Source organism: Streptomyces sp. NPDC002784 (assembly GCF_053592135.1).
Window position 1 is genome coordinate 1 of the sequence record NZ_JBSFVD010000026.1, and the last position, 56,594, is coordinate 56,594.

General features: G+C 71.7%; 49 protein-coding genes, 4 tRNA genes and 2 pseudogenes (1 of these 55 running past the window's edge). 32 read left to right on the top strand and 23 right to left on the bottom strand.

All coding sequences use genetic code 11. The features are described from left to right. From ACWD1Z_RS31135 to ACWD1Z_RS31155, 5 genes are all read left to right on the top strand, one after another. Positions 1-1,344 (top strand): FtsK/SpoIIIE domain-containing protein (locus tag ACWD1Z_RS31135; RefSeq protein WP_451123183.1); only part of this gene is annotated, 1,344 nt, incomplete at its 5' end. 48 nt (positions 1,345-1,392) lie between these two features. After that, positions 1,393-2,109, top strand: coding sequence for a DUF2637 domain-containing protein (locus ACWD1Z_RS31140; protein ID WP_451123185.1), 717 nt, complete (start codon positions 1,393-1,395; stop codon positions 2,107-2,109). 147 nt (positions 2,110-2,256) lie between these two features. Continuing rightward, complete coding sequence (locus ACWD1Z_RS31145) at positions 2,257-3,717, top strand: replication initiator (protein ID WP_451123187.1); 1,461 nt, start codon at positions 2,257-2,259, stop codon at positions 3,715-3,717. Next, on the top strand, positions 3,714-3,896 hold the full coding sequence (locus tag ACWD1Z_RS31150) for a helix-turn-helix domain-containing protein (protein WP_019324615.1): 183 nt from the start codon (positions 3,714-3,716) through the stop codon (positions 3,894-3,896). The genes ACWD1Z_RS31145 and ACWD1Z_RS31150 overlap by 4 nt, the downstream gene beginning before the upstream one ends. After that, entirely contained in the window at positions 3,896-5,179 is a 1,284-nt protein-coding gene (locus ACWD1Z_RS31155; protein ID WP_451123189.1) for a site-specific integrase, read from the top strand. Before ACWD1Z_RS31150 ends, ACWD1Z_RS31155 begins: the two co-directional genes overlap by 1 nt. Before the next feature lie 91 nt (positions 5,180-5,270). On the opposite strand, the gene ACWD1Z_RS31160 is transcribed toward ACWD1Z_RS31155, so the two are convergent. Both ACWD1Z_RS31160 and ACWD1Z_RS31165 read right to left on the bottom strand, forming a co-directional pair. Continuing rightward, a tRNA-Arg gene (locus ACWD1Z_RS31160) sits at positions 5,271-5,343 on the bottom strand. Between the two features lie 182 nt (positions 5,344-5,525). After that, positions 5,526-5,619, bottom strand: a tRNA-Ser gene (locus ACWD1Z_RS31165). Between the two features lie 169 nt (positions 5,620-5,788). Between ACWD1Z_RS31165 and ACWD1Z_RS31170 the strand changes: the two genes are divergently transcribed. Beyond that, positions 5,789-6,364: an SSI family serine proteinase inhibitor gene (locus tag ACWD1Z_RS31170; protein WP_451123191.1), complete on the top strand. Its 576-nt coding sequence runs from the start codon at positions 5,789-5,791 to the stop codon at positions 6,362-6,364. 232 nt (positions 6,365-6,596) lie between these two features. Then, the gene (locus ACWD1Z_RS31175) at positions 6,597-10,889 is read left to right on the top strand and encodes a PAS domain-containing protein (RefSeq protein ID WP_451123193.1); all 4,293 of its coding nucleotides are present in this window, start codon (positions 6,597-6,599) and stop codon (positions 10,887-10,889) included. Positions 10,890-10,980: 91 nt separating this feature from the next. On the opposite strand, the gene ACWD1Z_RS31180 is transcribed toward ACWD1Z_RS31175, so the two are convergent. From ACWD1Z_RS31180 to ACWD1Z_RS31205, 6 genes are all read right to left on the bottom strand, one after another. Further along, a complete protein-coding gene (locus ACWD1Z_RS31180) occupies positions 10,981-12,636 on the bottom strand; it encodes a long-chain fatty acid--CoA ligase (protein ID WP_451123195.1) in 1,656 nt (551 codons plus the stop codon). A gap of 129 nt (positions 12,637-12,765) precedes the next feature. After that, a complete protein-coding gene (locus ACWD1Z_RS31185) occupies positions 12,766-13,323 on the bottom strand; it encodes a SigE family RNA polymerase sigma factor (RefSeq protein ID WP_451123197.1) in 558 nt (185 codons plus the stop codon). A gap of 186 nt (positions 13,324-13,509) precedes the next feature. Next, complete coding sequence (locus tag ACWD1Z_RS31190) at positions 13,510-14,649, bottom strand: lipid-transfer protein (protein ID WP_451123199.1); 1,140 nt, start codon at positions 14,647-14,649, stop codon at positions 13,510-13,512. After that, a complete protein-coding gene (locus tag ACWD1Z_RS31195; protein ID WP_451123201.1) occupies positions 14,646-15,035 on the bottom strand; it encodes a MaoC family dehydratase in 390 nt (129 codons plus the stop codon). Before ACWD1Z_RS31195 ends, ACWD1Z_RS31190 begins: the two co-directional genes overlap by 4 nt. Beyond that, a complete protein-coding gene (locus ACWD1Z_RS31200; protein WP_451123203.1) occupies positions 15,032-15,928 on the bottom strand; it encodes a bifunctional MaoC family dehydratase N-terminal/OB-fold nucleic acid binding domain-containing protein in 897 nt (298 codons plus the stop codon). The genes ACWD1Z_RS31195 and ACWD1Z_RS31200 overlap by 4 nt, the downstream gene beginning before the upstream one ends. 182 nt (positions 15,929-16,110) lie before the next feature. Continuing rightward, a complete protein-coding gene (locus ACWD1Z_RS31205; RefSeq protein WP_451123205.1) occupies positions 16,111-16,437 on the bottom strand; it encodes a hypothetical protein in 327 nt (108 codons plus the stop codon). A gap of 326 nt (positions 16,438-16,763) precedes the next feature. On the opposite strand from ACWD1Z_RS31205, the gene ACWD1Z_RS31210 reads away from it, so the two are divergent. Continuing rightward, positions 16,764-17,630 (top strand): bifunctional DNA primase/polymerase, encoded by an 867-nt coding sequence (locus ACWD1Z_RS31210; RefSeq protein WP_451123207.1) that lies wholly within the window; start codon positions 16,764-16,766, stop codon positions 17,628-17,630. A gap of 37 nt (positions 17,631-17,667) precedes the next feature. On the opposite strand, the gene ACWD1Z_RS31215 is transcribed toward ACWD1Z_RS31210, so the two are convergent. After that, entirely contained in the window at positions 17,668-18,057 is a 390-nt protein-coding gene (locus ACWD1Z_RS31215) for a hypothetical protein (protein ID WP_451123209.1), read from the bottom strand. Positions 18,058-18,180: 123 nt separating this feature from the next. Further along, positions 18,181-18,351 carry a hypothetical protein gene (locus ACWD1Z_RS31220; RefSeq protein WP_451123291.1) on the bottom strand — a complete coding sequence of 57 codons (171 nt, stop codon included), beginning with the start codon at positions 18,349-18,351 and terminating at the stop codon, positions 18,181-18,183. A gap of 24 nt (positions 18,352-18,375) precedes the next feature. Between ACWD1Z_RS31220 and ACWD1Z_RS31225 the strand changes: the two are divergent. Together ACWD1Z_RS31225 and ACWD1Z_RS31230 are read left to right on the top strand one after the other, a co-directional pair. Next, positions 18,376-18,866 (top strand): annotated as a pseudogene (locus ACWD1Z_RS31225) (protein kinase family protein); the annotation flags it as partial. 186 nt (positions 18,867-19,052) lie between these two features. After that, positions 19,053-19,285: pseudogene (locus ACWD1Z_RS31230) on the top strand (GntR family transcriptional regulator); the annotation flags it as partial. A gap of 158 nt (positions 19,286-19,443) precedes the next feature. Here ACWD1Z_RS31230 and ACWD1Z_RS31235 read toward each other — a convergent pair. Further along, on the bottom strand, positions 19,444-19,761 hold the full coding sequence (locus tag ACWD1Z_RS31235; protein WP_451123211.1) for a hypothetical protein: 318 nt from the start codon (positions 19,759-19,761) through the stop codon (positions 19,444-19,446). A gap of 232 nt (positions 19,762-19,993) precedes the next feature. On the opposite strand from ACWD1Z_RS31235, the gene ACWD1Z_RS31240 reads away from it, so the two are divergent. Next, positions 19,994-21,436, top strand: coding sequence for an NF041680 family putative transposase (locus ACWD1Z_RS31240; protein WP_451123213.1), 1,443 nt, complete (start codon positions 19,994-19,996; stop codon positions 21,434-21,436). Between the two features lie 184 nt (positions 21,437-21,620). On the opposite strand, the gene ACWD1Z_RS31245 is transcribed toward ACWD1Z_RS31240, so the two are convergent. Then, a tRNA-Ser gene (locus ACWD1Z_RS31245) sits at positions 21,621-21,707 on the bottom strand. A gap of 60 nt (positions 21,708-21,767) precedes the next feature. Then, on the bottom strand, positions 21,768-23,240 hold the full coding sequence (locus tag ACWD1Z_RS31250; protein WP_451123215.1) for a S1C family serine protease: 1,473 nt from the start codon (positions 23,238-23,240) through the stop codon (positions 21,768-21,770). Between the two features lie 256 nt (positions 23,241-23,496). Here ACWD1Z_RS31250 and ACWD1Z_RS31255 point away from each other — a divergent pair, with 256 nt between their 5' ends. The 3 genes from ACWD1Z_RS31255 (at position 23,497) to ACWD1Z_RS31265 (ending at position 26,200) form a co-directional block, all read left to right on the top strand. Next, a complete protein-coding gene (locus ACWD1Z_RS31255) occupies positions 23,497-24,324 on the top strand; it encodes a glycerophosphodiester phosphodiesterase (RefSeq protein WP_451123217.1) in 828 nt (275 codons plus the stop codon). A 147-nt stretch (positions 24,325-24,471) separates the two neighbouring features. Next, on the top strand, positions 24,472-25,110 hold the full coding sequence (locus ACWD1Z_RS31260) for an ATP-binding protein (RefSeq protein WP_451123219.1): 639 nt from the start codon (positions 24,472-24,474) through the stop codon (positions 25,108-25,110). A 124-nt stretch (positions 25,111-25,234) separates the two neighbouring features. Then, complete coding sequence (locus ACWD1Z_RS31265; RefSeq protein ID WP_451123221.1) at positions 25,235-26,200, top strand: DUF5926 family protein; 966 nt, start codon at positions 25,235-25,237, stop codon at positions 26,198-26,200. A 242-nt stretch (positions 26,201-26,442) separates the two neighbouring features. Here ACWD1Z_RS31265 and ACWD1Z_RS31270 read toward each other — a convergent pair whose 3' ends face one another. Together ACWD1Z_RS31270 and ACWD1Z_RS31275 are read right to left on the bottom strand one after the other, a co-directional pair. After that, positions 26,443-26,979 carry a hypothetical protein gene (locus tag ACWD1Z_RS31270; RefSeq protein WP_451123223.1) on the bottom strand — a complete coding sequence of 179 codons (537 nt, stop codon included), beginning with the start codon at positions 26,977-26,979 and terminating at the stop codon, positions 26,443-26,445. A 55-nt stretch (positions 26,980-27,034) separates the two neighbouring features. Then, positions 27,035-27,700: a bifunctional DNA primase/polymerase gene (locus tag ACWD1Z_RS31275; protein WP_451123225.1), complete on the bottom strand. Its 666-nt coding sequence runs from the start codon at positions 27,698-27,700 to the stop codon at positions 27,035-27,037. A 503-nt stretch (positions 27,701-28,203) separates the two neighbouring features. Between ACWD1Z_RS31275 and ACWD1Z_RS31280 the strand changes: the two genes are divergently transcribed. The 4 genes from ACWD1Z_RS31280 to ACWD1Z_RS31295 all read left to right on the top strand — a co-directional run bounded on the left by ACWD1Z_RS31280 (position 28,204) and on the right by ACWD1Z_RS31295 (position 34,145). Further along, on the top strand, positions 28,204-29,733 hold the full coding sequence (locus ACWD1Z_RS31280; protein WP_451123287.1) for a PP2C family protein-serine/threonine phosphatase: 1,530 nt from the start codon (positions 28,204-28,206) through the stop codon (positions 29,731-29,733). A gap of 87 nt (positions 29,734-29,820) precedes the next feature. Beyond that, on the top strand, positions 29,821-31,302 hold the full coding sequence (locus ACWD1Z_RS31285; protein WP_451123227.1) for an aminopeptidase P family protein: 1,482 nt from the start codon (positions 29,821-29,823) through the stop codon (positions 31,300-31,302). 113 nt (positions 31,303-31,415) lie between these two features. Next, on the top strand, positions 31,416-32,768 hold the full coding sequence (gene pdxR, locus ACWD1Z_RS31290) for a MocR-like pyridoxine biosynthesis transcription factor PdxR (protein WP_451123229.1): 1,353 nt from the start codon (positions 31,416-31,418) through the stop codon (positions 32,766-32,768). Positions 32,769-32,858: 90 nt separating this feature from the next. After that, positions 32,859-34,145, top strand: a complete 1,287-nt coding sequence (locus ACWD1Z_RS31295) for an MFS transporter (protein ID WP_451123231.1) — start codon at positions 32,859-32,861, stop codon at positions 34,143-34,145. Here the strand turns inward: ACWD1Z_RS31295 and ACWD1Z_RS31300 are convergent. Further along, positions 34,105-34,602 (bottom strand): ATP-binding protein, encoded by a 498-nt coding sequence (locus tag ACWD1Z_RS31300; protein ID WP_451123233.1) that lies wholly within the window; start codon positions 34,600-34,602, stop codon positions 34,105-34,107. The two genes, ACWD1Z_RS31295 and ACWD1Z_RS31300, sit on opposite strands and share 41 nt — an antisense overlap. A gap of 225 nt (positions 34,603-34,827) precedes the next feature. On the opposite strand from ACWD1Z_RS31300, the gene ACWD1Z_RS31305 reads away from it, so the two are divergent. The 9 genes from ACWD1Z_RS31305 (at position 34,828) to ACWD1Z_RS31345 (ending at position 44,598) form a co-directional block, all read left to right on the top strand. After that, the gene (locus tag ACWD1Z_RS31305; protein ID WP_451123235.1) at positions 34,828-35,625 is read left to right on the top strand and encodes a hypothetical protein; all 798 of its coding nucleotides are present in this window, start codon (positions 34,828-34,830) and stop codon (positions 35,623-35,625) included. Positions 35,626-35,769: 144 nt separating this feature from the next. Beyond that, positions 35,770-36,525 carry a YcnI family copper-binding membrane protein gene (locus tag ACWD1Z_RS31310; protein ID WP_451123237.1) on the top strand — a complete coding sequence of 252 codons (756 nt, stop codon included), beginning with the start codon at positions 35,770-35,772 and terminating at the stop codon, positions 36,523-36,525. Positions 36,526-36,602: 77 nt separating this feature from the next. Next, positions 36,603-37,253: an SCO family protein gene (locus ACWD1Z_RS31315; protein WP_451123239.1), complete on the top strand. Its 651-nt coding sequence runs from the start codon at positions 36,603-36,605 to the stop codon at positions 37,251-37,253. Next, positions 37,250-37,717 (top strand): copper chaperone PCu(A)C, encoded by a 468-nt coding sequence (locus ACWD1Z_RS31320; RefSeq protein ID WP_451123241.1) that lies wholly within the window; start codon positions 37,250-37,252, stop codon positions 37,715-37,717. The genes ACWD1Z_RS31315 and ACWD1Z_RS31320 overlap by 4 nt, the downstream gene beginning before the upstream one ends. 12 nt (positions 37,718-37,729) lie before the next feature. Then, positions 37,730-39,649, top strand: coding sequence for a copper resistance CopC/CopD family protein (locus tag ACWD1Z_RS31325; protein ID WP_451123243.1), 1,920 nt, complete (start codon positions 37,730-37,732; stop codon positions 39,647-39,649). 5 nt (positions 39,650-39,654) lie between these two features. After that, on the top strand, positions 39,655-40,947 hold the full coding sequence (efeB, locus tag ACWD1Z_RS31330) for an iron uptake transporter deferrochelatase/peroxidase subunit (protein WP_451123245.1): 1,293 nt from the start codon (positions 39,655-39,657) through the stop codon (positions 40,945-40,947). A 69-nt stretch (positions 40,948-41,016) separates the two neighbouring features. Beyond that, entirely contained in the window at positions 41,017-41,949 is a 933-nt protein-coding gene (gene pheA, locus ACWD1Z_RS31335; RefSeq protein WP_451123247.1) for a prephenate dehydratase, read from the top strand. Between the two features lie 577 nt (positions 41,950-42,526). Beyond that, positions 42,527-43,804, top strand: coding sequence for a serine--tRNA ligase (serS, locus tag ACWD1Z_RS31340; RefSeq protein ID WP_389416554.1), 1,278 nt, complete (start codon positions 42,527-42,529; stop codon positions 43,802-43,804). After that, a complete protein-coding gene (locus ACWD1Z_RS31345; protein ID WP_451123250.1) occupies positions 43,801-44,598 on the top strand; it encodes an HAD family hydrolase in 798 nt (265 codons plus the stop codon). Before serS ends, ACWD1Z_RS31345 begins: the two co-directional genes overlap by 4 nt. Before the next feature lie 54 nt (positions 44,599-44,652). Here ACWD1Z_RS31345 and ACWD1Z_RS31350 read toward each other — a convergent pair. From ACWD1Z_RS31350 to ACWD1Z_RS31370, 5 genes are all read right to left on the bottom strand, one after another. Next, positions 44,653-44,737: transfer RNA gene (locus ACWD1Z_RS31350), tRNA-Ser, on the bottom strand. A gap of 262 nt (positions 44,738-44,999) precedes the next feature. Further along, positions 45,000-45,719, bottom strand: a complete 720-nt coding sequence (locus ACWD1Z_RS31355; RefSeq protein WP_451123252.1) for an ABC transporter permease subunit — start codon at positions 45,717-45,719, stop codon at positions 45,000-45,002. A 10-nt stretch (positions 45,720-45,729) separates the two neighbouring features. Then, positions 45,730-46,641 carry an ABC transporter ATP-binding protein gene (locus tag ACWD1Z_RS31360; RefSeq protein WP_451123254.1) on the bottom strand — a complete coding sequence of 304 codons (912 nt, stop codon included), beginning with the start codon at positions 46,639-46,641 and terminating at the stop codon, positions 45,730-45,732. Beyond that, positions 46,638-47,537, bottom strand: coding sequence for an ABC transporter permease (locus ACWD1Z_RS31365; protein WP_451123256.1), 900 nt, complete (start codon positions 47,535-47,537; stop codon positions 46,638-46,640). Before ACWD1Z_RS31365 ends, ACWD1Z_RS31360 begins: the two co-directional genes overlap by 4 nt. Continuing rightward, the gene (locus ACWD1Z_RS31370) at positions 47,527-48,489 is read right to left on the bottom strand and encodes an ABC transporter ATP-binding protein (protein ID WP_451123289.1); all 963 of its coding nucleotides are present in this window, start codon (positions 48,487-48,489) and stop codon (positions 47,527-47,529) included. The genes ACWD1Z_RS31365 and ACWD1Z_RS31370 overlap by 11 nt, the downstream gene beginning before the upstream one ends. Positions 48,490-48,691: 202 nt before the next feature. Between ACWD1Z_RS31370 and ACWD1Z_RS31375 the strand changes: the two genes are divergently transcribed. The 5 genes from ACWD1Z_RS31375 to ACWD1Z_RS31395 all read left to right on the top strand — a co-directional run bounded on the left by ACWD1Z_RS31375 (position 48,692) and on the right by ACWD1Z_RS31395 (position 54,111). Continuing rightward, entirely contained in the window at positions 48,692-49,534 is an 843-nt protein-coding gene (locus ACWD1Z_RS31375; protein WP_451123258.1) for a M24 family metallopeptidase, read from the top strand. Next, positions 49,531-51,285, top strand: a complete 1,755-nt coding sequence (locus ACWD1Z_RS31380) for an SDR family oxidoreductase (protein WP_451123260.1) — start codon at positions 49,531-49,533, stop codon at positions 51,283-51,285. Before ACWD1Z_RS31375 ends, ACWD1Z_RS31380 begins: the two co-directional genes overlap by 4 nt. A gap of 177 nt (positions 51,286-51,462) precedes the next feature. Then, on the top strand, positions 51,463-52,038 hold the full coding sequence (locus ACWD1Z_RS31385; protein WP_451123262.1) for an RNA 2'-phosphotransferase: 576 nt from the start codon (positions 51,463-51,465) through the stop codon (positions 52,036-52,038). Positions 52,039-52,078: 40 nt separating this feature from the next. Next, the gene (locus tag ACWD1Z_RS31390) at positions 52,079-52,981 is read left to right on the top strand and encodes an LLM class flavin-dependent oxidoreductase (protein WP_451123264.1); all 903 of its coding nucleotides are present in this window, start codon (positions 52,079-52,081) and stop codon (positions 52,979-52,981) included. A 239-nt stretch (positions 52,982-53,220) separates the two neighbouring features. Further along, a complete protein-coding gene (locus ACWD1Z_RS31395; protein ID WP_451123266.1) occupies positions 53,221-54,111 on the top strand; it encodes a Cof-type HAD-IIB family hydrolase in 891 nt (296 codons plus the stop codon). A 12-nt stretch (positions 54,112-54,123) separates the two neighbouring features. Here ACWD1Z_RS31395 and ACWD1Z_RS31400 read toward each other — a convergent pair whose 3' ends face one another. Beyond that, a complete protein-coding gene (locus ACWD1Z_RS31400; protein ID WP_451123268.1) occupies positions 54,124-55,176 on the bottom strand; it encodes a peptidoglycan DD-metalloendopeptidase family protein in 1,053 nt (350 codons plus the stop codon). 118 nt (positions 55,177-55,294) lie between these two features. Continuing rightward, positions 55,295-56,594, bottom strand: the final stretch of a protein-coding gene (cydD, locus tag ACWD1Z_RS31405) for a thiol reductant ABC exporter subunit CydD (protein WP_451123270.1). Its footprint extends 2,375 nt past the window's final position; only the last 1,300 of its 3,675 coding nucleotides appear in the window; its start codon lies beyond the right edge, outside the window; its stop codon occupies positions 55,295-55,297.

A 56,594-nucleotide genomic window follows, 5' to 3' on the forward strand; every position in this document is an offset into this window, starting at 1 on the left:
CGCCGAGCAGGCGACAGCCGAACCAACGAATCTGAACACCCATCAACCCCTGCTGACCAGCTGATCAGCACCTCCCGCATGACGGGGGAACCTCAGAAGCGGCTCGCGCCGATGCTCAAGCTGGCGGCTACGGACAAGACTCCGACTGCGCTCGCATCGCTTGCGAACACCGACGGCAAGCCGGTCAAGCCTCGCGTCCTCATCCCGGCCCTCAAGGTCACGCATGACCCATACGGCGTGATCGCGCGGGCGAGTTGCCTGCCCGGCGTGGGCCTGCAGCAGTTCCAGAAGGCGGCCCCGCATCTGGCCGACGCCTGGAAGTGCACGCGCGTCGCGATCACGCAGGACAAGCCCGGACAGGTCGTCATCCGGGGCGTGCGGCTCGATCCGCTCAAGCTCGCCACTGAGCACCGACCCACGGGGGACGTGCCGGACGAAACGGCCCGGTGGGACTTGGGCTTGGACGAGTACGCACAGCCGGTCTCGGTAGACCTCACGCAGGTGCCCGGAGTGACCGTGGCCGGCCTTCCCGGCTTCGGCAAGACGAGCCTGATCAACCGGCTTCTCTCAGACTGGGCGCCCTCTCCCCGCGTGCAGTTCGCCTGTGCGGACGGCAAGGTGTCCGCCGCACACGAAGGTGACTATGCCGACTGGGTACAGCGCATGTTCGCCTTCGTCGGGGATGACTTGGAAGAGGCAAACAAGCTCTTCAGGGACCTGGTGGAACTGCGGCGCCTCCGGTCGGCCTGGGTACGCAAGGCGCTCGGCGTGAAGTCCATGTGGGATGTGGGTCCGTCGGAGAACTGGCCGCTGGTCGTGCTGGTCATCGACGAAGCACACACGTACTTCCGCGACCACAAGGGCAGCGACCCGAAGACCAAGAAGCTCGCCGCTCTCGCTGCCGAGAACGCCCGACTCGTCGAGGACCTGGTCAAGAAGGGCCGCTCGGTGGGGATGCTCGTCATCCTCGCCACCCAGAAGTCCACCGGCGATGCGATCCCGACCTTCATCCGTGACGTATGCCCAGTGGGTTTGAGCTTCGCGCAGAAGACCGCTGAGGCCGCTGTCGCCGCTCTGGGGGAGGAGATCCGGGAGTGGCCCGACGCCAATCCGATCAACCTCCAGGACCCGACCTATGTCGGCGTCGCCTCGATGAACCACCAGTCACAGCCCGGCTTCACCCGCATCCGCACCCCGTACGTCTCCGACGCCGACGCAGCCCGCATCGCCGACAGCACCGCCCACCTGACCGCCGACCCCTCCGTGCTCCTGGAAGCCATCCTGGGCCCGCGCATCTGGGACACGGAAGTCGACCTGGAGAAGCCCGACGCCGACGCCGCCTGAGCCTCGACCCACGCACCCGTCACACAGCACCGAAGGGAGGTGAATTCCTTGACAGAGGACCGCATCACTCAGCGCACCATCACCGCCGTGATGATCGTCATTGCCGTGCTGGCGTTCGTCTTCTCCTTCGGGAACGTCTGGTCTCTCGCCCTTCGCTTGGGCGTCCCCGCACCGATCGCGCCGCTCATCGCTCCAATGGTGGACCTTTCCGTGGTCGGCCTGCTGGTCGCCTTGCGCTACCTGTCCTTGCGCGGTCTGCCCGCCGAACAGATGACGGCCGCCACCCGGCTAATGCACTTTTCCGGGCTGCTGACGCTGGCCCTCAACGTCGCCGAACCCATCGCCGCCGGACACTACGGCCGGGCAGCCGTGGACGCTGTGGCTCCCCTGCTGCTGCTCGGCTGGGGCGCGGTCGGCCCGCAACTCCTGCGCGCCTTTCACACCGTCACCCGCCCCGCTGCCCCGGCTCCCGAAGCGGAAGAGACCGAACCAGAGCCCGCAACGGCCCTCACCCCCACCGCCGCACCGCTCGCAGATCCGGCACCGCCCGTCGCGCCGGGCCCAGTCCCAACCTCCATGACTCCGCGCACCGCCCCGGCTCCCGCCCCGCCAGCGCCCAAGGTGCCTGAGCCGCTGCTGACCGAAGCACGCTCCATCGCCGCGTCCCACCACGCCGAGCACGGAGAAGCGATCACTCCGGCCCAGCTGAAGACGCGACTCGGCATCGGCCTGCCCATGGCCACTGCCCTCCACGCTGCCCTGTAGGGCCGCACCCTTCGCCGGCCTCTCCGGCTCCCCCACCCCGCCCGCCCTGGGCTCACCCCGTCATGCCTGCGGGCAGCAGCCCGAGCGCACTGAATCGCTACTGCCCGCGGGCCCCACCTTGACCCCAGAAAGGAGACGCCGCCACTCATGCGCCGCCCTCTCGACCTGCGGCACGTCGTCAGCCCCGGCCTGCGGGACCTGATCGAGCTGGCCAACACCCACGACTTCAACCGCGTTACCGAACAGGTCCGCGACCTGCGCGGCTGCACAAGCCCCGTCAACCTCCACGGCTGGACGATCACCACCGACCCGGCGACCAGGGAAGTAGTCCGCTCCTACCGTTCCGAAGACGAGCCCTCCGGACGCCTCCTCACCACCTGCGGCAACCGCCGTGCCTCCCGCTGCCCCGCCTGCTCCCGCGTCTACGCCGCCGACACCTACCACCTGATCAAGGCCGGACTCTCCGGCGGCAAGAACGTCGACGAAACCGTCCGCGATCACCCCCGCGCCTTCGTCACGCTCACCGCCCCGTCGTTCGGCCCCGTGCACAACCGCAAGACCGACAGCACGGGCAAAGCCCGCCCCTGCGGCTGCGGCAGCCACCACATTGACGACGACCCCGCCTTGGGAACCCCGCTGGACCCGGCCACATACGACTACACCGGCGCCGTGCTCTGGAACGCCCACGCCGGGCAGTTGTGGGGGCGATTCACCACCTACCTGCGCCGCGCCCTGGCCGAACACCTCGGCATGACGCAGAAGGCACTGAACTCCGCTCTCCGCGTATCCTTCGCCAAAGTCGCCGAATACCAGAAGCGCGGCCTGGTCCACTTCCACGCCGTGATCCGCTTCGACGGACCCGACGGTCACACCACACCGCCCCCGACCTGGGCCACCTTCGACGTCCTCCAGGTCGCGGTCGGCCTGGCGGTCGAGCGGGCCCGGCTCACCGTCGAGTCCGACGCTATCGGCGAACGCGTGATCAAGTGGGGCGACCGGTTCAAGGTCGACCAGATCTCCGCCCTGGGCGACGGCGAACTCACAGATGCCAAGGTCGCCGGATACGTCGCCAAGTACGCCACCAAGAACGCCGAAGGCGCGGGCACCGTAGACCGCACCCTCATGTGCCGCCCCTGCCAGGGACGCGGCTACGTACGAGGTCCCGACGGCTTCCGCGACCTGTGCGACGACTGCGAAGGCACCGGGCAGGCCGAACCCATAAGGGCCTTGCCCGTGCAACGGCACGTCCGCCAGATGATCCGCACCGCCTGGGACCTCGGGAACCTGCCGGAATTCGCCGACCTCAAGCTTTGGAGGTGGGCCCACATGCTCGGCTTCCGAGGCCACTTCTCCAGCAAGTCCCGCGCCTACTCCACCACCCTCGGCGCCCTCCGCGACGTACGCCGCGCCTGGCGCCTCGCCCAGGCCGAAGCCGCACGTGCCCGCGCCGGCCTCCCCACCACCGACGAGACCACCCTCGTCACCGCCTCGTCGTGGACCTACCTCAGCAGCGGCTACCGCCCCGGCGAGGAACTCCTAGCCGCCCAGGTCCGCCAAGACATAGCCCACACCCAACGCCTCAAGCAGGAAGGACTGCTGCCCGCATGACGACGGCCGTACTCACCGTGGACCAGGTCGCCGAGCGTCTCGGCATCAGCCGCTGGAAGGTCCACGACCTGATCCGCTCCCGCGAACTCGCCTCCTTCAAGATCGGCCGCTGCCGCCGCATCAGCGAAGCCGCCTTGGACGCTTACGTATCCCTCCGGACCGAGCAGGAAGCCGCCTGATGGCCAAGCCGAAGAAGAACGCCAACAACGAGGGCACCATCTACCAGCGCAAGGACGGCCGCTGGGAGGGCAGTGCCTACGTCCTGACGACGGACGGCACGTACAAGCGGCGCAGCGTCTACGGCAAGACTTGGGACGACGCGCACGAAAAGCTCACCAAGCTCAAGGCGGACTCCCTCAACGGACTCCCGGTCGCCACCAACAAGATGACCACCGCCGAGTATCTGACGTACTGGCTGACGAACGTTGCCCAGGGCAAGGTCCGCAGGACGACCTATGTCAACTACGAGTCCCTCGTCCGCAACTACGTCACCCCGGAGTTCGGCCGGAAGAAGCTGGTCCGACTTACTGCCCGCGATATCCGCGCCTTTCTTGCGAAGACAGCCGTCACCTGCCAGTGCTGCGCCCAGGGCAAGGACAAGAAGCGACCCGAGTCAAAACGGCGTTGCTGCGCCCTCGGCAAGTGCTGCAAGAAGCTCCCCTCTGACCGGACCGTGCGCTTCCTGCTGGTGATCATGCGTGCCGCTCTCCAGCACGCCGTTCGTGAGGACGAACTGCCCCGCAACGTCGCCCGGAACGTGGAGCTGAGCATGGGAACGAAGCGGGAGATAGAACCCCTCACAGCCAAGGAGGGGCGTCAGCTCCTGGCGGCGGCACGGGACAACCGGCTCTGGGCCGCGTACGAGCTGGCGGTCCGCATCGGCCTGCGTCGCGGTGAGCTGCTGGGGCTGCGCTGGTCGGACGTCGACCTTCATGAAGGCGTCCTCACGGTCCGGCAGGCCCTACAGCGGGTGGGCGGCGAGCTGCTGATCGTCGCGCCGAAGACGCAGCGTTCGGCCCGTCGCGTGGCGCTGCCATCCGAGTGCGTGACAGCGCTCCGCGCTCAGCGTGCCCAGCAGATCGCCGACCGGAAGGCGGCAGGTGCCACCTGGAAGGGGACGGGCCACGGCCTCGTCTTCACCACGAAGAACGGGACCCCTATCGAGCCGCGCAACCTCAACCGCTCCTTCGAGGCCCTGTGTGTCCGCGCCGGCGTCCGCAGGGTCCGCTTCCACGACCTGCGCCACACCTGCGCCTCGCTGCTCCACGAGCAGGGGGCCGACGCTCGCATGATCATGGAAGTCCTCGGCCACAGCTCCATCCGCGTGACCATGGACATCTACACCTTCGTACGGCTCGACTCCCAGCGGTCCGCCTTCGACCGCGTCGGGGACGCACTGAGGGGTGACGGCAACGAACCGGACGATGACGACGGCCCCGCCGGTGTCCCCATAGCCCTCTGATCGGCCCGCGATAACGGTTGCCGTCAGACACTGCCGTCAAGACCAAAGACAGAGGCCCTGTGGAGTGATCCACAGGGCCTCTGACGTGCTGTGCACTCGGCAGGATTCGAACCTGCAACCTTCTGATCCGTAGTCAGATGCTCTATCCGTTAAGCTACGAGTGCTTGTTCTGTTTTCCCGTCGCTCCTTGCCCTTCCGGGCCGCTCGCGGCGACAGGAAGAACATTACATGACTGCCGCCGCCATGTGAAATCCATTGGCCGCACCCCTTGTGAGCTGCGAAAAGGCGTCCTGAGCGGCTGGAAAACAGCGAAGCCCCGGTCGGGTGACCGGGGCTTCGTGATCTCTGGCGGAGGCGGAGGGATTTGAACCCTCGATGGGCTTTGAGGCCCAAACCGCATTAGCAGTGCGGCGCCATAGACCGGACTAGGCGACGCCTCCAGCACAGCCGCCCGCGCGAGCGCGAGTGGTGCGTGCCGATGATGACACAGACGAGCGCGGTGTCACCAATCGCCCCCCACGGTACTAGGCAGGCGGCCTGCGGGGCAAAGCCCTTGTCGCTGGTCGGCCGGGGGCGCAACGTCCCGGGGCGCGGGGCGTTAGTCAGGTCATGTTGCAGATCTCCCGCCCCTCCGGCGGCCATCGCGCCCCCCGTCCCTCCCGTACCCGCCGGCTGGGCCGGTTCCTGGTCGTCGCCACCGGCTCGGTGGTAGCTACTGGATCCGTCGCGGTCACCGGATCGGCCGTCGCCGTCCCCGCCGTCCCCGCCGTCCCCGCCGTACCGGGCGTCGCCGCTCCCCTCATGTCCGCCGTCCCCGCCACCGTGCCCCCGGCCGGCGCCCGCTCCGGGGACCACCTCACCGTCACCGTGCGGAACGCCGGGGACGGGGTTGACGGGCGGTACGAGCTGTACTGCCACCCCGGTGGCGGCGACCATCCCGACGTCTCCGGCGCCTGCGCGGCCCTCGACCGCGGGGCCCGCTGGGGCAAGGACCCCTTCTCCCCCGTACCGGAAGGAAGCGTGTGCACCATGCAGTACGGCGGGGCGGCCACCGCTCATGTCACCGGGACCTGGCGCGGGCGGCCCGTGGACGCGCGGTTCGACCGGGGTGACGGGTGCGAGATCGCCCGCTGGAACCGGATGGTCCCCGTCCTGCCCGACCTGCGGCGGGCCGGCCGGGTGTGAGGCGGCGGCCGGGTAAAAGTCCCGCGAAGGTCTCGCGAAGCAAGCGGGCGGTGCGGTGACGGCTCGCGGACGCGCTCATACGTTCTGGGTCACTTCGTCGTGCGACCTCCCTCTCATCCGGGGCCGCCGCCACCACCCCAGCCCTTAGACTCCCTCGCGTGACACGTCGCGGGCAGGTTGGCAAGATGGCCCGAGCGGTCGGCAAGGTGCGGTAACAGGAGGGAAGCGTCTCGTGAGCAGCAGGCCATCCCGAGGCGCTGCTCGCCTCGCAGCCATACTCGACGCGCTGCCCGATGCGTTGGTGCTGGTCAACGCCAACGGGACCGTCGTCAACGCCAACACCATCGCCCTGGAGGCCTTCGAGGCCCCGGGCACCGCGCTGGTGGGGCGCGGGCTGCTCGATCTGCTGCCGCAGTTCGACTCCAAGCTGATCCCGGGCTCCATGCGCCGGCCCGACCACATGGACCCGCGCGGGCGGACCAAGCCGACCCGGATGATGGCCCGGCGCACCGACGGCAGCGAGTTCCCCGTCGAGGTCACCTCCGCGAACCTGGAGAACGGCCAGCAGGCCTACGACGGTTACGGCTACACCAGCGACGAGCTGCTGATGCTCGTCGTCCGTGACCTGTCCGGGACCATCGACACCGAGGCCGAGCTGGCCCGCTCGCAGCGGCAGACCGAGATGATCCTGCGGGCCGCCGCCGAGGGTGTCGTGGGCACCGACACCGACGGGCGGATCGTCCTGGTCAACCCGGCCGCCGCCCAGATACTGGGGTACCGGGCCAGCGACCTCGGCGGGCGCGAGCTGCACGACCTCGTCCTGCACTCCCGGCCCGACGGGACGCCGTTCCCGTACGACGAGTCCCCGCTCGCCGACACCCTGCGCTCCGGGCGCAAGCACCGGGTGCGCGGGCAGGTGCTGTTCGCCAAGAGCGGCGAGCAGCTGCCGGTCGACCTGACCACCGCTCCCGTGCGCGACGGGGACCAGCTCGTCGGCGCCGTGATGACCTTCACCGACCGGCGGCCCTACGACGCCCTCGCCGCGGAGAAGGCCGCCGCCGAGAAGCAGTACGAGGAGGAGCTGGAGCGGCTCTCCGAGGAGCACGCCTCCGAGCTGACCGCGCTGCGCCAGAAGCACGTGACCGAGCTGGAGGAGCTCCAGGAGCGGCACGAGGAGGAACTCGGCGCCAACGAGGAGCGGTACGCGGCGCTGGGGGAGCGCGAGAAGGACCGTTACGAGGCCCTCGCCGGGCGGCACGAGCAGCTGCTGACGCTGCTCGCCCAGTCGCTGCGCGGGCCGCTGGACGAACTGCGCCGCGAGCTGGCGGCGCTGGCCGCGGACGACGCGGGGCAGCTGTGGCCCGAGGCCAACCAGGTGCTGCACCATCTGTCGGCCGGGTACTCCCGGATCACCACCCTCATCGACAACGTCCTCGGTTATCAGCGGCTCGACACCGGCAGCGAGGGGATCACCCGGACGAAGGTGATGCTCGACGCCGTCGTCGCCGCCGGTGTCGACGGGGCCGTCGAACTCATCGGGCCCGGCCGGGTGCAGTTCGCCGTGCACGCGCCGCCCATCGAGGCGGAGGTCGACTCCCGGATGCTCGCGACCGCGCTGGCGCATCTGGTCGCCGATGTCGCGGGCGTCGACGCGACCGGCAACGCGCCCGTGTCGGCGGGCGGCTACATGGACAACACGGTCGTCGTGGCGGCGGCGCAGCGCGGTGAGGTCGTACGGATCGAGGTGCGCGGGCCGTATCCCGGGGGAGACCCGGTGCACGAGCCGATCGTGCGCGGGATCGTGCGCGCGCACGGCGGTGTGCTCCAGACGGTCGAGGTGCCCGGGATGAGCGGCAGCGCGTTCGTGCTGGAGGTGCCGATCGGCGGCGGCGCCGGGGCGGTGCCGGGTTCCCAGGTCGCCCTGGTCGCCCCTCCGGCCGAGGCGGAGGCCGCCGAGCAGACCTCCGGTGGCGGGCGGCGGCGGGCCCGGCGGTCCTCTGTGGACGCCTTCCTGGACAGTGAGGTGGCCGCGCGGCCGGGCGGCGCCGAGGGCGAGTCCGCTCCCGCGTCCGCGCCGACCGGACGGCGCAGGCGGCGGGCGGCCGAGTCGGCGCCCGTCCCGGCCCAGGCGCAGGCACCGGCCGAGGTGTCCGGCGGTACGGGGCGGCGGCGCGGGCGTCCGGCGGAGATCGCCGGTGCGGGGGTCTCCGACGGTGCGGACGGCGCCGGTGCGGGGATGTCCGAGGGTGCGGACGGCGCCGGTGCGGGCATCTCCGACGGTGCGGACGGCGCCGGTGCAGGGGTGTCCGAGGGTGCCGTGATGACGGCTGCCGAGCATGCCGCGGGCACCGCTGCCGCGGGGACCGGTCTGGGCGGCACGGTGCCGCCGCAGGGCGTGCCCGCGCCGGGCGGACGGCGGGCCCGGCGGGACGCCGGTGAACAGAACGCGCTGCCTCCGGCGTTGCCCGCGGTGTCCTCCGGGGTGATTCCGGCGCAGGGGGGCACCGGCACGGACTCCCTCTCCGGCCCTGGCCCCGGCTCCCTCCCTGGTCCTGGCTCCGGCCCGGGTATCGATTCGGGCTCAGCTGAGGACGGGCAGCCGACCGGGCGCCGGCGGCGGGCGCTGGCGGCCGCGAACGAGCGCGCGGCCACGCAGGAGGCGGGCCCCCGTACGGTGTTCGCCCTGCCGCCGGCCGACGCGGACCGGGCGGAGCAGCAGGCGCCGGTGCAGGGTCAGGGCCCGGTGCAGGGCCAGGGCCCGGTTCCCGCCCACGGCCAAGGTCCGGTTCCCGCCCACGGCCAGACTCCGGTTCCCGCCCAGGGTCAGGCCCCCGTACCGGCCCACAGCCACGGCCCGGTTCCGACCCACGGCCAGACCCCCGTACCGGCCCACGGCCAAGGCCCGGTTCCGGCTCACGGCCAGGTCCCCGTACCGCCCCAGCCCCAGACCCAGACCCCGGCCCCGGCCCCCCACCTCACCCCCGCATCGGCCCCCGCCCCCGACGACGGGCGCCACGATGCCGTACCGCACGATCAGGCCGACGACCACACGCCGCCGCAGCCGCATCCCACGAGTGCCCCGACCGGGCGCCGTCGGCGGGCCGTGGGGCAGCCGGTCCCGGAGGCCGGGGCGCCCGCCCCGCACCACCCCGAGGCGCAGGCCCCCGCCGCGGTCCCGCTGCCCGCCGAGGCCGCCACCCCGGCCCAGGGCACCCCCGCCGCCGCCCAGCCGTGGCCCGGCGCGGACGACACCTCCGGCGCCGGTACGGCCGTAGCCCCGAACCCGGTCCGAGTGCAGGCGGCGCCCGACGCGCAGGGGACGCCGCTGCCCCCGGAGGCCGAGACGCCGCGCGCGGCGCAGCCGCTGCCCGCCGAGGCCGCCGCCCCAGTGGATCCGAATTCCACACAGGGGCGGGCGATCAGTGTGCGGACCCTGGGGCAGGGCGTGCCCTTCACGCGGCAGGCGGCGCAGGTGCAGCAGCCGTCGGCGACGCCTCCCCCGCATCAGATGAACCCGCACCAGACGAACCCGCAGCAGACGAACGGCGGCGGCCGTCGGCGCAAGCTGGGCACGCGGCCCGAACCGGCGGGCGCGGCCCAGCCGGAGCAGCCGGCCCGGCCGCATCCGCAGGCCGGGCAGTCCCGGCTGGCGCAGGGCACCGAGGGCACGGGACGGTCGTACGCCATAGGGGCGCCGGACGAGAACGCCGCCGAGGGGCCCGAGCCGCTGGACGGGCCGGGCGGGGCGGTGGAGGTCGCGGACACCCCTCGGCCGCAGCCGATGGACGACGAGCTGCCCCCGGAGCCGCTGGACAACCCGCGGCGGCTGCTGGTGTGGCCGGCGCCCGACGTCACCACGCAGCAGGCACTGAGCGACCGCGGCTACCGGCCCGTCATCGTGCACTCGCGCGAGGAGGTGGACGCGCAGATCGCGGCGTTCCCGGCCGCGCTGTTCGTGGATCCGCTGACCGGTCCGATCACCCGTACCGCCCTGCAGTCCCTGCGGCAGGCGGCGGTGGCCGCCGAGGTGCCGGTGATGGTGACGGCGGGTCTGGGGCAGGCCTCGCGGGAGGCGGCGTACGGCGCCGACCCCGCCGTACTGCTGAAGGCGCTGGCGCCGCGGGACAGCGAGCAGCATCCGCCGCGGGTGCTGCTGATCGAGGAGCACGCGGAGATCGCGCTGGCGCTGACCGCGACGCTGGAGCGGCGCGGGATGCAGGTGGCGCGGGCCGCGAGCGATCTGGACGCGGTGACGCTGGCGGGGCAGTTCCGGCCGAACCTGGTCGTGATGGACCTGATGCAGGTGCACCGCCGTCAGGCCGGTTCCACCGGGATCATCGACTGGCTGCGGGCGAACGGCCAGCTCAACCGCACCCCGCTGGTCGTCTACACGGCCGCCGTCGACCCCGCCGACCTGCCGCGGCTCGCGTCGGGCGAGACGGTGCTGTTCCTCGCGGAGCGGTCGACGAGCCCCGAGGTGCAGGGCCGGATCGTGGATCTGCTGGCGCGGATCGGCACCAACTAGCGGATCGGCACCAACTAGCCGACGTACGCACGAGAGAGCCCCCGGCCGTTGCCGGGGGCTCTTCAGTCTTCGGCTCTGTCTTCGGCGCGGGTCAGATCCGGGTCACGTCCAGCGTGCCCTCGGCGTACTGCCTGCGCAGCACCTTCTTGTCGAACTTGCCAACGCTCGTCTTCGGCACCGTCTCGATGACCGTCCAGCGCTCCGGGAGCTGCCACTTGGCGATGCCGGCCTGGTCGGCGAGGAAGGTGCGCAGGGCGGCGAAGTCGGCCGTCGAGCCCTCCTTGAGGACCACGGTGGCCAGGGGGCGCTCGCCCCACTTGTCGTCGGGGACCGCCACCACGGCCGCCTCGGCGACGTCGGGGTGGGACATCAGGGCGTTCTCCAGCTCCACCGACGAGATCCACTCGCCGCCGGACTTGATGACGTCCTTCGCCCGGTCGGTCAGGGTCAGGAAGCCGTCCGGGCTGATCGTGCCGACGTCACCCGTCTTCAGCCAGCCGTCCTCGCTGAACTTGTCGGCGGGGCGCAGGGGTTCGGCGGCGGGGCCGTTGTAGTACGCGCCGGCGATCCACGGGCCGCGCACCTCCAGCTCGCCCGCCGACTCGCCGTCCCAGGGCAGGCGCTCGCCGCCCGGACCGGTGAGGCGGGCCTCCACCGAGGCGGGGAAGCGGCCCTGGGTGAGGCGGTAGCCGAACTCGTCGTCCGTGCCCACCGCGTGGGCCGGGGGCCGGGCGATCGTGCCGAGCGGGGAGGTCTCCGTCATGCCCCAGGCGTGGCAGACCCGCATGCCGAGCGCGTCGAAGGCCTTCATGAGCGAGGGCGGGCAGGCCGAGCCGCCGATGGTGACCTGGCCGAGGGAGGACACATCCCGCGGCTTGGCCGTCAGCTCGCCGAGCAGGCCCTGCCAGATGGTGGGCACCGCCGCCGCGTGCGTCGGCTTCTCGCGCTCGATCATCTCCGCCAGCGGGGCCGGCTGGAGGAAGCGGTCCGGCATCAGCAGGTTGACGCCGGTCATGAAGGTGGCGTGCGGCAGGCCCCAGGCGTTGACGTGGAACTGCGGGACCACCACCAGGGAGGTGTCCTGGTCGGTCAGGCCCATCGACTGGGTCATGTTGACCTGCATCGAGTGCAGGTAGACCGAACGGTGGCTGTACACCACGCCCTTGGGGTCGCCGGTGGTGCCGGAGGTGTAGCACATGGCCGCCGCCGCGCGCTCGTCCAGCTCGGGCCAGTCGTACGCGGTCGGCTTGCCGGCGATCAGGTCCTCGTACTCGTGCACCCGCACGGACGCGTCCGCGAGCAGCCCGCGGTCGCCGGGGCCCGAGATCACCACGTGCTCGACCGTCTTCAGGTGCGGCAGCAGCGGGGCGAGCAGCGGCAGCAGGGAGCCGTTGGCGATCACCACCCGGTCGGCGGCGTGGTCGACGATCCAGACCAGCTGCTCCGGGGGGAGGCGGAGGTTGAGGGTGTGCAGCACCGCGCCCATGGAGGGGATCGCGAAGTACGCCTCGACGTGCTCGGCGTTGTTCCACATCAGGGTCGCGACCCGCTCGTCGGCCGCCACGCCCAGGTCGTCCCGGAGCGCGTGCGCCAGCTGGGCCGCGCGGGTGCCGATCTCGGCGAAGGAGCGGCGGTGCGGTTCGGCCTCGCCGGTCCAGGTGGTCACCTGTGATGTGCCGTGGATCGTCGACCCGTGGGCCAGGATCCTGGAGATCAGCAGCGGTACGTCCTGCATGGTGCTCAGCACGGTGGTCCTCCCGGGGCGGCATTGCCTACGCGGTGGTAAGGGTTGCGGAGATTCTGCGCGCATACCGCGTGGTATGTCACTAGGGGAGGGTGATCGATCACGTCACGTTGCGCTCACCAAAGGATGACGCTAACGCGACGGAGCCAGTTCCGGGTCCTCGCGCAGCTTGCCGAGCGCCCGGGACACCGCCGACTTCACCGTGCCGACCGACACCCCGAGCACCTCGGCCGTCTGCACCTCGCTGAGGTCCTCGTAGTACCTGAGGACGACCATCGCCCGCTGCCGGGCCGGCAGCTTCATGATCGCCCGCCACATCGCGTCGTGCAGCGCCTGCTGCTCGGCCGGGTCGGAGCCGCTCGGGCAGGGCTCGGGCTCGGGCAGCTCGTCGGTCGCGAACTCGTCGACCTTCCTCTTGCGCCACTGCGAGGTGCGGGTGTTCACCAGCGCCCGGCGCACATAGCCGTCGAGCGCGCGATGGTCCTCGATGCGCTCCCAGGCGACGTACGTCTTGGTGAGCGCGGTCTGCAGCAGGTCCTCCGCGTCGCACGGGTTCGCGGTCAGCGACCTGGCGGTCCGCAGCAGCACCGGCTGGCGGGCCCGCACGTACGACGAGAACGACGGGTACGGAAGGCTCTGCGCCCTGGGTGCGGCGGCGTCCGAAGCGCGTGTGCAGACGGGAGTGGTCATGGCTCCACGCTAGGAGCGGGCACCAGGTTCGCTCATCGGCCGGAGGTCCCGAAGCAGACTCCGCCTCAGGTTGTAGGGGTGGGGTCAGCTCCACCTCCTGAGGGTGGACGAGAAGGCGGGGGCTACTACGGGATGACCCCCAGGGGACCTTCGTGGGGCCGTCCTCCCACCGCCGTCCGCCGGGCGTCATCCGTCCGCCGTCAGCACCAGGCCCGACGTCGGCACCCCCGTCCCCGCCGTCACCAGCACCCGGGCCGCCCCGGGGACCTGGTTCACCGAAGTACCCCGGATCTGGCGTACGCCCTCCGCGATGCCGTTCATCCCATGGAGGTACGCCTCGCCGAGCTGACCGCCGTGGGTGTTGAGCGGCAGCCTTTCCTCCGCCACGAAGTGCGCCGCCTCGCCGCGGCCGCAGAAGCCGTACTCCTCCAGCTGCATGAGCACGAACGGGGTGAAGTGGTCGTAGAGGATCCCCACGTCGATGTCGGCGGGGGTCAGTCCCGTCGTGCGCCACAGCTGCCGGGCCACGACCCCCGACTCGGCCAGGCCGGTGAGGTCGCCGGTGTGGAAGCCGGTCATCTGCTCCTGGCCCCGGGCGGCGCCCTGCGCGGCCGCGGCGACCACCGCCGGAGGGTGGGGGAGGTCGCGGGCGCGGGCCGGCGAGGTGACGACGACCGCCTGACCGCCGTCCGTCTCCTGGCAGCAGTCCAGCAGGCGCAGCGGTTCGGCGATCCAGCGGGAGGACGCGTGGTCGGCGAGGGTGATGGGGCGGCCGTGGAACCAGGCGGCCGGGTTGGTCGCCGCGTACCGGCGGGCCGTGACGGCGACGGGGCCGAAGGCGGCCTCGGGGGTCAGGCCGTAGGTGTGCAGATAGCGCTGGGCCGCCATCGCCACCCAGGACGCCGGGGTGAGCAGGCCGAACGGCAGCGCCCAGCCCAGCGCGGCGCCCTCCGCCGACGGCTCGCGCCGCTGCACCCCGGAGCCGAAGCGGCGGCCCGAGCGCTCGTTGAAGGCGCGGTAGCAGACGACCACCTCGGCCACCCCGGCCGTCACCGCGAGCACGGCCTGCTGGACGGTCGCGCAGGCGGCGCCGCCGCCGTAGTGGACGCGGGAGAAGAAGGACAGCTCGCCCATGCCCGCCGCCTGGGCCACGGTGATCTCCGGGCTGGTGTCCATGGTGAAGGTGACCAGCCCGTCCACGTCGCCGGGGGTCAGCCCCGCGTCGTCCAGCGCCGCCCGCACCGCCTCCACGGCCAGCCGCAGCTCACTGCGCCCGGAGTCCTTGGAGAACTCCGTCGCCCCGATCCCCGCGATCGCCGCGCTCACGGCGCACCCGCGAGCGTGACGGTGGCCGTGCCGGTCACATGGGCGCCGAGGCTGTTCGTCCCGACGACGCGTACGGTCGCCGTGTCGCCGTCGACCTCCTCGATGCGGCCGGTCAACACCAGTGTGTCGCCGGGGTGGTTGGGGACGCCGAGGCGGATGGAGAGCTTGCGGAGCACGGCCGCGGGGCCGAAGTGGTCGGTGAGGTAGCGGCCGACCAGGCCGTTGGTGGTGAGGATGTTCATGAAGATGTCCGGGGAGCCCTTCTGCCGGGCGAGTTCCGGGTCGTGGTGGACGTCCTGGTAGTCGCGCGAGGCGATGGCTCCGGCGACGATCAGGGTGCGGGTGACGGGGACGGTCAGCGGCGGCAGTTCCTCACCGGTCCTCATGCGGCCACCCGCCACACCGGAAGGGTCAACTCATCGTCGTACGCCTGGAATTCGACCCGCACCGGCAGTCCGATCCGCACCTTGTCGTACGGCACCCCGGCCACGTTCCCGAGCATCCGCACGCCCTCCGGCAGCTCGATCAGGGCGACGGCGTACGGGGGGTCGAAGGCCGGGAAGGGCGGGTGGTGCATGACGACGTACGAGTACACCGTCCCCTCGCCGCTCGCCTCCACGGTGTCCCAGCCGAGGCCGCCGCAGGCGTTGCAGCCGGGCAGCCAGGGGTGCCGCGGGGTGCCGCAGGCCGTGCAGCGCTGGAGGAGGAGGCGGTGCCGGCGGACGCCCTCCCAGAAACCGGCGTTGTCGCGGTTGACGACCGGGCGGGGGCGCGGGGGCCCGGCGGCCTGCCGTGCCGCGGGGGCGTACTTGAGGATGCGGAAGCGGTGGGTGCCGATCAGGTCGGGGCCGACCCGGACGTCGGTGCGGGTGGTGACGAAGTGGCCGGTGCCGAGCTTGGTGGACTTGCGGTCCGAGACGGTCTCGATGACGGTGTCGAAGGTGATCTCGTCGCCGGGGCGCAGGGGGCGCAGGTACTCCTGCTCGCAGTCGGTGGCGACGACCGAGGTGCAGCCCGCCGCGTCGAGCAGGCCGAGCAGGCCGTCGTACGCCGTCGAACGGCCCGTACGACCGAGGAGGCCGCCCATCGTCCAGGCCTGGAGCATGGTGGGCGGGGCGATGGCGTCGGGGCCCGTGTACGCCGGGTTGGTGTCGCCCAGGGCCTCGCACCAGTGGCGGATCATGGGCAGGTTGACGGGGTCCTTGCCGGTGGCCCGGGTGGCGGCGGGCCGCCCCTCGAAGCCCTTGAGCCGCTCGGTCAGTTCCTCTTCGGTGTGCACGACTCCCTCCCCTCTCACGATTCCTGACTGTCCGTCAGATGTGATGGCGCGTCAAGACCTCATGGGGAGCAGTGGAAACGCCTGCGCGGCGATGCCGTAGCACCGCCGCGCGGACGTGTCACACCCCATGGAGCACACCACTCGGGAGACCGGGACCGGCGTCGTGAGCGCCGGCCCTCAGCTCACCACCACAGCGGGGTGAAGTTGACGGCCACGTTGCTGTTCCCCTGGTTGATGGCCGTGAACGCGGAACCGTCGACCTGGGCGGTGTTGCTCTGGTTCGAGGCGCCGGAGCCGATCGCCTGCTGCTGGGTGGTGGAGGAGTTGCCGCTGTTGTCGCCGCCCACACCACTGCCGAGAATGCCCTGCCAGGCGTTCGTGACGGCCGCGCTCGATCCGTCGTCCGCGATGGCGCCGTTGTCCGCCGACGCGGCACCGGCGAAGAGGGCGGCGGCGAGCGGCAGGGCGGAGACGGCGGCGATGACGCGGGCGGTACGGATGCTTGCCATGTTGTTCCTCCAGAACGTGAAGTACGGCTGCTGCCAAGGCAGTTGGCCGACCGGCTTGGCGTGGTGCACGACGTCGCGAATCCAGAGTTGCCCACCGAATCCCCGGCGAACCACCCCTTACGGCGCGATTCGCCCTCAAGCGTGATGACAAGTCGATAAACCCCTTCGCCCGCTCGGATGGCCCAGCTCAGGGCAGTAGGGACAGCTCGCCCCAAGTGGCACAAGAGGGGAAGCGTTCCGGCACATTGCCGACGACATCCGGTCCCCCGGGCGCGTCGAGGCGGGGCCCTCTTCCCTTTTTCGAACACGCGTACGAACATGGATCCATGGCCACCACCGACCGGCAGGCCACGACGCTGGCCCTCGCCCACGCCCTGTCAGCCGCGGAGCGCGGACTGGCCGTCATCCCCCTGTCCCGGACGAAACTCCCGGCCCTGCGCTCCCCCCACCGCGACGACCCCCAGGCCGCGCCGTGCCACGGCGAATGCGGCCGCTACGGCCACGGTGTCTACGACGCCTCGACGGACCCCGCGCGGATCCGCGACCTGTTCGCCGCCGCGCCCTGGGCGACCGGCTACGGCATCGCGTGCGGCCTGCCGCCGCACCACCTGATCGGCATCGACCTCGACACCAAATCGGGTACGGACTCCGCCGCCCTGCGCGAACTGGCCCTGCGCCACCTGTTCACCATCCCCGACACCGTGGTCGTCCTGACCCCGAGCGGAGGCCGCCACCTCTGGCTCAGCGGGCCCGCGGACGTCGTCGTCCCCAACTCCGCCGGCCGCCTGGCCCCCGGCATCGACATCCGCGGCGCCGGCGGCTACCTCGTCGGCCCCGGCTCCCGCACGGAACACGGCGTCTACGGCACGGCGCCGGGCACCGCCCACCTGGCCCCCGCGGCCTGCCCGCCCTCTCTGCTGCGCCTGCTGCTCCCACCGCCCCGCGCACCGCAGAGCCCGGTGCCGGGGTCGGCGGGCGACCACGGGCGGGGCCTGGTCCAGTTCGTCCTCGCCGCGCACGAGGGGCAGCGCAACACCCGCCTCTTCTGGGCGGCCTGCCGCGCCTACGAGGACGGCATCGGCCCCGCCCTGGTCGCCCCCCTGATCGAGGCGGCCCTGGACACGGGCCTGACGGAACGGGAGGCCCGCGCGACGATCGCCTCGGCGGCCCGGCTGACGGAACACCGGCCGTGAGCCAAGGTGCACGCACAGGCGCCCTTACTATGCACGCTCAACTGCCGGTCATTACCGGGACGATCACTGCGGCAACAGCAGACAGCAGGCCTCCTACAGCGAGAGCGCCATGGAACTTCTCTTTGGCTGTGGGGAACACAGACCGACTCACGTTCCCCATCTTGCTGCGCAGAACGATCATTTTGAGCTTCTGCCACCTGTGCTGACGCTTGGAGCACCCCATCAGCACTCCGTAAGCGTTGTTCCGGCAGTAGGTCTGCCCGTCCCGGTTAACCGCTCCGCACCAGACCGGCACCTGAAAGGCTGCATAGGCCGAGACGCTGACTGACAAAGCCACGATCACCGACAGGGCCCATTGCTGGCTCCAAGCAACAACCAAGGCAGCAACCACCATGTATCCCCAGTACAGCCGCACCACTTTCCCCATGAACACGCAGAGTATTGACGCATATGCGTAGCGCATAGACGGTAATCGGACATGGCCATGCGTGCCACCAGCGGGGCGGCACTGGAGTAAATGCCGAATGATCTCGTAAAGCAGGTATCGGACCTACCGCCGACCTCGGATGAACCACCCCACCGCCAGCACGATCATGATGGCGGCCACGAAGGCCCATACCGTGGTCGCGGTGTTGTACGAGGTGTACACCAGAGCAAGCATGGTCAGACGGATACCCCGGCTGGGCGACCGCAGCCGGACCGGGATTTCGACCTCGGGCACGCCTCCCTCTGCCCCGCCCACCAGTGGCAGAGCGAGCCCTGGCACGGAGGGACGGACCTCTACCACCTGTAGGGGCGCCGCCGCCGACCGGACTCGCCCATCGGACCTCACACCAGCGTGGCGCTGGGATGCGTCGAAGCGTTGGCGAACTCCACGCCAAGAGCTGGGCACACAGTGACGTGCAACCCGCCCACTTCATCATCGGTCCCGAGCGAACCCATCTCATCGACCTCGCCTGGCCCGGGGCACGGGGCACGGGAAAGGCCGAGCCGACGCAGGAAGCCGACGTCTACGCCCTCGGTGCCTCCCTGCTCATCTCCGCCACCGGATGGCGAGCCGTCGAGTACCCGGACAACGCACCACGCCCCATCCAGAGAGAGGCAGCGGCGGACGCCAAGGGCCGCTCCGTGAAAGCACCTAGCGAGCTCGGTGAGTTGATCGCCGCGATGCCCAGCCACGCCCCCGAGGACCGGCCCACCATCGACGAGCTGGGTAAGGCCCTGAGCCGCCTCTGAGGCCCGGCTCGCCCGGTGCCGACGCTCACATGGCCAGAGCCAACAACCGCAGACCGGACCGGCCTTGAATCCCTGATCAGGCCCCTGGGGCCGCTGTTAAGGGGCAGTTGTCTCGCTCGGATTCGAGTGTCACCTCAACATCGTTCCTGTGCTCTCGAGTCCGAGCAGCCTTGGCCTGAGCCACCGCAGGACGACACCGGGCCAGGCGGAACCCTTGCGCGCCTGCCGAACTCGGCTACAAGCCCCTGTACTTCCGCGAAGAGATCCGCTGACGCATGCCCACGCCGGATGAGGCAGGCACGCCCGTCATCCTCATCTGCCGCATCGCATTCGCGGACGAAGGCCGCCCCGTCCCCGTCGAGATCAACGAAATGACGCTTGACGCCGCCCCATGCATCCTGGAGTGCGACTTCGATGCGTGGCGCGGCGCGGCTGTTACGGATTCCTCACGTCACCAAGCCCCGGCTGCGCTCCGCTCCGCCGGGTGCGATGGAAGGGGCGCAGCCTGTGAGTGCCGGCCGAAGTAGTGGCGTGCGTGGGGAGGGTGGTGGGAATTTCTGACGTGGCTAGTCGCGCGCTATCCACCAGCAGCCAGTGAGGAGACCAGCACCGCCCCGCCTCCGAGGACGACCAATTGCACGATGCCAGGGACGCGCCAACCCAGGGCGAGAAGGCCACCGCCTGTCAGTACTGCGCCGCCCCCCAGAAGCCACAATGCCTGCGACGCCGCCCGCGACGCACTCAACGGAACGACGCCGTCGCTTTCGTAGCTGTCGGCCCATACCGCCATTCCCACGCCGTACACCGACCAGGCGATGAGCATGAAGTCGATGACGAGTAGCGCCACACTGACCCCGATCTGCTGGCCGGTTGACGGCTCATTCGCCCGTCTCATGCCCACTGCCGCCCCATCCGCAGGTGACGCTCCACTAAGTACATGCGGTCAGCATGGTGGTTGCAGCGGGCACTACACATGAGCACAGGTACTCAGCTTGTTCTTTTTCTTCCGGCCTCGAACGGTGTCTCGAACTGAGTCGCTCACCTGGGGATTCGCCGGATGTGGGGGCGGCCTTCGTCTGATCATGTGCTCCGACCAAGGTGCACTGACCAAGACGAAGGCCGTGAGGGTGAGTCTGCTGCCTGATGCTGTCCGGAGGGAAGCGTTCGCAGAGGCGTCACGCTTCCGGGGCGAGTTCTACGAGTGTCTGACCGCTCGGCGCGATGAGTTGTTCGAGCTGATGGACGCGGTGTTGTGTGCGGACGGTGCGGTGAAGTCCCCGGTGGATCTGACGCTGTTGCCCGAGCATCGTCGTGGGCACGGAGCAATGTACGGCGGTCTGAACCGGGGCCGGATCAACGTCGGTGGGCTGCGGGCGGTGCTGGCCGGCCTGTCACTGCCGCGTTTCGACGGCGGGCGCCTGGTCCTGGCGGTCGATGTTTCGCCGTGGCTGCGTTCGGACGCGCCGTGCTCAGCGGAGCGGCTGTTCTGTCACGTCTACGGCCGTGCGAAGACGGCGTCGCAGTTCATTCCGGGCTGGCCCTACTCCTTCGTCGCCGTGCTGGAGCCGGGCGCCACGTCCTGGACCGCGGTTCTGGACGCGGTCCGGCTGGGACCGGTGGACGACGTGACCGCGGTCACCGCCGCCCAGTTGCGGGGTGTCGTGGAGCGGCTCATCACCGCGGGTCAGTGGCGGGCCGGGGACCCGCATATCGTGATCGTCAGCGACGCTGGCTATGACGTCACCCGCCTGGCGTGGGTCCTGCGTGACCTGCCCGTCGAGCTGGTCGGCAGGGTCCGGTCCGACCGCGTCATGCGGCTGCCGAAGCCGCCCCGCCAGCCGGGGACGAACGGCCGGCCGCCCAAGCACGGCCCCGAGTTCCGCTTCACCAAGCCGGAGACCTGGCCCGAGCCCGCTATCACCACGGTCACCGACACCACTAACTACGGCAAGGCCGAAACGCAGGCATGGGACCGGGTCCATCCCCGGCTCACTCACCGCTCGGCCTGGCTCGACCACGACGGCGAACTCCCATTGGTCGAAGGCACGTTGATCCGTCTGAAGGTCGAGCACCTGTCGAAGGAACGGGACGCTCCGCCAGTGTGGCTGTGGTCCTCGAAGACCGGCGCCACCCCGGACGATGTGGATCGTTTCTGGCAGGCATTTCTCCGTCGCTTCGATCTGGAGCACACCTTCCGCTTCGCGAAGCAGACCCTCGGCTGGACCACCCCGAAGCTCCGTACTCCCGAGGCGGCGGACCGCTGGACCTGGATCCTGATCGTCGCTCACACCCAGCTCCGGCTCGCCCGACCGCTCGCCGCGGACCTCCGCCGACCATGGGAGAAACCCACCGCCTCGGACCGGCTCAGCCCGGCCCGGGTCCGCCGGGGGTTCAGGAACATCCGCGCTCACCTCGCCTGCCCGGCACACGTTCCCAAACCCCGCGGCGCCGGCCCCGGACGCCCGCCCGGCGCCAAGAACAGACACCGGGCACCCCGCTACGACGTCGGCAAAACCGTCAAACGCCCCGAGACCCTGAACGCCATCGGCAAGCCCGGAAGATCTTGGTAGATAAAGAACAAGCTCAGATGCGCCCTTTTCTCCTCGAGCATCAGGCCGGATCTGTCGCCTGTGCCCCAGTCGTGCCCGATCAAGCGCGAAACCACGGGGAACACCGGGCAGTCACGGTAGCCGGACATGAGCACGGCCCCCGACCAAAGCCGCAGGTCAGGGGCCGTTCGCACTGCTCCTCGCGCGGAGGCGGTGGGATTTGAACCCACGGTGACATCGCTGCCACGACGGTTTTCAAGACCGTTCCCTTAGGCCGCTCGGGCACGCCTCCCCGCGCCGGTGTTGGTCCGGCGCGGGACAAGAGTAACGGGTGGGCCCGGCGGCGGGGGTGTCAGCTGTCGCCGACCCGGGAGCCCAGGGTCAGTTCGACCGTGCGGGTCTTGCCGTCCCGTTCGTAGGTGAGCTGGACCTTGTCGCCGGGCTGGTGGGTCCAGATCTCGCCGATCAGGGTGGGGCCGGAGTCGATCACGCGGTCGTCGAGCTTGGTGATGACGTCCCCGGGCTTGAGGCCCGCGTCGGCGGCGGGACCGCCCGGCTCCACCGCCTCCGAGCCGCTCGCACCCTGCTCGGTGATCTTCGCGCCGCCCGTGCCCTCCTCCAGCGAGACGGAGGCGCCGATCTTGGCGTACACCGGCTTGCCGGTCTTGATCAGCTGCTGGGCCACGACCTTCGCCTGGTTGATCGGGATGGCGAAGCCCAGGCCAATGGAGCCGGACTGGCTGCTGCCGCCCAGGCCGTTGCCCGCGGACTGGATCGCCGAGTTGATGCCGATCACATTGCCCTGGGCGTCCAGCAGCGGACCGCCCGAGTTGCCCGGGTTGATCGACGCGTCGGTCTGGAGGGCGCTCATGTACGAGGCGTTGCTGCCGGTACCGTCGCTGGATGCCACCGGGCGGTTCTTGGCGCTGATGATGCCCGTCGTCACCGTGTTCGACAGGCCGAAGGGCGCGCCGATCGCGATCGTCGAGTCGCCCACCGCCACCTTGTCGGAGTTGCCGAGGGTGAGCGGCTTGAGACCCGAGGGGGCGTTCTTGAGCTTGATGACCGCCACGTCGTAGCCCTGGGCGTTGCCCACGACCTCCGCGTCGTACTTCTTGCCGCTCGGGAAGGTCGCCGTCAGCTTGCCGCCGTCGACGGCGTCGGCCACCACATGGTTGTTGGTGACGATGTGGCCCTCGGTGTCGAAGACGAACCCGGTGCCGGTGCCGCCCTCGCCGCTGCTGCTCGCCGCCTCGATGGTGACGGTGCTGGGCAGCGCCTTCTGGGCCACGCCCGCGATGGTGCCCGCGTCGCGCTTGACGTCACCGCCGGTGTCGGAGGCGGCGACGGTGGTCGAGGAGGTCGCGTCGTCCTTGGCCAGGGTGTAGCCGAGTCCGCCGCCGAGGCCGCCGGCGACCAGCGACGCGATCAGGACCGCGGCGAGCAGGCCGCCGCGTCGGCCGGACTTCGGCGCGGGCGCCGGCTGCTGGTACGCCGCACCCCAGACGGTGCCCGATCCCCCGGCACCGCCGGAGGTGGCGTCGGGGTGGGCGTGGGCATACGCGGGGGCCGCCGCGGCGGGGGGCGGCCAGGACGCGTCCGGTGCCGACGGGCCCTGCGGCGCCGCCGGGGTGCCCGGTGCCGGGGCCGGTCCCGCGGCGCCCGCGGGCGGCGCGCCGTGCGGCACCGGCGGGAGCGGGGTGGTCGGGGCGCCGGTACCGGAAGCCGGGTGGCCCTGCGGCTCCGGAGCAGCGGGAGCGTCCACCGGCACGGGGGGTGCGGACGGGGCCGGGGGTACCGCGGCGCCCTCGTTCTCGGTGCTCACAGCTTTTCTCCTCGATCCACGGCTGTCGTTGTCGGTCGCACTCGGTCACGCCCGTTCACGTGTGTCGACGGCCCGGTGCGCTTCAGCTGTGCTGGTCTTTTTGTATGCCGTCAGCTTTTCCCACGGGCCGTCAGAGCACCATAAGCGGTGCCTGTGGGTCCGCGGTCATTCTTTATATGGTCCATGTGCGACGAAAAGGACACATTCCCGTACGTCCGTCGACACGCCTACCCCCTCTCGGTGGCACCATGACGCGGTGACCCACGCACGCCGGCCCACGCCCCAAGTCGTCGCCCACCGCGGAGCCTCCGAGGACGCGCCCGAACACACCCTGGCCGCGTACCGCAAGGCGATCGAGGACGGGGCCGACGCCCTGGAGTGCGATGTCCGCCTCACCGCGGACGGCCACCTCGTCTGCGTCCACGACCGCCGCGTCAACCGCACCTCCAACGGCCGCGGCGCGGTCTCCGCACTGGAGCTCGCCGACCTCGCCGCGCTGGACTTCGGCTCCTGGAAGAGGGGCGACTCCTGGCGGAACCGGGACGAGGATCCGGACTGGGAGGTCCGCCCGGAGGACCCGCAGGACACCTCCGTCCTCACCCTGGAACGCCTGCTGGAACTGGTCGCCGACGCCGGACGGCCGGTGGAGCTGGCCATCGAGACCAAGCACCCCACCCGCTGGGCGGGCCAGGTCGAGGAGCGGCTGCTGCACCTGCTGAAGCGGTTCGGCCTGGACTCCCCGGCCGCCGCCGACGCCTCCACGGTCCGCGTGATGAGCTTCTCCGCGCGCTCGCTGCACCGCGTGCGTGCCTCCTCGCCGACCCTGCCGACGGTCTATCTGATGCAGTTCGTCTCGCCCCGGCTGCGCGACGGACGGCTGCCTGCGGGGGTACGGATCGCGGGCCCGTCGATCCGGATCGTGCGCAATCACCCCGCGTACATCGAGCGCCTGAAGCGCGCCGGCCACCAGGTGCACGTCTGGACGGTGAACGAGCCCGAGGACGTCGCCCTCTGCGCGGAGCTCGGCGTCGACGCCATCATCACCAACCGCCCGCGCGCGGTGCGCCAGCAGCTGGGCCGCTGAGCTGCGCCGACCCATCCGCCCCGGTACGACCTCTTGACCCGGTGGTCCCACCGGCCCCATCCTCCACTCTCGGCCACACCGTCGATTTCCAGCCAGGCAGTTACAGGGAGTGCTCCGGCGCGTTCGGTCCGTATTCGATCGTTTCGAATGCGTCACCGGACCTGCGTTGGCCGGTTTCCGGTACAGGCCAATGGGGCATCCACACCGTGGCGTGGGGCGAAGGAGGTCTCGGGGGTGGCGTTGGTGGTGGCACAGGAGGTGCCCACGTCGTCGAGCATGGCCGTACCCCATGGCCCTGCGGGCGTGGGGAAGGCGCGACACCGGATGCGCGATCAGCTGCGCATGGGCGGTGTGGCCGAAGCGGTCATCGACGATGCCGTACTGATTCTTTCCGAACTCTTGAGCAACGCGTGCAAGCACGGCCGGCCACTGGGCGACGCCCTGGCCGGGGACGGCGACGTCCGGGCCGCATGGCGGGTGGACCCGGCCGGCCGGCTCACGGTGGAGGTCACGGACGGCGGTGGGCCCACCCGCCCGGCTCCGGCCACGCCCTCGGTCACCGCGCACGGCGGCCGCGGGCTGAACATCATCACCGCGCTGGCCGACGACTGGGGCGTACGGGACGACGCCCGGGGCGAGGTCACCGTCTGGGTGGTCGTCCACGACGACGTTCATGACCGGAACGCCGGACACCGTCGCCACGACTTCGCTACGCGCGTGGCGGCCCCGTCGGTCGCCGCGATGCCCGAACTCGACTTCGCGGACGCGTTCGAGGACCTGGACTGACCCTCCGGTCACCGAGCGGCCCGGGAAGCGCGCGGGGACGCGTTGTCCACAGGGTCGCCTCGGCCATGGCGTGAACAGCTAGGCTCCCGCCGTACCAGACGAGCCGTTTCCGGGAGACACCCTCATGGCCAAGAAGCGACCCCAGACGAAGGCCGCGCGCCCGCAGCTCAAGGACGGGGAGATCCCGGTCGTCGGCGCCCGCGAACCCTGCCCCTGCGGCAGCGGCCGCCGCTACAAGGCCTGTCACGGCAAGGCCGCCGCCGAAGCCGTGACCGAGCTGGTGCAGCGCCCCTTCGAGGGGCTGCCCGGCGAGTGCGACTGGGTGGCCCTGCGCGAGCTGGTGCCCGCCGCCACGGTCCCGCTGCCCCTCAAGGACGGCCTGCCCGAGGGCGTCCCGGCCGTCACGCTGGCGACCGTGCTGCCGATGGCCTGGCCCGCGCTGCGCCGCGACGACGGCTCGGTGCTGCTGGGCCTGCAGAACGACACGGCGTCCGGCGACATCAGCCGCGATCTCGCCGACACCCTCCAGCGCGCCCTCCAGGCCGAGCCCGGCACCCCGGTGCAGGCGCGGCGCGCCCCGGCCGACGGTCCGCGGCTGCAGGACCTGCTCGACCCGGAAGGCGCGTTCGAGCCAGTTGTGCACGCGGGCTTCGAGTTCTGGGTCCCGGACGCGGAGAACTCCACCCCGGAGGTGACCGCCTCCCTGGAACGGGCCAACGCCGCCGCCATCCCGACCGTGCGGCTGACCGGCGTGGACGCCGCGTACTGGTGCGAGACGCCGGAGAAGAACCACCTGCGCTGGGTCATGCCGTACCCCGAGGAGCAGCTTCTGGACGCGCTGGCGCGACTGCACGCGGCGGGCCGGTCGAACCTGGGCGAGGGCACCCGTCTCGTGGGCTCCTTCCGCGCTCACGGCCTCACCGTGCCGGTCTGGGACCTGCCGAGCGGGTTCGGCGCCGAGGACGCGGAGAAGCCGGCCGCCGAGTTCGCCGAACGGCTCACCGCCGCGCTGGCCACCGACGCCCCGCTCACCGCGGACGAGCGCCGCGCGCGGGGCGGCCTGACCAACCGCCAGGTCACGCTCAGCTGACGCACCGCGTGAAGATCCTCGGCGGCTGACCGACCGGTCAGCCGCCGGGGGCGCCCGGAACAGGTGACTCCGATCACAACTCCCGCTCCCCGCAGGGAAATCGGTGACCGGAAAGCCCGGATCGAATTTGCGAACCGCCGATCTCTTGTTACCGTTCCAGTAGCCCGGTTGCTGGTGCATCCCCCGTCGCCAGCAACCGGGTCTTTCCATGTGCGCGGTCCTCTACAGAGTGCCGCCGCGCGTCAACTGCCCGTAGGCGCGGCCGAGTTGCTGCCGGACCGCAGCAGCAGGGGGCCCTCGCCGGCCCGGGCCGCGAACTCCGCGACCGCCGTGTGGTCGGCCGGCCCGCCCCGGGTGGCCGCACGGGGTGTCTCACAGCTGCCGGGCTCGTCCTCGGCGCCCACCGCGCACCGGATCTGCACCGTGCGCCCGCCCGGCCCCATCAGGCTCAGCACCGCGTCCAGCGCCCCGCCGGTGGTGTTGCGGTAGTAGGTGCGCGCCCATGTCTGCTCGCCCTGGGTGAGCACACAGGTCTGCGCCTCGATGCCGTCGGGCGAGGTGAGTTCGGGTCCGCAGCGCGCGGCGGTGGCCAGGCCGAGGCCGAGCCCCGGGGGCGACGGGGAGGGCGCTTTCGCGTCAAGGGAAGCGGACGGCCGCGGAGAAGCGGACGACCGTGGGGAAGCGGCCTCTTCGCCCACCTGCCCCGCGGACGCCACGGCGAGCGGCAGCGCCACCGCGCACACCGCGACGCCGGCCAGGGCGAGCAGACGAAGGTTCATGGACGGAAGATAACGAGGGAAGGCGGGCGCCCCGTCCGGCGCGCGCCCGACACCCCTACAACTCGGGTGCGCTCACACCCGTACGAGTGAGGGCCTCCACCACGGCGTCCACCACGGCCTCCACGTCCGGCACCCACGGGGCCGCCGGGCCGGGCTCCGGCGCGCGCTCCCAGCGGACGGCACCCTCGCCGGTCTCGGAGGGGGGCAGGGCGAGATAGCCGCCCGTGCCGTGGAACCGCAGGGAGCCCGGAACGTAGTCCTTGGCGTACAGCAGTTCGCCCAACCGCTCCAGTGAGTACGGCTTGACGAGCAGCGCCCAGCGGGTGGGCGAGGCGATCACGGGGCCGAGCCGCATCCCCGTGCGGTCGAGCGCGGCGAGGGCCTGGGCGGCCGGCAGGGCCGGCAGGCTGACGGCGCAGGGCGCCTTGCCGCCGGTGGCCAGCACGATCGGTGCCGCCGGGCGGTTGGTCCACCACCAGCGCACCATGCGCTCGTCGGTGGTGGCCGCGAGGAGGCCGGGGTCGAAGGGATGCGCACCGGGCACCGTGCACTCCGCGTCGGGGCACCCGCACCGGGACCGCCCCTGCGGATCCGCCGTCACACCCGGGAGTACGGGCCACTGCCATTGAGTCGCGAAGGTCAGGGCCGCACTGAGCAACTCAGGCCTCCCGCCGTTGCGCTGGGACAGGAGCCTGCGTCGCCTTCCGAGGAACTCTCGCATGAGCGCTCGTTCCTTTCCGTTGCACCGCTGGCAACACCGTGGTCCACATCACACCATGTGTCGATCACTTCACTGTGCGTACCTGTTGGCGCATCACACCTCTGCTTCGAGCAGAGGGAACCCCTATGGGCCGAGCGGCGGCTGCGTCCGCGGCAGCCTCACCCATACTGCGTGGATCAAAAGCACGGGCCTGGCGTGGGGTGGCGAAGTCTGGCGTTTTGCCGTTGCGCGTATTTCTCTTCGCCTCCGCCACGGGAGGATGGGGCACGGTCGTCGGTGGCTAAGACGCCCGGGTCCGCCGCCAGGTTCCGGGTGACTGTCAACCACCCCTGGCCTTCTCCGAGTACGTACCCATCACGACCGCTGTGACGCTCCGTGGAACAAGCCCAGTCGACCGCAATAGGGCGTTCCCTGAGGCAGTTTTAAGCCAACTTTGCCTTTCTGCAAGGGGTAGGGGAAAAGTGGACCGGTTACCCGCGGACACCACGAATCCCGGCAGGACAATGCTGGACATCCCCTCACGAGTGCGTGTACATGTGGAGACACTGCTAGCGGCGCAGAATGACATGGGGGTTTGCGATGCTTTTGAGCAATACGCACCGGTCGGAAAGCCGGACGCCATGAACGCCCCGCACCCTCCGAAAGTGGCCGGAATCGATTCCACGGTTCCCTCGCCCGCACACACTGTCGCGCCCGCGCCCGCGGCCTCTGAGACCCCGGCAGCCACCTCCGTCCCACCGCCCACCCCACCGGGCGCTCCCGGACTGCTGCTCCAGGACCGGCTCGCCGGCTGGGTCTCCGACCTCACCACGCTGCACGAACTCACCGAACGCCTGACCCGTACGGACTCCTTGTCCGACGCCCTTCAGGAACTGCTGCGCGCCGGGTCCGCCCTCGTCGGCGCCCGGCGCGGACTCGTCGTGCTGGAACCGGCCGACGGGCGGGGCCCGGACAGCACCGTCGGCCTGGGGCTGGCCCGCGCGGACCTCGGCCACATCGAGACCGTGCCGCGCGGCTCGATGCCGTACGGGAAGATCCTCGACGGGCTGCCCGGCGGGGACGGTGAGATCGCGCAGCCCGATCTGTTCGCCGAGGACGGGCTCGACCCGCGCCACCGCGAGGTGGCCGCGCGCCTCGGCTACGCCGCGAGCTACGCACTCCCCCTGAGCACCGACGCCGCCGGCCCGCTCGGCGCCGCGGTGTGGCTGTACGACGAGCCCGCCGAGCCGTCCGAGCGCCGGCGGCACCTGATCGGCCTGTACACGCGGTACGCCGCCGAGCATCTCGCCCGGCTGCTGGAGGTCGAGCGCACGCGCGCGTGCATGGCGACCATGTCCGAGGAACTGCTGCCCTCACGGCTGCCCCGGGTGCCCGGCGTCCAGCTCGCCGCCCGGCACCGCACCGGGCCGCTCGGCGGCGGCGACTGGTACGACGCGCTGCCCCTGCCGGACGCGGCCCTCGGCCTCGCGGTCGGCTCGGTCACCGGGTCGGGGCCGAGCGCGGTGGCCGCGATGGGCCGGCTGCGGGCGTCCCTGCGAGCGTACGCCGTGATGGAGGGCGAGGACCCGGTGGCGGTCCTGTCCGACCTGGAGCTGCTGCTGCGGCTGACCGAGCCCGCCCGCTCGGCGACCGCCCTGTTCGCCTACTGCGAGCCCGCCCTGCGCAAGATCACCCTCGCCGGGGCCGGGCACTGCCCGCCGCTGCTGATCGGCGAGCGCCGCACCGAGTTCGTGGAGACCACCGTCTCCGCCCCGCTCGGCATGCTGGCCTGCTGGGAGGCGCCCAGCGTGGAGTTCCTGGCGGAGGCCGGGGAGACGGTTCTGCTGTACACCGACGGGCTGCTGCACCGTACCGGCGACGCCACCGACCGGGCCTTCGCGCGGCTGCACACGGCGGCGGCGAGCGTCCCCCGGGCGCTGCGGAACGACCCGGACGCGATCGTCGACCACGTCCTGCGGACCGTGCTGCCCGACGGTCTCGACGCGGCGGACAGCGCGGAGGACATCGTCCTGCTCGCCGCGCGCTTCGCATGACGGCGGTAACAGGTCCTTCGGCCCTGGGCCCCCTTCCGTACGACCGTACGATGGAGGGGGTCCAGTGCCGTATCAAGGAGGATGACCGTGTCGGAGGAGCTCACCCCGACCGAGCCCATTGCTGCTACCGCAGCGGGCCCGGAAGAGTCTGAAGAGCCGATCAAGCAGCGCAAGAACGGCCTGTACCCGGGCGTGTCCGACGAGCTGGCCGAGAACATGAAGTCCGGCTGGGCCGACACGGAGCTGCGCGACCTGGAGCCGATCCCCCAGGCCGCCGAGACCGCCGCCCGCCGCGCCGCGCTGTCGGCGCGCTTCCCGGGCGAGCGTCTGGTGATCCCCGCGGGCAATCTGAAGACCCGCTCGAACGACACCGAGTACCCCTTCCGGGCGTCCGTCGAGTACACCTATCTCACCGGCAACCAGACCGAGGACGGCGTCCTGGTCATGGAGCCCGTCGCCGACGGTCACCGGGCCACGATCTACCTGCTGCCCCGCTCCGACCGGGAGAACGGCGAGTTCTGGCTCTCCGGCCAGGGCGAGCTGTGGGTCGGCCGCCGGCACTCCCTCACCGAGGCCGGAAAGCTGTACGGCATCCCCGCCTCCGACGTGCGCGAGCTGACCGGGGCGCTGCGCGAGGCCACCGGTCCGGTGCGGGTCGTGCGCGGTTACGACGCCGGGATCGAGGCCGCGCTGACCGACAAGGTCACCGCCGAGCGGGACGAGGAGCTGCGGGTCTTCCTCTCCGAGGCGCGGCTGGTCAAGGACGCGTTCGAGATCGGCGAGCTGCAGAAGGCCGTCGACTCCACGGTGCGCGGCTTCGAGGACGTGGTGAAGGTCCTCGACAAGGCCGAGGCCACCTCCGAGCGGTACATCGAGGGCACCTTCTTCCTGCGGGCCCGGGTCGAGGGCAACGACGTCGGCTACGGCTCCATCTGCGCGGCCGGCCCGCACGCCTGCACGCTGCACTGGGTGCGCAACGACGGGCCCGTGCGCTCCGGTGACCTGCTGCTGCTCGACGCGGGCGTGGAGACGCACACGTACTACACCGCCGACGTCACCCGGACGCTGCCGGTCAACGGCCGGTACACCGAGATCCAGAAGAAGATCTACGACGCCGTGTACGAGGCCCAGGAGGCCGGGATCGCCGCCGTGCGGCCCGGTGCGAAGTACCGGGACTTCCATGACGCCGCGCAGCGGGTGCTCGCCGCGAAGCTGGTGGAGTGGGGCCTGGTCGAGGGGCCCGTGGAGCGGGTGCTGGAGCTGGGGCTCCAGCGGCGGTGGACGCTGCACGGCACGGGGCACATGCTCGGTCTCGACGTCCACGACTGCGCTGCCGCGCGGCAGGAGACGTATGTGGACGGTGTGCTCGAGCCGGGGATGTGCCTGACGGTCGAGCCGGGGCTGTACTTCCAGGCCGACGACCTGACCGTGCCGGAGGAGTACCGCGGCATCGGCGTGCGGATCGAGGACGACATCCTGGTGACCGAGGACGGGAACCGGAACATGTCGGCCGCGCTTCCGCGGCGCTCGGACGAGGTCGAGGCGTGGATGGCCGCGCTGGTGAAGTAGGGAACTGACATCGGGTTGATGGCCGGATACCCGTGGGGTGTCCGGCCATCGTCGTGGGCTGCGGGCGTGCGGGGGTTGTTCGCGCAGTTCCCCGCGCCCCTAGGGGGGTTTGTGTGGACCTGCATGTGGATATCGCCGCCGCTGACGGGCGGCGGGCCGGGCTGGAGCGTGCTCTCAGGGATGCCGTGCGGGAGGGGCGGCTCGCTCCGGGTACGCGGCTGCCCGCCACCCGGAAGCTCGCCGATGAGCTGGGGGTTTCCCGGAACACCGTCAAGGGGGCCTACGACCAGCTCGTCGCCGAGGGCTACTTCACCGCGCGGCAGGGGTCGGGGACGCAGGTCGCCTCCCTGCCCGCGGAGGCCGCCGAGCCTGCCGCGGCCGCCGCACGCGCGCGTGAGCCGCTGTTCGACCTGCGGCCCGGGAGCCCCGATGTGGGGGCGTTCCCTGCCGCGGCCTGGCTGCGGGCGCTGCGGCGGGCCATCGCCACCGCGCCCTCCCTGGCCTACGACTACGGCGATCCCCGGGGCCGGATCGAGCTGCGGACCGCGCTCTCCGGGTACCTCGGGCGGGCCCGGGGAGTGATCGCCCCGCCGGAGCGGATCGTCATCACCTCGGGGTACGTCCAGGGCCTCGCCCTCCTCACCCGCGTGCTGGACGGCGGGCAGATCGCCATGGAGGACCCGGGGCTGCCGTTCCACCGGGATGTCGTACGGCGCAACGGCGGTGCCGTGGTGCCGGTGCGGGTCGATGAGCGGGGCGCCCGGGTGGACGGTCTCGGGGAGCCCGCGGCGGCCGTCGTGACGCCGGCCCATCAGTATGCGACCGGGGTCACGCTCCATCCCGAGCGGCGGCGGGCGCTCACCGACTGGGCACGGGCGCGGGACGGCCTGATCGTCGAGGACGACTACGACGGGGAGTTCCGTTACGACCGGCAGCCCGTCGGGGCGTTGCAGGGGATGGCGCCGGGGCACGTCGTGTATCTGGGGACCGCCTCCAAGACCCTCGGGCCGGCGCTGCGGCTCGGCTGGATGGTGCTGCCGCCCCATCTCGTCGACGACGTCGCCGACGCCAAGCTGCACAGCGACCATCACACCGAGTCGCTCGGCCAGTTGGCGCTCGCCGAGCTGATCGACAGTCATGCCTACGACCGTCATGTGCGCGCGTGCCGGCTGCGGTACCGCAGACGGCGGGACCAATTGGTGGGCCGGCTCGGGTCCCGGCGCGGGGTGCGCGGGATCGCCGCCGGGCTGCATGCGCTGGTCCAGGTCGCCGACGAGGCCGAGGCGCTGGCCCGGGCCGAGGCTCAGGGGCTCGCGGTGGGCTCGCTCGGGGAGCACTGGCACGCGCGGGAGGACGAGGGGCGCGAGGGGCGGCCGCAGGGGCTGGTCGTGGGGTACGGGACGCCTCGGGAGCGGGCCTATCCGGATGCCTTGGAGGCGCTGGGGAAGGTGCTCGACGCGGAGTGATCGGGCCGGGACCACGGAGTGAATTGGGCCGGGATTACGGACCCTTGATGGGTCTGTCGAGGGGTCCAGTCCGGGCCTAGTGTCGCAGGCATGCCGCACTCGCTCGTCCCGCCCGCGGGTCCGCAACGCGTCCTGGCCCTGGCCCAGTTGGCCAGCTCGGTCGGGGACGGCGCCTTCTACGTCACCTCCGCGCTCTACTTCACCCACGTCGTGGGGCTCGACCCCGCGCGCGTGGGGCTCGGGCTGACCCTCGCCTGGGCGGCCGGGTCGCTGGCGGGGGTGCCGCTCGGGCGGCTCGCGGACCGGCGGGGAGCGCGCGGGACGGCGGTGCTGCTGGCGTCGGCGACCGGGGTGGCGGTGGCGTCCTTCCTGGCCGTACGGGGGTTCTGGCCCTTCGTGGCCGCCGCCGTCGGCTACGCCACCGCCCAGTCCGGGCTGGCCGCGGCGCGGCAGGCGCTGCTGGCGGGGCTGGTGTCCGCCGGGGAGCGGACGGGGCTGCTGGCGCATCTCCAGTCGACGCTCAACGCGGGGCTGGCCGTGGGGGCGGGGCTGGGCGGGCTGGCGCTGCACCTGGGGACGCGGGAGGCGTACCTCGGGGTGTTCGCGCTGGACGCGGTGGCCTTCGCGGTGTGCGCCGCGGTGGTGCTGCGGCTGCCCTCGGTGGCGCCGGTCGCCCCGGCGCGGGGGCCGGGGCTCGCGGTGCTGCGGGACCGGCCGTATGCGGTGGTCACGGCGCTCAACACCGTGCTGCTGCTGCGGATGCCGCTGCTCAGCCTCGGGCTGCCGCTGTGGATCGCGGAGCGCACCGAGGCACCGGCCTGGCTGGTGTCCGCGCTGTTCGTGCTCAACACCGGGGCGGTCATGGCCTTCCAGGTGCGGATGGCGCGCGGGGTGAGCGGGATCGGGTCGGCCGTGCGGGCGGTACGGCGGTCGGGGTGGGTGATGCTCGCGGCGTGCGCGGTGTTCGCGCTGTCGGCGGGGGCGCCGGTGTGGGTGGCGGTGGGGGCGCTGGTGGTGGGGGCGGCGCTGCAAGTCGTCGCGGAGATGGGGCAGTCGGCGGGGTCGTGGCAGCTGTCCTTCGATCTCGCGCCGGCGGACCGGGTCGGGGAGTACCAGGGGTTCTTCGGTACGGGGGTCGCGGTGGCGCGTACCGCCGGCCCCCTGGTGCTGACCGCTCTGCTGGTGCGGTGGGGTCCGCCCGGGTGGCTGCTGCTGGGCGGGGTGACGCTGGCGGCGTCCTGGGCGATGGGGCCGGCCGCGCGGCGGGCGGCGGCCTCCCGCACGAGGGCACTGGTGCCGGCTGCCGGACGGGCCGGGAGTGCTGAGGAAGCCGCGGCTACACCGCCAGCAGGGGCGCGACGCCCTTCCGCCACTTGAGGATCTTGTCGAAGCTCACCACGGCACCGCTCTGCCCCGGCTTGTTGCCGATGTGGACATGGTCCGCGAGCTCCTGGATCAGATACAGCCCCCGGCCGTTCTCGGACTCCATGGCCTCCGCGGACTCAAGGACCTCCGCGGACTCAAGGACCTCCAGGGCGGCCGGACGCGCGCCCCGGCCCGTACCGCCGAAGCCGGGGCCGGAGTCGGCGACCTCGATCCGGCAGGTCTCGCCGTCGAGATAGGCGGTGACGCGGTAGGCCTCCGAGCCGCCGTCGAGGGCGGTGTCCCCGCCGTGCTCCACGGCGTTCGCGCAGGCCTCGCTGAGCGCGATGGAGAGGTCGTACGACACGTCCGGGTCCACGCCCGCGCTCTCCATGGTGCCGAGCAGCAGCCGCCGGGCGAGCGGCACGCTCGCAGCTTCCCGCCGCAAATGGAGTGACCACCAGATGCTCATGCTCCCAGCCTCCCGGCCGCGGCTCGACATACCGTTACCTATTGCCGCGCACGACGGCCCGTAAGCACATCGTTGACGTGATACCGCCCATATGGGCGATGCGTCTGAAGCCGCCGACGGTGTATGTGGGGGCGGTTCCGGCCGGACGGGGACCTTCCGGCCCGAACGTCATCTTGTGGACCTGCCGCATGGAGGCGGTAGGACCAGTGCGATGATTGGGCCGCCATGAGTGCCCCCCACCAGCGCACGGCGCGCCCCGGACATGACGTCCGGATCCTGCGGGCCGCGGTGTTCGCCGCGGTCTGTGTCGTGCTGGCCGCGGGCGGACACGCACTCGGCTCCCACGCCTCGATCCCCCTGTGGGCCATGGGCGCGGGCCTCCTGTCGGTCCTCGCGGTCGCCGCGCCGCTCGCCGGACGCGAGCGCTCGCTGCCGGGCATCGCGGCGCTGCTGGCGCTCGGGCAGACCGCGCTGCACTCGCTGTTCGGACTCGCCCAGCACGGGACCACCGCCACCACGACCGCCACCGCCTCGGACGCCTCGCTCGTCGCCCAGGCCGCGCGGCTGGTCTGCGGGACCCCGGCCGCGGCCATCACCCCCGCCCAGGCCCACCGGCTCCTCACCGAGGCGCGGCTCCGGCCGGCCTCCGCCCACCCGGACCACGGCACGGGGTCCGTCACCGACTCCGCGTCGCTGCTGCCGTCCCTGCCGATGCTGCTGGCCCATCTGCTGGCGGCCGTCGCGGCCGGCTGGCTGCTGCGCCACGGCGACCTGGCCCTGCGGCGCCTGGTCGACCTCTCGGCCCACTCCTTCGCCGAGGGGGCGGCCGTACGCGCCCTGCGCGCGGCCCTCGCCCTGGTCCGCGCCCTGCGTGCCGGGCTGCCGGTCCCGCCCGGCACGGACGCGCGCCCGCCGTGCGCCGCGGAACTCGCGCCGCCGCCGCCGCGCACCACCGCGCTCCAGCACACCGTGATCCGGCGCGGCCCGCCCGCCGCCGCCCGCGCACTCGTGCTCGCCGCCTGACGCGACGCGCCCTCCGCTGGGAGATCCACCTCGGATTCCGGTCGGGGCCGCCGTCGTGCGGCCCGCGCATGCCACCTCGTGACGCATGCGCCCCTCTTCGCCACCGGAAACAACCGAATCTCACTCACTGTGGAGTGCTCCCGAATGAAGGCCTCTTCCCGCCTCGCCGCCGCCGGCGTCCTCGCCGGCACCGCCGTGCTCGCCCTGTCCGCCCCCGCCTTCGCGCATGTGACCGTGCAGCCCGAGGGCGAGGCCGCCAAGGGCGGTTACGCCGTCGTCGACTTCCGGGTCCCGAACGAGAGCGACACCGCGAACACCGTGAAGCTGGAGGTCAGCTTCCCGATGGACACCCCGCTCGCCTCCGCGATGCCGGAGCCGGTCCCCGGCTGGACCGCGAAGGTCACCAAGGCCGAGCTGGACAAGCCGCTCGAACTGCACGGCCGGAAGATCGACCAGGCCATCAGCAAGATCACCTGGACCGCGACCGGCAAGGGCGTGGAGCCCGGCTTCTTCCAGAAGTTCCCGGTCTCCATGGGCGCGCTGCCCGAGGACGCCGACGAACTGGTCTTCAAGGCCGTCCAGACGTACTCCGACGACGAGGTCGCGCGCTGGATCGAGGTCCAGCAGGAGGGCCAGGAGGAGCCGGAGAAGCCCGCTCCCGTGCTCACCCTGTCCGAGGCCGCCGAGGACGGTCACGGGCACGGCTCGGAGGCGGACAAGGAGGCGAGCGAGGAGCCGTCCGACGACGCCTCGCAGGCCGCCGCGACCACCACCGCCGACGAGGCCGGCTCCGACGGCAGCGACACCACCGCCCGGGTCCTCGGCGTCGTGGGCATCGTCATCGGCGCCATCGGCGTGGCCTACGGCGTACTCGCCGGCCGTCGGCGTACCACCAGCTGAGTCAGTCCTCTCGGAGCGCGCCGGTGCCCTCGCGGCCCGGCGTGCGCCCGAGCCCTTCATCTCCGGGACATTTCGCCATGCGCACCAAGAAGTTCGCGGCCGCCGCACTGCTCGCCGCCGCCACCCTGACCCTCTCCGCCTGCGGCGGCGGTGACGACGACGCCGCCCCCGTCACCGTGGTCTCCGAGGAGGCCGGTTCCGCCAAGGCCGCCACCGTCCTCGACAAGCCGTTCGAGAAGCCGGACCTGGTCCTCACCGACACCCACGGCAAGACGTACGACTTCCGCGAGGAGACCGCGGGCAAGCCGACGCTGATCTACTTCGGCTACACCAACTGCCCCGACGTCTGCCCGCTGACGATGAACAACATCGCCGTCGCCAAGAAGCAGCTGCCCAAGGCCCAGCAGGACGAGCTGCGCGTCGTGTTCGTCACCACCGACCCGGAGCGCGACACCGCGTCCGCGCTCGGCGAGTGGCTCAAGGGCATCGACCCCCAGGTGGTCGGCCTGACCGGCGACTTCGACACCATCCAGGCCGGCGCCCGCACCCTCGGCATCAGCATCGAGCCGCCGCACAAGGAGAAGGGCAAGACGGTCTCCACGCACGGCACGCAGGTCATCGCCTTCTCCCCGAAGACCGACGGCGGCTATGTGCTCTACGGCGAGGACGCCACCGTCGACGACTACACCGCGGACCTCCCCGCGCTCGTCAAGGGGGAGAAGCCGTGAGGCGTCCCGTGGCCTCGGCCGCCGTCCTCGCCGCGAGCCTGGGCCTGAGCCTGGTGCTGGCGGGCTGCGGTTCCTCCGACGAGGAGTCCGGGCCCGAACTCTCGGTCAGCGATGCCTACATGCCGCAGCCGGTCTCCGACTCCATGGCGGCGGGCTTCCTGACGATCCGCAACGACGGCGGCACCCAGGACGAACTGACCTCCGTCACCAGCGACATCGCGGGGACGGTCACCGTCCATGAGACCGCCGGCTCCGCGATGCGGGAGGTGAGGAACCTCGCCGTGCCCGCCGACGGCGAGGTCGTGTTCAAAAGCGGCGCGAACCACCTGATGTTCGAGAAGCTGAAGCGCAAGCCGAAGCAGGGCGACACGGTGTCCGTGGTGCTGCACTTCGCCGAGGCCGACCCCGTCACGGTGGAGATGCCGGTGAAGCCGGCCACGTACACCCCCGCGACCGGACACTGAGGGAGGGACCCCTTGACCCCGACCATCGCCCCACGCGTCCGGACCCTGGTGCTGCTGCTCCTGGCCGCCGCCGGACTGCTCCTCGCCGGTGCCGGACCGGTCTCCGCGCACGCCGCGCTGACCGGCAGCGATCCCCAGCAGGGGGCGGTGGTCGAACAGGCCCCGGAGCAGGTCTCGCTGACCTTCTCCGAGGAGGTCGCGCTCTCCGACGACTCGGTGCGCGTCCTCGCCCCCGACGGCGAGCGCGTCGACACCGGCCAGCCGGCCGGCACCAGCGGCACGACGTACGCCGTGGGGCTCGCGGACGGCCTGGAAGACGGCACCTACACCGTCTCCTACCAGGTCGTCTCGGCCGACAGCCACCCGGTCGCCGGCGCCTTCACCTTCTCCGTCGGGGCGCCCTCGGCGACCTCCGTGTCCGTCTCCGGCGAGACCGCGGGCGGCGGGGCCGTCGGTGTGCTGTACGGCCTCGGGCGCTACCTGTCCTACGCGGGCTTCGTCGTCATGGTCGGCGGCGGCGTCTTCGTGCTCGCCTGCTGGCAGCGCGGGTCGGGGGTGCGGGCCGTGCAGCGGCTCGTCGTCTCCGGCTGGGTCACGCTCACCGCGGCCACCCTGGCGCTGCTGCTCATGCGCGGCTCCTACACCGGCTCCGGCAAGGTCGGCGACATCGTCGACCTGGACCTCCTCGGCGACGTCCTGCAGACCAAGACGGGCGCGGCCCTGGTCTCCCGGCTGCTGCTGCTCGCGGCGGCGGCCCTGTTCATCGCGGTGCTCTTCGGGGCCTACGCCCGCCCGTCTCCCACCACCACCCTGAACGAAGGCGCTCCGCGCCCACTGCCTGATTCAAGGGAGGACCAGGAGAAGCGGGACCTGACCTTCGGGCTCGCGATCGGCGGGACCGTCGTGGCCGCCGGGCTCGCGGCGAGCTGGGCGATGTCCGAGCACGCCTCCACCGGCCTCCAGCCGGGCATCGCGATGCCGGTCGACGTGGTCCACCTGCTCGCCGTCGCCGCCTGGCTCGGCGGCCTCACCGCCCTGCTCGTCGCCCTGTACCGGTCGCCCGAGACCCCGGTGGACGGCACGGCCGTACGACGGTTCTCCGCGCTCGCGTTCGGCAGCGTGGTCGCGCTCGTGCTCACCGGCGTCTACCAGTCCTGGCGTCAGCTCGGCTCCTGGTCGGCGTTCACCGGGACCCGCTACGGACAGCTGCTGCTCGTCAAGCTCGGGCTGGTGGCGCTGCTCGTCGGGGTCGCCTGGATATCGCGGCGCTGGACGGCCCGGCTGGCGGAGACGGTGAGCGCCCAGGCCGCGCCGCGCAAGGAGAAGGCGGCCGTCAAGGCGGCGGCCGCCGGTGCCGATCCGCAGCGGGCCGCTCAGCTCGCCCGGCAGCGGGCCGCCATGGACACGGCCCGGCAGAAGCGGCTGCGGGACGCCGACCCCAACCGCTTCGGGCTGCGCCGCTCGGTGCTCGCCGAAGCCGGGGTCGCCCTCGTGCTGCTGGCGGTCACCACCGCGCTGACGTCGACGGAACCGGGGCGTACGGAACAGGACGCCGCCCGGGCCACCGCCGCCTCCTCGTCCGCCGCCTCCGGGGCGCTGACCCTGGACATGGCCTTCGACACCGGCGGCGAGGACGGCAAGGGTGTCGTCCGCATCGAACTGGACCCCGCGCGCGTGGGCGTCAACGAGATGCACGTCTACGCCACCCGGCCCAACGGGCGGGCCTTCGACGTCCCCGAGGTGAAGGTCGCCTTCACCCTCGCCTCCCAGGACATCGGGCCGCTGCCCGTCGTCCCCGACCACATCACCACCGGACACTGGTCGGCGAGCGGAGTGCAGCTCCCCATGGCCGGCGACTGGAAGATCGCCGTGACCGTGCGGACCTCCGACATCGACCAGACGACCGTCTCCAAGAACGCGCAGATCGGCTGAACACCATGGCTGACCAGTCCATCCCGGAGACCCTCGCGCCTGCCGCCGAGGCGCCGGCGCCCGCCGCGCAGGCGGCCCCGGGGCTCTCGCGCCGGCAGCTGCTGGGCACCGCCGGCGCCACCGGTCTCGTGCTCGGCGCGGCGGGCGGAGCCGTGGGCTACGCCGCCGCGCCCACGCAGGCGACTCCGCTCACCTCGCTGGGCGCGGACGAGGTGATGTTTCACGGGAAACATCAGCCCGGCATCCTCCAGGGCCTCCAGGCCCGCGGCCATCTGCTCGCCTTCGACCTGGCGGCGGGCGCGGGCCGCAAGGAGGCCGCCGCCCTGCTGCGCCGCTGGTCGCAGACGGCACGGCGGCTGATGGCGGGCGAGGCCACGGGATCCGGCGACACCGATGTGGCCCGGGACGCCGGGCCCTGCGCGCTGACGGTCACCTTCGGCTTCGGGCACAGCTTCTTCGCCCGTACCGGCCTGGAGAAGCAGCGCCCGGTCGCGCTGGACCCGCTGCCCGACTTCTCCTCCGACCAGCTGGACAAGGCCCGCAGCAACGGCGACCTGTGGGTGCAGATCGGCGCCCATGACGCGCTGGTCGCCTTCCACGCCCTGCGCGCGATCCAGCAGGACGCCGGGAGCGCGGCCCGCGTGCGCTGGCAGATGAACGGCTTCAACCGCTCCCCGGGCGCCACCGCCCACCCCATGACGGCCCGCAATCTGATGGGCCAGGTCGACGGCACACGCAATCCCAAGCCCGCGGAGGCCGACTTCGAGAAGCGGATCTTCGTGCCGGCCTCGGGTGAACCCTCCTGGATGGCGAACGGCTCCTACGCCGTCGTACGCCGGATCCGCATGCTGCTGGACGACTGGGAGCGGCTGTCCGGCAGGGAGCAGGAGGACGTCATCGGGCGCCGCAAGGCGGACGGGTCACCGCTGTCCGCGCCGCCGGGAAGTACCGAGACCACCGAGATGGACCTGGAGAAGACGGACGCGCAGGGCAACCTGGCCGTCCCGATCAACGCCCACGCCCGGATCAGCCGGCCCGACCAGAACGGCGGGGCGGCGATGCTGCGGCGGCCGTTCTCCTACCACGACGGCATCGACGCGGACGGAACCGTGGACGCGGGCCTGCTGTTCATCTGCTGGCAGGCCGATCCGCTGCGCGGCTTCGTCACCGTGCAGCGCAAGCTCGACCGGGGCGACGCCCTGTCGCCGTTCATCCGCCACGAGGCGAGCGGACTGTACGCGGTGCCGGGCGGGGCGGCCGAGGGAGAGTACGTCGGCCAGGCGCTGCTGGAGGGGTGATCCCCGGCGGGTTCACCCGGTCGTGAGACGTGTGCCCCGGGGCTCCGCCGGGGCCATTAGGGTGAGGTCATGCCAGCGAGCTATGCGTATCTGGGTCCCGAGGGCACCTTCACCGAAGCCGCCCTGCGCACGCTTCCGGAGACGGCCACCCGGGAGCTCGTCCCGTACGTGTCCGTGCAGTCCGCGCTGGACGCGGTGCGTGCCGGTGAGGCCGAGGCCGCCTTCGTGCCGATCGAGAACTCCGTCGAGGGCGGGATCACCACCACGCTCGACGAACTGGTCGCGGGCGCCCCGCTGATGATCTACCGCGAGGTGCTGCTGTCGATCACCTTCGCGCTGCTGGTCCGGCCGGGCACGACGCTGTCCGACATCAAGACCGTCTCCGCGCACCCGGCCGCCCAGCCGCAGGTGCGCAACTGGCTGCGGAAGAACCTCCCGGACGCGCACTGGGAGTCGGCCGCCTCCAACGCGGACGCGGCCCGGCTGGTCCAGGAGGGTCAGTACGACGCGGCCTTCGCGGGCGAGTTCGCCGCCGCCCTGTACGGCCTGGAGGCCCTGGAGAGCGGGATCCACGACGCGGAGAACGCCCAGACCCGGTTCGTGCTGGTGGGCCGACCGGCCCGGCCCGCGGCCCCGACCGGCGCGGACAAGACCTCCGTGGTGCTGTGGCAGCGTGACGACCACCCCGGCGGGCTGCGCGATCTGCTGGGCGAGTTCGCGACCCGGGGCATCAACCTGATGCTGCTGCAGTCCCGGCCCACCGGCGCGGGTATCGGCAACTACTGCTTCTGCATCGACGCCGAGGGCCATATCGCCGACCGGCGGGTGGCGGAGGCCCTGATGGGGCTGAAGCGGATCTGCCTGGAGGTGCGGTACCTCGGGTCGTACCCGCGCGCGGGCGTGGACGTGGCGGACGTGAGCGCGCCGCGGCAGGGGACGTCGGACGAGGAGTTCGTGTCGGCGTCGGAGTGGGTGGCCCGGTGCCAGGACGGGCGGTTCTGAGCAGCCGCTGCCGTGTCCCGGCGCAGCCGCTCCCGCACCTGGTTCCGGCCGGTGCTACCTGCTGATTGTCGTTATCCACAGAAGTTATCCACAGGTCGGCCTCTCGACCTGGGGACAAGTCGACACCGCGGTGCGAGTCGGTCGACAAATCGCCCTGCGGCACCCCGTTCCGTCCACCGGTGGGCGGTTCACCCTTCGTCCACGTGTTTCCTGCGCGCCATCCTTTGGGGCGACGCATTCCCACTCGAACGTGGGCGTAAAGGAGGTTTACCCCGGGAATCACCCCGGGTGACCGCGCTATTCGGAGTGATCAGTTCCGCAATCCACAGATCTTCCACACAGCCTGTGGATAACTTTTCGGAGGGTGTGGACGCCTGTGGACGACGCGGACCCAAGTCCCGTTCTCCACAAGGAAATCCGGTCAACCGCGCGCCCGCCGCATGCCCCGTCCCGGGGAGTGGGACGCCGTTTATTGACACGCGGAGCAATTAGCCCATAACGGAATGTAAGCCCTAGTTCGAGGCGCCCCGGGAAAGCGAGTCGTGAGGGGGGACTCGGCCCCGGTAGCCTTGACCGCGTGATTGACCTTCGCCTGCTCCGTGAGGACCCCGACCGTGTGCGCGCGTCCCAGCGCGCCCGTGGAGAGGACGTCGCGCTCGTCGACGCTCTCCTGTCTGCCGACGAGCGGCGCAGGTCGTCCGGCGTCCGCTTCGACGAGCTGCGCTCCGAGCAGAAGTCGCTCGGCAAGCTGATCCCCAAGGCCACTCCCGAGGAGCGCGCCGAGCTCCTGCGGAAGGCGGAGCAGCTCAAGGCGGACGTCAAGGCGGCCGAGGCCGCGCAGAACGAGGCCGACGACGAGACCAAGCGCCTCGCGCTCCGGCTCGGCAACCTCGTCCACCCCGACGTCCCGGTCGGCGGCGAGGAGGACTTCGTCGTCCTGGAGACGCACGGCACGATCCGCGACTTCGGCGCCGAGGGCTTCGAGCCCAAGGACCACCTGGAGCTCGGCGAGGCGCTGGGCGCCATCGACGTCGAGCGCGGCGCCAAGGTCTCCGGCTCGCGCTTCTACTACCTCACCGGCGTCGGCGCCCTGCTGGAGCTGGCGCTGGTCAACGCCGCCATCGCCCAGGCCACCGAGGCCGGCTTCATCCCGATGCTCACCCCCGCGCTGGTCCGCCCGCGCGCCATGGAGGGCACCGGCTTCCTCGGCCAGGCCGCGGAGAACGTGTACCACCTGGAGAAGGACGACTACTACCTGGTCGGCACCTCCGAGGTCCCGCTCGCCGCGTACCACATGGACGAGATCATCGACGCCGACCAGCTGCCGCTGCGGTACGCGGGCTTCTCGCCGTGCTTCCGCCGCGAGGCCGGCACCTACGGCAAGGACACCCGGGGCATCTTCCGCGTGCACCAGTTCGACAAGGTCGAGATGTTCTCCTACGTCGCCCCCGAGGACGCGGAGAACGAGCACAAGCGGCTCCTCGACTGGGAGAAGCAGTGGCTCACCGCCCTGGAGCTGCCCTTCCAGGTCATCGACGTCGCCTCGGGCGACCTGGGCTCGTCGGCGTCCCGCAAGTACGACTGCGAGGCGTGGATCCCGACCCAGGGCAAGTACCGCGAGCTGACCTCGGCCTCCAACTGCGACGGCTTCCAGGCCCGCCGGCTGTCCGTCCGGATGCGCGACGGCAAGAAGGTGCAGCCGCTGGCGACGCTCAACGGCACGCTGTGCGCGGTGCCACGGACGATCGTGGCGATCCTGGAGAACCACCAGCTGGCCGACGGTTCGGTGCGGGTGCCCGAGGTGCTGCGTCCGTATCTGGGCGGCCGGGAGCTGCTGGAGCCGGTCGCCAAGTGAGCTTCCCTTACCAGCTCGTCGCGACCGACCTCGACGGCACGCTGCTGCGCTCCGACGACTCGGTCTCGGGGCGCACCCGTGACGCGCTCGCCGCGGCCACCGCGGCGGGCGCCGCGCACATCGTCGTCACCGGACGGGCGGTGCCCTGGACCCGGCACATCCTCGACGACCTGGGATACCAGGGGCTCGCGGTGTGCGGGCAGGGCGCGCAGGTGTACCACGCCGGTGAGCACCGGCTGCTGACGTCGGTGACGCTCGACCGGCAGCTGGCCGGGGTGGCGCTGGCGAAGATCGAGGCGGAGGTCGGCCCGCTGTTCCTGGCCGCGAGCCGGGACGGTCTCGACGGGGAGGTGCTGGTCGGGCCGGGGTACGCGGTCACGGGCTCGCTGCCGTCGACGCCGTTCACCGACGCGTCTGACCTGTGGTCCGCGCCGCTGAACAAGATCTACATACAGCATCCGGAGCTGTCGGACGACGAGCTGGCGGACGCCGCGAGGCGCTCCGCGGGCGGCTTCGTGACGGTGGCGATGGCGGGCGCGGGCATCGTGGAGCTGCTGCCGCTGGGGCTGTCCAAGGCGACGGGACTGTCGCTGGCGGCGCGCCGGCTGGGCCTGAAGGCCGCCGACACGATCGCCTTCGGCGACATGCCCAACGACGTGCCGATGTTCGGCTGGGCGGCCCACGGTGTGGCCATGGCCAACGCCCACGCGGAGCTGAAGGCGGTGGCCGACGAGGTGACGTCGTCGAACGACGAGGACGGCATCGCGGTCGTCCTGGAGCGTCTGCTCGGCTGACGTCGTGCTCGGCTGACGTCGTGCTCGGCGGACGTCGTGCTCGTCGGTCTGTCGCGGAGGATGCACGGATCGAACGTGCGCGGGGTTTCCCCCGACCACGGCTCAGCAAGCCGGTGCCTTGCCACTCGGCCAATCCTCCGGGAGGGCGGCCTCACGCGAGCGGAGTGCTCGCGTGCTCGAAGCGGCCGCCCGGGCAGCTTCCGATGCGGTGCGGGCTCGACGGAGGGGTAACTACTCCGGAGCCCGCCGCGGGCTGCCCTGTGGGGAACTCGACGGACTGTCGTGCATCGACATCGTCGCGCTCCTCCCCAGCTGGTGGCGCCGACCGAAGCGGCGTCCCGGACATCGACCATCCTGCCCGCCGCCCCCGGTCGGCCGCCACCGAATAAAGCGCGGCCCGGCTACTCCTCGCCCGCCAGCGTCAGCGACCTGAGCTTCTGGCCCGCGTACCAGGTGGCGAGGACGGTCACCGCGACCAGCAGTACCGTCGCCGTCGTGATGCCCACGTCCGAGGTGACGAGGTCCCCGCCGGTCACCTCATGGGCCACCGCGAGCGACCACTGCTGCACGCTCAGGGTGCGCGCGCCCGCCACCAGGGAGCCGAACAGGGCCTCCCAGACCAGGGCGTAGACCAGTCCGAAGACCACCGCGTGCCGGGAGACCGTGCCGAGCAGCAGGAAGAGCGCGGCGTACGCGATGGAGGCGACCAGGGCGGCCACCGTGTAGGCGACGGCGATCTGCTGGCCGTTGCCGTTGAGGATGAAGCCGGAGATCAGCGTCGGGACCGCGGAGAACACCATGGTCACGGCGACGGCCACGATCAGCTTGGTGAAGATGATCGTCGGGCGCTTGATCGGCTTGGAGAGCAGGTACACCACCGAGCCGTCGTCGATCTCCGGACCGATCGCTCCGGTGCCCGCGATGACGCCGATGATCGGCACCATGGTGGCGAGCGCGAGCCCGCCGAGCAGGTCGGAGGCGGTCTGGTCGTCGGCACCGGCGAGGGCGCGGACGATCACCGAGATCACGATCAGCAGCAGCGGCAGGACGCCGAGGATCAGGGCCCGGCGACGGCCGAGCAGGGCCCGGTAGGTGAGCCGGGCGACTGTGGGGTCGTACATGGTGGGCCTCCTACGCCGCGACGAGATACGAGAAGACGGACTCGAGGGACTCGTCCGACGGCGAGACCGTGTGCAGCCGGATGCCGTGGTCGCGGGCGACCCTCGGCAGCAGGGCCGTGAAGCGGCCGAAGTCGACGGCCTGGATCCGCAACGCGCCTTCCGCCAGGTCGACTTCGATGCCGGACGTCGACGGGTCGGCGATCAGCGCGGCCGCGAGGGCGCGGTCGTCGCTGGAGCGCACCAGATAGCGGTGCGGCCGGTCGGTCATCAGGCGGCGGATCTTCCGGAAGTCACCGCTGGCCGCGTGCCGGCCCGCGACGACGACCTCGATGTGCCAGGCGAGTTGCTCGACCTCTTCGAGGATGTGGGACGAGAAGAGCACCGTGCGGCCCTCGTCGCCCATCTTCCGCAGCAGGTCCATCAGCTGCATGCGCTGGCGCGGGTCCATGCCGTTGAAGGGTTCGTCCAGCAGCAGCAGCGAGGGGTCGTGGACCAGCGCGCTCGCCATCTTCACGCGCTGGCGCATGCCCTTGGAGTACGTCTGGATCTTGCGGTCCTGGGCGTACTCCATCTCGACCGTGGCCAGGGCCCGCTGGGCCGCCTTGGCGCCCAGGCCGTGCAACTCGGCGTTGGCGACGACGAATTCGCGGCCGGTCAGGAAGTCGTACATCGCCTCGCGCTCGGGGACGATGCCGATGTGCTTATAGATCTCCTCGTTGCGCCAGACCTGCCGGCCGTCGAGGGTGACCGTGCCGGTGGAGGGGGCCAGGAAGCCGCCCATCATGTTGATGAGGGTGGACTTCCCGGCGCCGTTGGGGCCGAGCAGGCCGGTGACGCCGGGGCCGATGGTCATGGTGACGTCGTTGACGGCGACCACGTTGCCGAACCAGCGGGAGACATGGTCGATGGAGAGCGTGGTCACAGTCCGACCTTTCGGTAGCGGCGCAGCAGGAGGCCGTAGCAGGCGGCGATCAGGCCGAGGGTGACGAGGACGTAGACCACGCCCTCGCCGTTCGTCGGGCCGACGCCTCCGGGGAACGCCGAGGTCGCGCCGAGGAAGGCGGTCTGCACTCCGTCGATGAGCGTGGTCGGCGAGAAGAGGCCGATCCAGGCGATGGAGCCGCTGCTGTCCTGCTCCTCGGCGATGGCCTGCAGGGTGGAGACCGCGCCGTAGGAGATGGTCAGTACGGCGATCACGGCGGCGATGCCGAAGCCGCGGCGCGGGGTGACCGCGGCGATGACCAGGCCGAGGCCGGCGAAGAGCAGCGAGAGCAGTGCCACCGAGACGAGTCCTTGTGCGAATCCCTTGGTCTGGTCGGCGAAGTCGAGCTTGGCCAGCAGCGCGCCCACATAGAGCACGAGCAGCGGGGCGGCGGTGAGGACGAACAGCGCCGAGGCCAGCGCCGCGTACTTCGCGCGCACGTAGTCCGCGGTCTCGATCGGCCGCGAGAAGTACAGCGGCACGGTCTTGAAGCGCAGGTCGCGGGAGACGGACTGGGGTGCCTGCGAGGCGACGTAGAGGCTGATGACCGCCTGCATGACGATCGCGTAGCGGGTGTAGTCGACCGGCAGGTCGTTGGCCTTGGTGGCGACGGCGACGGCGACCATGATGGCCGCGGGCACGCACATCACCACGAACAGCAGCATCGGCAGCACCTTGGACTTCACCGAGCGGCCGAGGCCGTAGGCGCCGCGCAGGGACTGCGAGTAGAGGGAGCGGGTGGCGTAGGCGCGGCCGAGGCGGGGGCCGTCGTAGTTGCGGTAGCCGATGTCGTGGATGCGGGTCTGGTCACCCGCAACGGGCTGGTCAAGAGCCATGGACGGCCGCCTCCTTCCGCTGCTCGTCGCTGTCGGTGAAGACCTCCGCGATGTGGTGCCGGCGCTGCTCCATGCGCACCAGTCCGAGGCCGAGGTCCGCGATCACGTCCCGGACCAGGTCGTACGTCTCGTCGCCCTGCGCGGTCAGCAGCAGGATGTGCCCGGCGCCCGGCAGGCCGCTGCCGTCGTCGGTGCTCACCCCGCGCGCGTGGAGCGCCTCGCGCACCGCGCGGGTGCCGTCGGGGTGGTCGTCGGTGTCGGTGACCTCGATCGCCAGGGTGGTCGTGGTCTGCGTGAAGTCGGTGGTGGAGCTGGAGCGCAGCAGCTTGCCGCCGTCGACCACGACGACGTGGTCGCAGGTCCGCTCCAGCTCGCCCAGCAGATGGGAGGTGACCAGCACCGAGATGCCGAAGTCGGTGTGGATACGGCGGATCAGGCCGAGCATCTCGTCGCGGCCGACCGGGTCGAGGCCGTTGGTCGGCTCGTCGAGGAAGACCAGGTCCGGGTCGTGGACCAGGGCCTGCGCCAGCTTCACGCGCTGCTTCATGCCGGTGGAGTAGCCGCCGATGGGGCGGTAGCGCTCCTCGTACAGGCCGACATGGCGCAGCGTGTCCGCGGTGCGCTCGCGCGCGGCGGTCGGCGGCAGCCCCGACATGCGCGCCATGTGGACGACGAACTCGGTGGCCGAGACGTCGGGCGGCAGACAGTCGTGCTCGGGCATGTATCCGACCCGCTCACGGATGGCGGCGCCCTTGGTGGCGACGTCGAGGCCCAGCACCTCGGCGCGGCCCTCCGTGGCGGGGGACAGACCCAGCAGGATCTTGATCAGGGTGGACTTGCCGGCTCCATTGGCTCCGACGAGTCCGGTCACACCGGGCCCGACGTCCACGGAGAGCCGGTCAAGCGCGGTCACCCGGGGGAACCGCTTGCTCAGGCTTTCGGTCGCGATCACAGTCACGACAATGACGGTAGTGACCCGGAACACGTCGGTCGTCAGACCGTAGAGCCGTCTTGGGGTCCCTCTGGAGTCGTACGGGTCCTTAAGGGTCACCCTGAGGGTCGAGAAGGCCGCCCTATTGACGGTGGGTCTAACAGGTGCCAGATTTCCGGTGACAAGTTACGAGCGCGTACCGCAACCGGTGGGACGGGGTGGCATGGCTACGGCAGTGACCAGTGAACGCTCGGCGGAGCTGCAGGGTTTCCGCAGAGTGCAGCGCCTCGCCTACGACTGCGCCGAGGCGGTGGCGGCCCGGCTGCAGCCCGGTGTGACCGAGCGTGACGCGGCGCGGATGCAGCGCGAGTGGCTGCGCGAGCGGGGGGTGCGCGACTGGTTCCACCTCCCTTTCGCCTGGTTCGGGGACCGTACGGCGTTCGTCGGCTTCCGCGTCCCGCTGCAGTTCTTCCCGACCGGCCGCCGGCTGGAGCCGGGGATGCCGTTCATCCTGGACATGGCGCCGGTGTACGAGGGTTTCACCGCCGACATCGGCTACTCGGGCTCGCTCGGGGTGAACCGCGTCCAGGACAAGCTGATGGACGATCTGCGGGCGCACCGCGAGCTGATCCTGCGCGAGGTGCGCGAGCGCCGGTCGCTGCGGGAGATCTACGAGGACGTGGACCGGCTCATGGTCCGTCAGGGCCATGCCAACCGGCACCGTGCCTACCCCTTCGGTGTGATCGCGCACAAGGTGGACCGGGTGCGCGAGCGGCGCTGGTCGCCGCGGCTCTTCGGGTTCGGCACCCAGTCCCTCAAGGGCCTGGCCGCCGACGCGGTGCACGGCCACCGCGAGGGCTGGTCCCCGCTGTGGTCGCCGTACCGTTTCTCGGACCATCCGCCGCGGCCGGGCCTGTGGGCGGTCGAACCCCACCTCGGATTCCGGGGCACGGGCGCGAAGTTCGAGGAGATCCTGGTCGTCACGGACTCCCGGGATCCCGGGGAGAGCGCCTTCTGGCTGGACGACGATCTGCCGCATGTGCGGCGCTGGGCGGAGGAGAAGTGAGTCTTCAGGGCGCGCGTGAGCGCTGGGTGCGGACCGGCGGGGTCGAGCTGTGCGTGGCGGAGCTGGGTGACCCCGCCCAGCCGACCGTGCTGCTGCTGCACGGCTATCCGGACAGCAAGGAGGTCTGGTCGGAGGTGGCCGCACGGCTCGCCGACGACTTCCATGTGGTGCTGTACGACGTCCGGGGCCATGGGCGTTCCACGGCTCCGCAGCCGCTGCGGGGCGGGTTCACGCTGGAGAAGCTGACGGACGACTTCCTGGCGGTCGTGGACGCGGTGAGCCCGGACCGTCCGGTGCATCTGGTCGGCCACGACTGGGGATCGGTGCAGTCCTGGGAGTTCGTGACGGTCCAGCGCACGGAGGGCAGGATCGCCTCCTTCACCTCGATGTCCGGCCCGTCCCTGGACCACTTCGGGCACTGGATCCAGAAGCGGATGAAGCGCCCGACCCCTCGCCGGGTCGGCCAACTCCTCGGCCAGGGCGCCAAGTCCTGGTACGTCTACCTGCTGCACACCCCGGTCCTGCCGGAACTGGCCTGGCGCGGTCCGCTGGGCAAGACCTGGCCGCGGATCCTGCGGCGGCTGGAGAAGGTGCCGACCGGCAACTACCCGACGTCGTCGCTCCCTTCGGACGCGGCGCACGGGGCATGGCTGTACCGGGACAACGTACGGTCGCGGCTGCGCCGCCCGCGCGCGGACGCCTACGCGCATGCGCCGGTGCAGCTGATCACGCCGCTGCAGGACGCGTTCCTGTCGGAGAAGCTCTACGACGAACTGGACCTGTGGGCGCCGCGGTTGACGCGCCGGTCACTGCCGGCGAAGCACTGGGTGCCGCGCACGCGTCCCGATCAACTGGCTTCCTGGATCACCGAGTTCGCGCGGTCCGTGGAGGGCGGCCGGCCGGAGCCCGGGGCGACCGGACGCCACGCCGACCGTTTCGGGGGCCAGTTGGTCCTGATCACCGGTGCCGGCAGCGGCATCGGCCGGGCGACGGCGTACGCCTTCGCCGAGGCGGGCGCGCGCGTGGTCGCCGTGGACCGGGACGGGGACGCGGCGGCTCGTACGGCGGAGATGTGCCGCCTGGTCGGCGCCCCGGACGCCTGGGCGGAGACGGTGGACGTCTCGGACGAACAGGCCATGGAGAAACTGGCGGAGAAGGTCGCCACCGAGTACGGAGTGGTGGACGTCCTGGTGAACAACGCCGGGATCGGGCTGTCGGGCTCCTTCCTCGACACCACGTCGGAGGACTGGCGCAAGGTGCTGGACGTCAACCTGTGGGGCGTGATCCACGGGTGCCGTCTGTTCGGCAAGCAGATGGCGGAGCGCGGCCAGGGCGGCCACATCGTCAACACCGCCTCGGCGGCGGCGTTTCAGCCGTCCCGGGCCCTGCCCGCCTACAGCACCACCAAAGCGGCGGTGCTGATGCTGAGCGAGTGCCTGCGGGCCGAACTGGCCGACGTGGGCATCGGCGTGACGGCGATCTGCCCCGGCTTCGTGAACACCAACATCACAGCGACCGCCCGTTTCGCGGGAGTTGACGCGGAGGAGGAGTCGCGCCGCCAGAAGAGGTCGGCCCGCCTGTACGGCATGCGCAACTACCCACCGGAGAAGGTCGCCGAGGCGATTCTGCGCGGCGTCGTCGCCAACTCGCCGCTTGTGGCGGTGACTCCGGAGGCGCGTGGGGCGCATCTGCTGTCGCGGTTCGCGCCGGGACTGCTGCGGCGGATCGCCCGCATCAAGCCGCCTGTGTGACAAGGGGAGTTGGCCAAGTGGCCTGCGGCTGGCCGATCTTGACGAAACCCCTTGATATGACGGCTCGTTGTCCACAGAACCGTCAATTCCCCTGTGGATAACCACACTTGCCTGTGGATCAAACATCGTGGGCGAAATCATTCGCGTGATCCAGGTCTCTCCCTTCACTCTGAGGAGATGGAAGAAAGACCCATCGACGACCGCCGCACGGTGAGGGTGTCCAAGTACCTCTCCCGGCACCTCCGCCATCAGCCCGAGCGCATCGGCCTCACCCTGGACGAGGCGGGCTGGGTGGAGATCGACGCCCTCATCGCCGCGGCGGCGGCCCACGGATTCCGGTTCACCCGGGAAGAGCTGGACCACGTGGTCGCCACGAACGACAAACGCCGCTTCGCCATCGACGGCACCCGCATCCGGGCCAGCCAGGGGCACAGCGTCGAGGTCGAGCTGGGCCTCCCTCCGGCGACACCGCCGCCGTACCTGTACCACGGCACGGTGGCGGGCTCCCTGGAGGCGATCCGCGCGGAAGGGCTCCGCCCCATGAACCGCCACGACGTCCATCTCTCCGCCGACCGCGAGACGGCGACCCGGGTGGGCGCCCGCCGGGGCCGCCCGGTCGTCCTCTCCGTCGACGCGGGCGCCATGCACCGGGACGGCCATGTCTTCCACGTCAGCGCGAACGGCGTCTGGCTGACCAAGGAGGTTCCGCCTCGCTACCTGCGCTTTCCGGAGTCGCACCGGGGCGCACGGTGACCGTTTCACGTGAAACGGTGGTGCCGCATACGCTCGATTCATGAGTCTGCGTCTGAGCACCGTGATCCTCCCGTACCGCCGGTGGCAGGAGGGGAGCCGGGCGGCTTGGCAGCGGGCGGAACAGCTCGGTTTCCACACCGCCTACACCTACGACCACCTGTCCTGGCGCAGCTTCCGGGACGGGCCGTGGTTCGGTGCCGTACCGACGCTGACCGCCGCCGCGGCCGTGACCGACCGGCTTCGCCTCGGCACCCTGGTCACCTCCCCCAATTTCCGGCATCCGGTGACCCTCGCCAAGGAGCTGATCTCGCTCGACGACATCTCCGGCGGCCGTGTCACCCTCGGCATCGGCGCGGGCGGCACCGGGTTCGACGCCACCGCCCTGGGACAGGAGCCGTGGACGCCGCGTGAGCGGGCCGACCGGTTCGCCGAGTTCGTGCCGCTCCTGGACCGACTGCTGACCGAGGACGCCGTCTCCTACGAGGGCGACTTCTACTCCGCGCACGAGGCCCGCAACATCCCCGGCTGTGCCCAGCGCCCCCGGCTGCCCTTCGCGGTCGCCGCGACCGGCCCGCGCGGACTGCGGCTCGCCGCCCGCCACGGGCAGGCCTGGGTCACCACGGGGGACCCGAAGCTGTACGAGAACGGCACGCCCGAGCAGTCGGTCCAGGCCCTGCGCGGACAGCTGGACCGGCTTGCCGACGCCTGCGCGGCGATCGGGCGGGACGTGAACGCCATGGACAAGGTCCTGCTCACCGGGTTCACCCCGGACCGCGCCCGTCCGCTCGACTCCCTCGACGCGTTCGTCGACTTCGCGGGCCGCCACCGCGCGCTGGGCTTCACCGAGCTGGTGATCCACTGGCCGATCCCGGACTCGGACTTCGCCGCGGACGAGAAGACCTTCGAACAAATCGCAATGGAGGCACCGGCCCAGGTGGGGTGAGGGGGGTGTGGGTGGCTGAGGGGGTGGGGTAAGGGGGCGGCTGACGGTGCGGGTGGGGGGCGACTGGGCTCAGCAGGATGGCTCGGCGAGGCAGTCCGGCCCCGCTGGGGGGCGGCCCGGCTCGGGGGACTGCCCCGCTCGGGGGACGGGTCGGCGGGGTGATTCGGTTCAGCTGGGCGGCAGCCCTGGCGCACCGTTCCTACTCAGATGCGCACACTGCCGCACGGGCGTGCGGGCATATGCGGGACAATGGGCCGGTGACCTCAGCGACTCGACAGCACGAGACCCCGGCCGCCGCCCTCCCGCCCCGGCTGATCGCCACCGATCTCGACGGCACTCTGCTGCGGGACGACAAGTCGGTCTCCCCGCGTACGGTCGCGGCCCTCGCCGCCGCAGAGGAGGCGGGCATCGAGGTCTTCTTCGTGACCGGCCGGCCGGCCCGTTGGATGGACGTCGTCAGCGACCACGTCCACGGCCACGGCCTGGCGATCTGCGGCAACGGCGCCGCGGTGGTCGACCTGCACGGCGGCCCCGGCGCCCACCGGTTCGTGAAGGTGCGCGAGCTGGCCCGCGAGAACGCCCTGGACGCCGTACGGCACCTGCGGGACGCGGCGCCCGGCACCGTCTACGCGGTCGAGCAGACGTATGGCTTCCACCAGGAGCCGGAGTATCCGAAGCTGCACATGGAGATCCCGGACACCCTGGCGCCCGCCGAGCGGCTGCTCTCCGAGGACGCCCCGAGCGCTGACGAGCCGGTGCTCAAGATCCTCGCCTACCACGCCGACATCGACCCGGACGCCTTCCTCACCCTGGCCCGCCTGGCCATCGGCGACCGCGCCAATGTCACCCGCTCCAGCCCGAGCGCCCTGCTGGAGATCAGCGGCCCCGATGTCTCCAAGGCCAGCACCCTCGCCCTGTGCTGCGCCGAGCGCGGGATCTCGCACGAGGAGGTCGTCGCCTTCGGTGACATGCCGAACGACGTCGAGATGCTCACCTGGGCCGGCCGCTCCTACGCGATGGGCAACGCCCACCCGGACGTGGTCGCCGCCGCCTCCGGCCGTACCGTCGCCAACAACGACGACGGGGTGGCGGTCGTGATCGAGCGGCTGCTCTCAGAGCACGGGCTCTGACGACCCCGACGACTATCCGAGGCCCACGTCCCGCGCGGCCAGCCAGGCCACCGGGTCGACCGCCGACCCCGTCTCCGGGGTGACCCGCACCTCGAAGTGCAGATGCGGCCCCGTTGAGTTGCCGCTGGTGCCGGACTGCCCGATCCACTGCCCGACGCCCACCCGCTCCCCCTGGTCCACGGCCACGGCCGCGAGATGGGCGTACTGCGTGTAGTAGCCCCCGGCATGCTCCAGCACGACCTCGACGCCGAACGGCCCGCCGCACGACACCCGCACCACCCGCCCCGCGCCCACCGCCCGCACCGGAGTGCCGATCGGCACCGCGAAGTCCTGACCGGTGTGCCGCCGCGCCCAGCGCTTCCCGCCGCTGCCGTAGGACGCGGACAGCGCGTACGTCTCCAGGGGCGCCACCCAGGACTGGGTGAAGTGCGTCTCCGGCTGGTCCAGCCGGACCGCGCCCCGGCACGCCCCGGCCGCCACCGAGGCGTCCGCGCGGCCCTGCAACTGCCGGCGGGCCTCTTCCAGCTTCCGCTCGATGTCCGTCTTCATCGCCGCGAGTTCGGCGTTGCGCTCGTCCAGTTCCCGCCAGGCCGCCCGCGCCTTCTCCTCGTCCGCGGCGAGCCGTGCCTCGGCCCTGCGGCTCTTGTCGATGGCGTTGTTGACGGCCAGGTTCGACCGCGAGAGGACATGCTGACCGCGCATCAGCTCATCGGGGCTCTCGGCCAGGATGATCTGCGCGGTGGCGGGCATGCCCCCGCCGTCGCGGTACTGGGCACGCGCGATCCGGCCCAAATCCTCGTGCAGGCCACCGATCTCCTGCCGCTGCCGGTCGAGCAGCACCTCCAGCTTCCGTGCCCTCGACCGCTGCTCCTCCTCCTCCCGGCGCCCCGCCTCGTACTGCTGTGTCGCCAGGGCCGCGTCCTCGTACAGCCGCGCCACCTGGGCACTGAGCCCCGAGTCGGAGTCGGCGTCCGGGACGGCGGCGTCGGTGGGACGGGCCGCGAGCACGGCCACCGCGCACAGCAGCGCCGGAACGACCAAGGGATGACGGCGAGATGAGCGCATGTCAGCGATCCTGGCCCCGGCGGGGGCTCGCGGTCCTGTTCAAGTCGTACGGCTGGGGGAACGGTTGGTCCGGACGGACCAATGGGGCGGCCGGGCAAGGGATCTGAGAGCGTGCCCGCTACCCCACCGACACCAACAGGTCCGCCTCCTCCTCCCGTTCCACCATCGCCCGCAACGGCCCCTCGATCGCGGCGAGCCGCGCGTAGGGGCCGCGCTGGACCACCCGCCCCTGATCGAGCACGACGACGTCGTCCACGGCTTCGAGCCCGGCCAGCCGGTGGGTGATGAGCAGGGTCGTACGGCCCTCGGTGGCCGCCAGCAGATCGGCGGTGAGCGCGTCGGCGGTGGGCAGGTCGAGATGTTCCGCGGGCTCGTCGAGCACGAGCACGGGGAAGTCGGCGAGCAGGGCGCGCGCCAGCGCCAGCCGCTGCCGCTGCCCGCCGGAGAGCCGGGCCCCGTGCTCGCCGACCAGCGTGTCGAGCCCGTCGGGCAGCCCGTCGGCCCACTCCAGCAGCCGGGCCCGCCGCAGGGCGTCGCGCAGCGCCTCCTCGTCGGCGTCCTTCCTGGCGAGGAGCAGGTTCTCGCGCACCGAGCTGTCGAAGAGGTGCGCGTCCTGCGCGCACAGCCCCACGAGCCGCCGTACGTCGTCGCCGTCCAGGGCGCGGGCGTCGGCGCCGCCCAGCGTGTACCCGCCCGCCCGTGCGTCCAGGAAGCGCAGCAGCACCTGGGCCAGCGTCGTCTTGCCGGAACCGGACGGCCCCACCACGGCGATCCGGCGGCCCTCCTCCAGGGTCAGGTCGAGACCGGCGAGCGCGTCCCGGTCCTGCCCCGCGTACCGGGCGGTCAGGTCCGTGAGCACGACCGGGAACGGCGAGGCGGGCGCCTGCCGGGGCCGCTCCGGCTCCCGTACGGGCTCGGGGGCGTCCAGCACCTCGAAGACCCGCTCGGCGCTCCTGCGCACCCGCTGCCGGTACTGCACGGCGAGCGGCAGTCCGAGCACCGCCTCGAAGGCGGCCAGCGGGGTGAGCACCACGACGGCCATCGTGATCCCGCTCAGCCGTCCGTCGGCGACCCCCTGGGCGCCCACGAGGGCGGCGGCGGCGACCGTCAGGCCGGAGAGCAACGCGGTGAGTCCGTCGCCGAGCGCGGTGGCGGTGGCGGCGCGCGAGGCGATCCGGGTGAGCGTCCGGTCGGCCCGGCGTGCCTCGGCGGTACGGGCGGGCAGGGCGCCGGCGACGGTCAGCTCGGCGGTTCCGGTGAGCAGATCGGTCACCCGGGTCGCCAGCACGCCTCGGGCGGGGGCCAGCCGGTGCTCGGCGCGCCGGGCGACGGCACCGGTCAGCAGGGGGACGCCGGCGCCGGCCGCCAGCAGGCCGACGGCGAGTACCGCGCCGGCCTCCGGGAGCAGCCAGGCCGTG

What these genes read in the sequence shown, in the direction of transcription:
- ACWD1Z_RS31300 (WP_451123233.1), bottom strand. Translation starts at nt 34,602, where the DNA reads ATGAGCATCTGGTGGTCACTCCATTTGCGGCGGGAAGCTGCGAGCGTG.
- ACWD1Z_RS31365 (WP_451123256.1), bottom strand. Translation starts at nt 47,537, where the DNA reads ATGGCTCTTGACCAGCCCGTTGCGGGTGACCAGACCCGCATCCACGAC.
- ACWD1Z_RS31205 (WP_451123205.1), bottom strand. Translation starts at nt 16,437, where the DNA reads ATGGCAAGCATCCGTACCGCCCGCGTCATCGCCGCCGTCTCCGCCCTG.
- efeB (WP_451123245.1), top strand. Translation starts at nt 39,655, where the DNA reads ATGGCTGACCAGTCCATCCCGGAGACCCTCGCGCCTGCCGCCGAGGCG.
- ACWD1Z_RS31280 (WP_451123287.1), top strand. Translation starts at nt 28,204, where the DNA reads ATGCTGGACATCCCCTCACGAGTGCGTGTACATGTGGAGACACTGCTA.
- ACWD1Z_RS31275 (WP_451123225.1), bottom strand. Translation starts at nt 27,700, where the DNA reads ATGCGAGAGTTCCTCGGAAGGCGACGCAGGCTCCTGTCCCAGCGCAAC.
- ACWD1Z_RS31390 (WP_451123264.1), top strand. Translation starts at nt 52,079, where the DNA reads ATGAGTCTGCGTCTGAGCACCGTGATCCTCCCGTACCGCCGGTGGCAG.
- ACWD1Z_RS31375 (WP_451123258.1), top strand. Translation starts at nt 48,692, where the DNA reads ATGGCTACGGCAGTGACCAGTGAACGCTCGGCGGAGCTGCAGGGTTTC.
- ACWD1Z_RS31315 (WP_451123239.1), top strand. Translation starts at nt 36,603, where the DNA reads ATGCGCACCAAGAAGTTCGCGGCCGCCGCACTGCTCGCCGCCGCCACC.
- ACWD1Z_RS31170 (WP_451123191.1), top strand. Translation starts at nt 5,789, where the DNA reads ATGTTGCAGATCTCCCGCCCCTCCGGCGGCCATCGCGCCCCCCGTCCC.
- ACWD1Z_RS31215 (WP_451123209.1), bottom strand. Translation starts at nt 18,057, where the DNA reads ATGGGGAAAGTGGTGCGGCTGTACTGGGGATACATGGTGGTTGCTGCC.
- ACWD1Z_RS31145 (WP_451123187.1), top strand. Translation starts at nt 2,257, where the DNA reads ATGCGCCGCCCTCTCGACCTGCGGCACGTCGTCAGCCCCGGCCTGCGG.
- ACWD1Z_RS31210 (WP_451123207.1), top strand. Translation starts at nt 16,764, where the DNA reads ATGGCCACCACCGACCGGCAGGCCACGACGCTGGCCCTCGCCCACGCC.
- ACWD1Z_RS31270 (WP_451123223.1), bottom strand. Translation starts at nt 26,979, where the DNA reads ATGAACCTTCGTCTGCTCGCCCTGGCCGGCGTCGCGGTGTGCGCGGTG.
- ACWD1Z_RS31295 (WP_451123231.1), top strand. Translation starts at nt 32,859, where the DNA reads ATGCCGCACTCGCTCGTCCCGCCCGCGGGTCCGCAACGCGTCCTGGCC.
- pheA (WP_451123247.1), top strand. Translation starts at nt 41,017, where the DNA reads ATGCCAGCGAGCTATGCGTATCTGGGTCCCGAGGGCACCTTCACCGAA.
- ACWD1Z_RS31155 (WP_451123189.1), top strand. Translation starts at nt 3,896, where the DNA reads ATGGCCAAGCCGAAGAAGAACGCCAACAACGAGGGCACCATCTACCAG.
- ACWD1Z_RS31265 (WP_451123221.1), top strand. Translation starts at nt 25,235, where the DNA reads ATGGCCAAGAAGCGACCCCAGACGAAGGCCGCGCGCCCGCAGCTCAAG.
- ACWD1Z_RS31260 (WP_451123219.1), top strand. Translation starts at nt 24,472, where the DNA reads ATGCGTCACCGGACCTGCGTTGGCCGGTTTCCGGTACAGGCCAATGGG.
- ACWD1Z_RS31355 (WP_451123252.1), bottom strand. Translation starts at nt 45,719, where the DNA reads ATGTACGACCCCACAGTCGCCCGGCTCACCTACCGGGCCCTGCTCGGC.
- ACWD1Z_RS31195 (WP_451123201.1), bottom strand. Translation starts at nt 15,035, where the DNA reads ATGAGGACCGGTGAGGAACTGCCGCCGCTGACCGTCCCCGTCACCCGC.
- ACWD1Z_RS31150 (WP_019324615.1), top strand. Translation starts at nt 3,714, where the DNA reads ATGACGACGGCCGTACTCACCGTGGACCAGGTCGCCGAGCGTCTCGGC.
- ACWD1Z_RS31185 (WP_451123197.1), bottom strand. Translation starts at nt 13,323, where the DNA reads ATGACCACTCCCGTCTGCACACGCGCTTCGGACGCCGCCGCACCCAGG.
- ACWD1Z_RS31400 (WP_451123268.1), bottom strand. Translation starts at nt 55,176, where the DNA reads ATGCGCTCATCTCGCCGTCATCCCTTGGTCGTTCCGGCGCTGCTGTGC.
- ACWD1Z_RS31310 (WP_451123237.1), top strand. Translation starts at nt 35,770, where the DNA reads ATGAAGGCCTCTTCCCGCCTCGCCGCCGCCGGCGTCCTCGCCGGCACC.
- ACWD1Z_RS31395 (WP_451123266.1), top strand. Translation starts at nt 53,221, where the DNA reads ATGCGGGACAATGGGCCGGTGACCTCAGCGACTCGACAGCACGAGACC.
- ACWD1Z_RS31305 (WP_451123235.1), top strand. Translation starts at nt 34,828, where the DNA reads ATGAGTGCCCCCCACCAGCGCACGGCGCGCCCCGGACATGACGTCCGG.
- ACWD1Z_RS31235 (WP_451123211.1), bottom strand. Translation starts at nt 19,761, where the DNA reads ATGAGACGGGCGAATGAGCCGTCAACCGGCCAGCAGATCGGGGTCAGT.
- ACWD1Z_RS31385 (WP_451123262.1), top strand. Translation starts at nt 51,463, where the DNA reads ATGGAAGAAAGACCCATCGACGACCGCCGCACGGTGAGGGTGTCCAAG.